The organism is Streptomyces sp. NPDC051315 (assembly GCF_044455165.1).
Classification (GTDB): Bacteria; Actinomycetota; Actinomycetes; order Streptomycetales; family Streptomycetaceae; genus Streptomyces.
Window position 1 is genome coordinate 397212 of record NZ_JBITEN010000005.1, and the last position, 57671, is coordinate 454882.

At 73.4% G+C, this 57671-nt stretch carries 40 protein-coding genes and 2 pseudogenes (2 of these 42 cut by a window edge); 25 read left to right on the forward strand and 17 right to left on the reverse strand.

What is annotated here, in order from left to right; translation table 11 throughout:
* Positions 1–245, reverse strand: partial view of a helix-turn-helix transcriptional regulator gene (locus tag ACIBBD_RS13125; protein WP_399419422.1) — the 5' portion only. It extends 97 nt beyond the left edge of the window; only the first 245 of its 342 coding nucleotides appear in the window; its start codon is at positions 243–245; its stop codon lies off the left edge, out of view.
* Positions 246–371: 126 nt separating this feature from the next.
* Here ACIBBD_RS13125 and ACIBBD_RS13130 point away from each other — a divergent pair, with 126 nt between their 5' ends.
* The 5 genes from ACIBBD_RS13130 to ACIBBD_RS13150 all read left to right on the forward strand — a co-directional run bounded on the left by ACIBBD_RS13130 (position 372) and on the right by ACIBBD_RS13150 (position 5724).
* On the forward strand, positions 372–1133 hold the full coding sequence (locus ACIBBD_RS13130) for an ANTAR domain-containing protein (protein WP_399419423.1): 762 nt from the start codon (positions 372–374) through the stop codon (positions 1131–1133).
* Between the two features lie 112 nt (positions 1134–1245).
* Positions 1246–2595, forward strand: coding sequence for a transaminase (locus ACIBBD_RS13135; protein ID WP_399419424.1), 1350 nt, complete (start codon positions 1246–1248; stop codon positions 2593–2595).
* Positions 2596–2842: 247 nt separating this feature from the next.
* Positions 2843–3283 carry an Lrp/AsnC family transcriptional regulator gene (locus tag ACIBBD_RS13140; RefSeq protein WP_399419425.1) on the forward strand — a complete coding sequence of 147 codons (441 nt, stop codon included), beginning with the start codon at positions 2843–2845 and terminating at the stop codon, positions 3281–3283.
* Positions 3284–3334: 51 nt separating this feature from the next.
* Entirely contained in the window at positions 3335–3943 is a 609-nt protein-coding gene (locus ACIBBD_RS13145; RefSeq protein WP_399419426.1) for a flavin reductase family protein, read from the forward strand.
* 59 nt (positions 3944–4002) lie between these two features.
* Positions 4003–5724, forward strand: coding sequence for an immunity 49 family protein (locus ACIBBD_RS13150; RefSeq protein WP_399419427.1), 1722 nt, complete (start codon positions 4003–4005; stop codon positions 5722–5724).
* Positions 5725–5867: 143 nt separating this feature from the next.
* Here the strand turns inward: ACIBBD_RS13150 and ACIBBD_RS13155 are convergent, their stop codons facing one another.
* Entirely contained in the window at positions 5868–6833 is a 966-nt protein-coding gene (locus ACIBBD_RS13155; RefSeq protein ID WP_399419428.1) for a helix-turn-helix domain-containing protein, read from the reverse strand.
* A 368-nt stretch (positions 6834–7201) separates the two neighbouring features.
* Positions 7202–9493: an ATP-binding protein gene (locus ACIBBD_RS13160; RefSeq protein ID WP_399419429.1), complete on the reverse strand. Its 2292-nt coding sequence runs from the start codon at positions 9491–9493 to the stop codon at positions 7202–7204.
* A 193-nt stretch (positions 9494–9686) separates the two neighbouring features.
* On the opposite strand from ACIBBD_RS13160, the pseudogene ACIBBD_RS13165 reads away from it, so the two are divergent.
* The 5 genes and pseudogenes from ACIBBD_RS13165 to ACIBBD_RS13185 form a co-directional block, all read left to right on the forward strand.
* A pseudogene (locus ACIBBD_RS13165) lies at positions 9687–10214 on the forward strand (hypothetical protein); the annotation flags it as partial.
* Between the two features lie 111 nt (positions 10215–10325).
* The gene (locus ACIBBD_RS13170) at positions 10326–11663 is read left to right on the forward strand and encodes a hypothetical protein (RefSeq protein ID WP_399419497.1); all 1338 of its coding nucleotides are present in this window, start codon (positions 10326–10328) and stop codon (positions 11661–11663) included.
* On the forward strand, positions 11660–13420 hold the full coding sequence (locus ACIBBD_RS13175; protein ID WP_399419430.1) for a VWA domain-containing protein: 1761 nt from the start codon (positions 11660–11662) through the stop codon (positions 13418–13420). The genes ACIBBD_RS13170 and ACIBBD_RS13175 overlap by 4 nt, the downstream gene beginning before the upstream one ends.
* Before the next feature lie 27 nt (positions 13421–13447).
* Positions 13448–14560 (forward strand): AAA family ATPase, encoded by a 1113-nt coding sequence (locus ACIBBD_RS13180; RefSeq protein WP_399419431.1) that lies wholly within the window; start codon positions 13448–13450, stop codon positions 14558–14560.
* Positions 14557–17343 carry a hypothetical protein gene (locus ACIBBD_RS13185; protein ID WP_399419432.1) on the forward strand — a complete coding sequence of 929 codons (2787 nt, stop codon included), beginning with the start codon at positions 14557–14559 and terminating at the stop codon, positions 17341–17343. Before ACIBBD_RS13180 ends, ACIBBD_RS13185 begins: the two co-directional genes overlap by 4 nt.
* Before the next feature lie 63 nt (positions 17344–17406).
* On the opposite strand, the gene ACIBBD_RS13190 is transcribed toward ACIBBD_RS13185, so the two are convergent.
* Positions 17407–22596, reverse strand: a complete 5190-nt coding sequence (locus tag ACIBBD_RS13190) for a family 43 glycosylhydrolase (protein WP_399419433.1) — start codon at positions 22594–22596, stop codon at positions 17407–17409.
* A 306-nt stretch (positions 22597–22902) separates the two neighbouring features.
* Between ACIBBD_RS13190 and ACIBBD_RS13195 the strand changes: the two genes are divergently transcribed.
* On the forward strand, positions 22903–23562 hold the full coding sequence (locus tag ACIBBD_RS13195; RefSeq protein WP_399419434.1) for a beta-glucanase: 660 nt from the start codon (positions 22903–22905) through the stop codon (positions 23560–23562).
* A 140-nt stretch (positions 23563–23702) separates the two neighbouring features.
* Positions 23703–23897 carry a hypothetical protein gene (locus ACIBBD_RS13200; RefSeq protein ID WP_399419435.1) on the forward strand — a complete coding sequence of 65 codons (195 nt, stop codon included), beginning with the start codon at positions 23703–23705 and terminating at the stop codon, positions 23895–23897.
* 125 nt (positions 23898–24022) lie between these two features.
* Here the strand turns inward: ACIBBD_RS13200 and ACIBBD_RS13205 are convergent, their stop codons facing one another.
* Positions 24023–25876 carry a protein kinase gene (locus ACIBBD_RS13205; protein ID WP_399419436.1) on the reverse strand — a complete coding sequence of 618 codons (1854 nt, stop codon included), beginning with the start codon at positions 25874–25876 and terminating at the stop codon, positions 24023–24025.
* Between the two features lie 183 nt (positions 25877–26059).
* On the opposite strand from ACIBBD_RS13205, the gene ACIBBD_RS13210 reads away from it, so the two are divergent.
* The 3 genes and pseudogenes from ACIBBD_RS13210 to ACIBBD_RS13220 all read left to right on the forward strand — a co-directional run.
* On the forward strand, positions 26060–29434 hold the full coding sequence (locus ACIBBD_RS13210; RefSeq protein ID WP_399419437.1) for a pyruvate carboxylase: 3375 nt from the start codon (positions 26060–26062) through the stop codon (positions 29432–29434).
* Positions 29435–29733: 299 nt separating this feature from the next.
* On the forward strand, positions 29734–30234 hold the full coding sequence (locus tag ACIBBD_RS13215; protein ID WP_399419438.1) for a hypothetical protein: 501 nt from the start codon (positions 29734–29736) through the stop codon (positions 30232–30234).
* 149 nt (positions 30235–30383) lie between these two features.
* Positions 30384–30518, forward strand: a pseudogene (locus tag ACIBBD_RS13220) (hypothetical protein); the annotation flags it as partial.
* A 144-nt stretch (positions 30519–30662) separates the two neighbouring features.
* On the opposite strand, the gene ACIBBD_RS13225 reads toward ACIBBD_RS13220, so the two are convergent.
* From ACIBBD_RS13225 to ACIBBD_RS13235, 3 genes are all read right to left on the reverse strand, one after another.
* Entirely contained in the window at positions 30663–31631 is a 969-nt protein-coding gene (locus ACIBBD_RS13225; protein WP_399419439.1) for an STM4015 family protein, read from the reverse strand.
* 85 nt (positions 31632–31716) lie between these two features.
* Positions 31717–32373 (reverse strand): response regulator, encoded by a 657-nt coding sequence (locus ACIBBD_RS13230; RefSeq protein WP_399419440.1) that lies wholly within the window; start codon positions 32371–32373, stop codon positions 31717–31719.
* Positions 32373–34727, reverse strand: coding sequence for a histidine kinase (locus ACIBBD_RS13235; RefSeq protein ID WP_399419441.1), 2355 nt, complete (start codon positions 34725–34727; stop codon positions 32373–32375). Before ACIBBD_RS13235 ends, ACIBBD_RS13230 begins: the two co-directional genes overlap by 1 nt.
* A gap of 137 nt (positions 34728–34864) precedes the next feature.
* Between ACIBBD_RS13235 and ACIBBD_RS13240 the strand changes: the two genes are divergently transcribed.
* Both ACIBBD_RS13240 and ACIBBD_RS13245 read left to right on the forward strand, forming a co-directional pair.
* Positions 34865–36226 (forward strand): lysostaphin resistance A-like protein, encoded by a 1362-nt coding sequence (locus tag ACIBBD_RS13240; RefSeq protein WP_399419442.1) that lies wholly within the window; start codon positions 34865–34867, stop codon positions 36224–36226.
* Between the two features lie 44 nt (positions 36227–36270).
* Positions 36271–37419: a M23 family metallopeptidase gene (locus ACIBBD_RS13245; RefSeq protein ID WP_399419443.1), complete on the forward strand. Its 1149-nt coding sequence runs from the start codon at positions 36271–36273 to the stop codon at positions 37417–37419.
* Between the two features lie 20 nt (positions 37420–37439).
* Here ACIBBD_RS13245 and ACIBBD_RS13250 read toward each other — a convergent pair whose 3' ends face one another.
* Positions 37440–38366 carry a GNAT family N-acetyltransferase gene (locus tag ACIBBD_RS13250; protein ID WP_399419444.1) on the reverse strand — a complete coding sequence of 309 codons (927 nt, stop codon included), beginning with the start codon at positions 38364–38366 and terminating at the stop codon, positions 37440–37442.
* 188 nt (positions 38367–38554) lie between these two features.
* Between ACIBBD_RS13250 and ACIBBD_RS13255 the strand changes: the two genes are divergently transcribed.
* Complete coding sequence (locus ACIBBD_RS13255; protein ID WP_399419445.1) at positions 38555–39277, forward strand: FAD binding domain-containing protein; 723 nt, start codon at positions 38555–38557, stop codon at positions 39275–39277.
* A gap of 121 nt (positions 39278–39398) precedes the next feature.
* On the opposite strand, the gene ACIBBD_RS13260 is transcribed toward ACIBBD_RS13255, so the two are convergent.
* Together ACIBBD_RS13260 and ACIBBD_RS13265 are read right to left on the reverse strand one after the other, a co-directional pair.
* On the reverse strand, positions 39399–40427 hold the full coding sequence (locus ACIBBD_RS13260; RefSeq protein WP_399419498.1) for a DUF6745 domain-containing protein: 1029 nt from the start codon (positions 40425–40427) through the stop codon (positions 39399–39401).
* Between the two features lie 52 nt (positions 40428–40479).
* Positions 40480–40806, reverse strand: a complete 327-nt coding sequence (locus tag ACIBBD_RS13265) for a hypothetical protein (protein WP_399419446.1) — start codon at positions 40804–40806, stop codon at positions 40480–40482.
* A gap of 169 nt (positions 40807–40975) precedes the next feature.
* On the opposite strand from ACIBBD_RS13265, the gene ACIBBD_RS13270 reads away from it, so the two are divergent.
* From ACIBBD_RS13270 to ACIBBD_RS13295, 6 genes are all read left to right on the forward strand, one after another.
* A complete protein-coding gene (locus ACIBBD_RS13270; RefSeq protein ID WP_399419447.1) occupies positions 40976–41935 on the forward strand; it encodes an STM4015 family protein in 960 nt (319 codons plus the stop codon).
* Between the two features lie 11 nt (positions 41936–41946).
* Positions 41947–43161, forward strand: a complete 1215-nt coding sequence (locus tag ACIBBD_RS13275; RefSeq protein ID WP_399419448.1) for an STM4014 family protein — start codon at positions 41947–41949, stop codon at positions 43159–43161.
* Positions 43162–43264: 103 nt separating this feature from the next.
* Positions 43265–44080: an STM4013/SEN3800 family hydrolase gene (locus ACIBBD_RS13280; protein ID WP_399419499.1), complete on the forward strand. Its 816-nt coding sequence runs from the start codon at positions 43265–43267 to the stop codon at positions 44078–44080.
* Entirely contained in the window at positions 44077–45423 is a 1347-nt protein-coding gene (locus tag ACIBBD_RS13285; RefSeq protein ID WP_399419449.1) for an STM4012 family radical SAM protein, read from the forward strand. Before ACIBBD_RS13280 ends, ACIBBD_RS13285 begins: the two co-directional genes overlap by 4 nt.
* 10 nt (positions 45424–45433) lie before the next feature.
* On the forward strand, positions 45434–46336 hold the full coding sequence (locus ACIBBD_RS13290) for an STM4011 family radical SAM protein (RefSeq protein ID WP_399419450.1): 903 nt from the start codon (positions 45434–45436) through the stop codon (positions 46334–46336).
* A gap of 28 nt (positions 46337–46364) precedes the next feature.
* A complete protein-coding gene (locus ACIBBD_RS13295) occupies positions 46365–47915 on the forward strand; it encodes a CHAD domain-containing protein (RefSeq protein ID WP_399419451.1) in 1551 nt (516 codons plus the stop codon).
* Positions 47916–47986: 71 nt separating this feature from the next.
* Here ACIBBD_RS13295 and ACIBBD_RS13300 read toward each other — a convergent pair whose 3' ends face one another.
* From ACIBBD_RS13300 to ACIBBD_RS13320, 5 genes are all read right to left on the reverse strand, one after another.
* Positions 47987–50020: an RICIN domain-containing protein gene (locus tag ACIBBD_RS13300; protein ID WP_399419452.1), complete on the reverse strand. Its 2034-nt coding sequence runs from the start codon at positions 50018–50020 to the stop codon at positions 47987–47989.
* A 142-nt stretch (positions 50021–50162) separates the two neighbouring features.
* Positions 50163–52205, reverse strand: a complete 2043-nt coding sequence (locus ACIBBD_RS13305) for a beta-galactosidase (RefSeq protein ID WP_399419453.1) — start codon at positions 52203–52205, stop codon at positions 50163–50165.
* Between the two features lie 75 nt (positions 52206–52280).
* Positions 52281–53618, reverse strand: a complete 1338-nt coding sequence (locus ACIBBD_RS13310; protein ID WP_399419454.1) for an ABC transporter substrate-binding protein — start codon at positions 53616–53618, stop codon at positions 52281–52283.
* Between the two features lie 87 nt (positions 53619–53705).
* Positions 53706–54653 (reverse strand): carbohydrate ABC transporter permease, encoded by a 948-nt coding sequence (locus tag ACIBBD_RS13315; RefSeq protein ID WP_399419455.1) that lies wholly within the window; start codon positions 54651–54653, stop codon positions 53706–53708.
* A gap of 4 nt (positions 54654–54657) precedes the next feature.
* The gene (locus ACIBBD_RS13320) at positions 54658–55584 is read right to left on the reverse strand and encodes a carbohydrate ABC transporter permease (RefSeq protein WP_399419456.1); all 927 of its coding nucleotides are present in this window, start codon (positions 55582–55584) and stop codon (positions 54658–54660) included.
* Positions 55585–55942: 358 nt separating this feature from the next.
* Here ACIBBD_RS13320 and ACIBBD_RS13325 point away from each other — a divergent pair, with 358 nt between their 5' ends.
* Complete coding sequence (locus tag ACIBBD_RS13325) at positions 55943–56935, forward strand: LacI family DNA-binding transcriptional regulator (protein ID WP_399419500.1); 993 nt, start codon at positions 55943–55945, stop codon at positions 56933–56935.
* Between the two features lie 417 nt (positions 56936–57352).
* Here ACIBBD_RS13325 and ACIBBD_RS13330 read toward each other — a convergent pair whose 3' ends face one another.
* Positions 57353–57671 carry the end of a lysophospholipid acyltransferase family protein gene (locus ACIBBD_RS13330; protein WP_399419457.1) on the reverse strand. It continues 455 nt past the right edge of the window, so 319 of the gene's 774 nt are visible here — the last part of the coding sequence; its start codon lies off the right edge, out of view — the gene reads right to left on this strand; the stop codon is at positions 57353–57355.

Below are 57671 nucleotides of genomic sequence, written 5' to 3' on the forward strand. Positions count from 1 at the left end.
GCCGGGTGGCGCAGTACCTTGCCGGGCTCGATCCGGTAGGTGTTGCCGCGCCCCTCGCGCGTATGGGACAGGTAGCCGTCCCGCTCGAGATCGGAAATGATTTTCTGGACGGCGCGTTCGGTGAGCCGGCAGTGCGCGGCGATGTCGCGGATCCGGGCGTGACGGTTGTCCCAGATGACCGCCAGCACGCGGGCGTGGTTGGTCAGGAACGTCCATCCGGTATGCGGCTCAGGCACTCCCTCCATGAGGCCCATCCTAGGGCCAAGTATTCACGTATACAAAAGCCTGAACTCGATTTCGTGTATCAGTTGACGTGTGATGTGCTCTCGGGTGAATCTGGAACCACATGAAAGGTGACCGGGGAGGCGGTCATGTCGGAGCCTGTGTACGACGCGAACCCTGGCGTCGGGGACGATCGCGTACCGGCCGAGACGAGCGGGGCGCCACCCGCCCGGACCGTGCTCGTGCCCGAGATCGCCCTCCGCCCGGACGGTGACCGCGTCGTCGTGGCGGTGCGCGGGGAGCTCGACCTCGAGTCCGCCGAGCAGCTCGACCACGCCCTGCGTGCGGCCCTGGCCGCCGCGGTCGGCGGCATCGACCTCGACCTCCACGAGGTGGTGTTCTGCGACTGCTCCGCCCTGAACGTGCTGATCGCCGCGCGCGAGCAGGGTCTGAAGCAGGGCAAGACCCTGACCATCCGCTCGGCCGGTCCCGTCGTCGAGCGGCTGCTCGCCCTCACCGGGACGGAGGGCCTGTTCGCCGACCCCGACCCCCACCGCGACGACGACGTGCCCCACCCGAACGGTCGGCACGACGGCGCCGGCGACGCCGAGCGGGACCTGCGCGTCGAGGTCGTACAGCTCCGCCGTGCCATGCAGACCCGCCCGGTCATCGACCTGGCCCGCGGCATCCTCATGGCGTCCTTCGCGCTGAGCGCGGAGGACGCCTGGCGGGTCCTGGTGGAGGCCTCCCAGCACACCAACACCAAACTGCACCACCTCGCCCGCGACCTGGTCGCCGCAGTGCGGGGCGCGCCCCCGGCGGAGGCCGTGCAGGAGCAGGTGGCGGCGGCGGTGACCAAGGTCAGGGCGGAGGCCCTGCCCGACGGTGGAATCGATCGCTGCGGAGAATGAGCCGATCGATTCGAGCGAGTCCACGCTCGATTCGATCGACCGGTGCTTGTTTTCCCACTGTTTCGATCGTAGATTTCGGGCACTCATCCGTCTCTCCCGTCCGGGGTGTGCCATGGACCGTGCCCGACTGCGTCAGCTGCTGGCCCGCGAGAGCGCGGAGGCCGAACGGCGCAACCCCCGCTCCCGGGCCGCCCACGCCCGCGCCGACCACCTCTTCGGCCGAGTGCCGATGACCTGGATGAACAAGACGGCCGGCGCGTTCCCCCGCTACCTTGACTCAGCGCGCGGCGCCCGGGTCCGCGACATCGACGGGCACGACTACATCGACTTCTGCCTGGGCGACACCGGCGCCATGGCGGGCCACTCCCCGGCCGCCGTCGCCGACGCGGTGCAGCACCGGTTCACCACGCTCGGCGGCGCCACCGCGATGCTGCCCACCGAGGACGCGGAGTGGGTCGGAGCGGAGCTGACCCGCCGGTTCGGACCCACCCACTGGAGCTTCGCGCTCACCGCGACCGACGCCAACCGCTGGGCCGTCCGCCTCGCCCGCGCCGTCACCGCCCGCCCCAAGATCCTCGTGAACAGCTACTGCTACCACGGCAGTGTCGACGAGTCCCTCATCGTGACCGGCCCCGACGGCCACGGCACCGCCCGCCCCGGCAACGTCGGCGCGCCCTGCGACGTCACCCTCACCAGCCGCGTCGCCGAGTTCAACGACCTGGACCACCTCGAGCGCGAACTCGCCCACCGCGACGTGGCAGCCGTCCTCATGGAACCCGCGCTCACCAACATCGGCATCGTCCTGCCGGACCCCGGCTACCTCGAGGGCGTCCGTGAGCTGACCCGCCGCCACGGCACGCTCCTGATCAACGACGAGACCCACACCTTCTCCGCCGGCCCCGGCGGCTGCACCGCAGCCTGGGACCTGGAGCCCGACGTCCTCACCATCGGCAAGGCCATCGGCGGAGGCATCCCGGCCGGCGCCTACGGCCTCTCCGCCGACCTCGCCGACCGGCTGCTCGGCCGCGCCGACCTGGACCTGGTGGACATGGGCGGCGTCGGCGGCACCCTCGCCGGCAACGCCCTGTCCGTCGCCGCGACGCGGGCCACCCTCGAACACGTCCTCACCGACGAGGCGTTCGCCCGCATGCACAAGCTGTCCGAGCGCTTCGAGGCCGGGGTGCGCGCGGGCATCGACGCCCACGCGCTGCCCTGGTCCGTCAGCCGCCTCGGCGCCCGCACCGAGTACCGCTTCACCTCCCCCGCACCCCGCACCGGCACCGACGCCGCGGCCGCCGGCGACACCGAACTGGAGGACTTCCTCCACCTCTACCTCGCCAACCGGGGCATCCTCCTCACCCCCTTCCACAACATGGCCCTCATGTGCCCCGACACGACGGAGCAGGACGTCGACACCCACACCGAGCTCTTCGCGGCGGCCCTCGCCGAACTGGCCGGCTGAGCCCCGGCACCGGGAGCCTGTCCGGCACGACCCGCCGGGCAGGCCCTCAGAGCTCCGAACAAGGGGCGCCCGGCTCGCGGCGCCCGGCACGCACGCCCGCCGCGTTGCCGGAAGGCCCTGGTATCCGCTACAAGGACCTTCCGGCGCCCCGCGATCGCACGCACCGGACGCCGCGAGCTGATCGGACTCCCCTTTTGTTCGGAGCTCTGAGGTGGGCCGGCCTGAGGGAGAGGGAAAGGACCGACACGTGGACGAGATCGACCGGGCCATCCTGCGGGAACTGCAGACCGACGGACGCATCGCGTACGCCGACCTCGGCCCCCGGGTCGGCCTGTCCGCGTCCGCCGCCCGCCAGCGCCTGCAACGGCTGCTGGACTCCCGTGCCGTCCAGGTCGTCGGCGTCACCGACCCGATGGCCATGGGCGGCCAGGCCATGGCCCTGCTCGGCATCACCGTCGACGGCGACCCGCGTCCCGTCGCCGACGCGCTCGCCACCCACCCCGAAGTGGTGTACTCCGTGTTCACCTCCGGAGGCTTCGACCTCTTCGCGGAGGTCGTCAGCCCCACCACCAAGGAGCTGCTGGACTTCGTCAACGACACCGTGCGGCCCATCGAGGGCGTCGGCGCCGTCCAGTCCTTCCCCTACTTCGCCATCCACACCCACCGCTTCCTGTGGGACGTCGGCTGAGAACAGGGCCGGTGCCGCCCCTGACATCCCGCTCCGGTAGAACTGGCTGCCATGCGCATCGACTACGCCCCCGAGTCCCTGGGCGCGGGAGCCTTCTACCGGCTCCTCACCGCCGTCGTCGTCCCCCGGCCGATCGCCTGGGTGTCGACCCTCGCGGCCGACGGCACGACCGCCAACCTCGCCCCGCACTCGTTCTTCACCGTCGCCTGCACCGACCCGCCGGTCGTCCAGTTCACCTCCGTCGGCCGCAAGGACTCGCTGCGCAACATCGAGGCCACCGGCGAGTTCGTGGTCAACCTCGCCCCCGAACCGCTCTTCGAGCAGATCAACGCCAGCGGCGTCGACTTCCCCGCCGAGGAGGACGAGTTCGACGCCATCGGTATCGAGCGGGAGCCCTCGGCCCTCGTCAAGCCGCCCCGCGTGGCCGCCTCGCCGGTGGCACTGGAGTGCCGGCTCCACTCCACCCTGGGCATCGGCAACTCCACCCTCGTCCTCGGGCAGGTGGTGCACGCCGCCGTCCACGAGGACGTCGTCGTCGACGGACACCCCGACATCCGCAGGCTGCGGCCGCTGGCCCGGCTCGGCGGCAACGAGTGGAGCACGATCGGCGAGGTCCGCGAACTGGCCCGGATCGCCTACCGCGACTGGCCGACATCCTGACCGGGGAGGGTGCGGTGCCCGCGGGCGTCGGGGTGCCGCACCCTCCGTAGAGTGATCAAGTGACGCAACACGACGCAGCCGACGCCCACTTGCCCTCCCTCACCGTCGCCCAGGCCGACCGCCTGCGCCGCCTGACCGCCGACCACTTCGCCGCCCGGTACGGCATACGCCCGGCGGTCGAGGCGGACGTCGTCGAGCACGACGGCCACCGGCATCCCCTCACCCACCTCGCCCGATGGTGCCGGGACGCGCCGGAGGAGAGCTGGGCCGGTCTCGTGCGGCAGCACTTCACCCGCCTGGAGTCCGCCTCCCGCGGCGACGAGGACCCGCAGGAACTGCTGCGCGGCACCCGCCTGCGCCTGCTGCCGTCCGACGCCCTCCCCGCCGACGCCGCGGACCACTTCCGGTACGTGCGCCCGGTGGCCGAGGACCTCCTCGCCGCCCTCGCGCTGGACACGCCCGAGTCCGTGCGGATCCTCGGCGACGCCGACCTGGCGCGGACCGGTCCCGACGCGCTGTGGGCCGCCGGACGCGCCAACCTGCTGGCCGAGCCCGTGGAGTACACCCAGGTCCCGCGCCCGTCGGGAGCGCTGCTGCACTCCGTCCACGGCGACTCCCACTTCGTCGCGAGCAAGGCACTGGTCCTGCCCGAGCTGGTCCGGGACGTCACCGGACGCGACCTGCCGGAGGCCGGCGCCCTCGTCGTCGTACCGACCCGGCACCTGCTGGCCTTCCATCCGATCGTGGACGGCACCGTCGTGGACGCGGTCAACGACCTGGCGGCGTACGCCCTCGGCGCCTACCAGGACGGCCCCGGCCCGCTCACCCCGCGCCTGTACTGGTGGCACCAGGGCCGACTGGTCTGCCTCACGGCCTTCGACCACGACAGCCGGGCGCTGTCCGTGGTGCCCCCGCCGGAACTCCTGGAGACGATGAGGAGCCTGCGGGGCGCCCCACGCCCGGCGTCCGACGAGCCGGACGCGGAGCGGCTCGCGCGGACCGTGGCCGAGTCCACCGCGCGGCTCGCGCAGGACCCGTCCGGCTTCACGCCCGCCTTCCGGGCCGCCCTGGCCCTGGCCCACGCCCGCTGCGCCGACGACCCCGACGCGGCGAAGCTCGAGACCTGGGAGGCCTGGGTCACCGCGATGCAGATCGGCAGCGCCCTGTTCACCACCACGCTCACCCGCGAGGGCACGGTGCACTGCCGCATCGGCGACCGGGTCCACCCGCTGCCCGCCACCGGCCCGGCCCCCCACGCGACCGCCCGCGCCTGGCTCGACGCCTTCTGGCTCGCCCTCGTCTGCCGCGAGAGCGACCGGCTGAGGACCCTGTGCCGGGTCCCGCTCGACGCCTTGCGCCACGCCGGCCCGCAGGACGACGAGTACGTCTTCCACTGGATCGACACCCTGCAGGGCTACTTCGACGACGTCCCCACCGCTGACATCGTGCCCCGGCTCGTCGCCACCATGGAGTCCTCCCACCCCCACGTGGCCACCCGCACCCCGGCCGACTTCCTGAACCTCGTCGACTACCAGCCCGTCGCGCTCTTCCACCGCGTCCTCACCCAGCAGCAGGACCTCTTCTCCCAGACCCTCGACGAGGCCCTCACCCACCACGCCCGCTACTACGACGGTTCCGACGACCCGCGCCGCCACGTCGCCCTGGGCCCCCTCGCCCTGGCCTGCCTCGCGCACGATCAGGGCTTCCCCGTCGTCACCGCCTCCCCCCACCTGCCGAAGCACCTCGTCCGGCGTTCCTGGTGCGGGGAGTTCGCCACCTGAGGCACGCGACCGAGGGCCTTCCGGGAGCACCGGCGCCCGACGCTCCGTACCCGCGGCGCCCCGTCCGCCGCACAGCGGACGACCCGCCGCCCGGACGCCCCTCGCCCCGGGACCGGGGTGACCCAGGCCCCGGCCCCGCCCCGTCACCCGGCCAGGGCCCGGCCAGCCGTCCCGCGCCACTCGCGCGGCGAGACGCCGTAGGCACCCCGGAAGACGCGGCTGAAGTGGGCCGGATTGGCGAAACCCCACCGCTGGGCCACCGCCGACACCGTGGGGGCCGACGCGTCCCGGCGCCCCAGTTCCCGGGCGCACTCCTCCAGCCGCCGCTGCTGGATCAGCCGGGCGACCGTGACGCCCTCGCCCTCGAACAGGCGGTGCAGGTAGCGCACGGAGATGTGGTGCGCGGCGGCGACCGTGTGCGGGGACAGCTCCGGATCACCCAGGTTGCGGTCGATGTGGTCGCGGACGCGCAGCACCAGGTGGCCGAGGGCGCCCGCCTCCTCCTTCCCTCCCCGCCGCGTCCGCTCCTCCACGAGCGTGGCGAAGAGGTCCACCACACCGGAGGCCAGCCGCGCCGCGACGGACGGCGAACACGCCGGAACCGAGGTGGTGAGAGCGGTCAGGAACGACACCAGCAGCGCACCGAACCCCTCCCGGGCGGGGATCGCCGTACCGGTGACCTGCCGTACGGACCCGTCGGGCAGCCCCACCGCGCGGCGGGGGATGTGCACCACCCGGGTGGCGAACGGCTGCGGGTAGTCCAGGGAGTACGGGCGGGTCGTGTCGTAGACGACGAGGTCGCCCACGCCGACGCCGGCGTGCCGGCCGTCCTGGACGAGGGTCGCCGTACCCGCCGTCTGGACGCCGACCGCCACGTAGTCGGCGGGCGTGCGGGCGATGTGCCGGTGGGTACGGCTGGCGCGCTGCGGGTCGGCCTCGATGGAGCAGATCCGCAGGTGTCCCAGGCGCGCGCTGGAGATCCGGCCGGAGAACGGCCCGTCGCCGCGCGCGGTGACCGCCATCGGCACCAGCGCCGTGCTCAGCGCGTCGCGCCAGTAGGCGAGTTTCTCCCCGTCGGGGACCGAAGCCGTCGTCAGCACCAGGTTCACCCGGTTCTCCTCTCCACCTGTGCGGTACCGGCGGAGACCTCGGATCCGTGGCGCGGTGAGTGACCGGGGCCCGGGGGCCCGCTGCTGCCGGTCGCCGGGGCGGGCGGCGACGCTGCGGCCCCATTTCCCCGCCGTCCTCAGCCAAGCAGGGCCCCGGGACGGTTCCCAGGCAGGAAGCAGGCAGAAACCGCCGGCGGGCCGGTGCCCGCACGGACAGTGCGCGCAGAGAACAGTCGGGTGCGCTCGCGGACAAGACGCGGGACGCACGGCGGGACGAGGATGGGGGCACGACGAGGGGAACTCGCCCGCCGGCGACGCCCGGACCCGCCGTCTTTCCCGTGCCGCGGCGGCACGGGAAAGACGGCCGGTCAGTCGGCGTCGAGGCGGGCGAGAAGGTCGCGGGCCCGGGCGACGCGCTGGGGGTCGGCGTCCAGGCCGAGCGCGACACAGCGGGCGTAGGCCTCCCGCGCCTCCCGCGGCCGGCCCGCGGAGAGCAACGCGTCGCCCAGATGGACGAGATGACGGCTCTCCATGGCGGCGTTGCCGCTCTTGCGGGAGATCGCCGCGGCCGTGCCGAAGTCGTCGACGGCCTCCGTCCACCGCCCCATCCGGGCGTGGCTGCTGCCCATGCCCGAGTGCAGCGCGCTCCGCGAGAAGTCGGCGATGTGCGGCTCGATCCGGTCGCCGAAGCGCTCCAGGAAGGCCAGCGTGCTCCGGTAGGACACCAGGGCCTCCTCGGGCCGCCCGGAGTCCAGCAGGACCATGGCGTGCCCGTGCTGCGCCTGGAGACTGCCGTGCAGGTCACCGACGGCCTCGAACATCGGCGCCGCACGGTTCATGTGGCCGGCGGCCGGAGCGTGATCGCCGAGGTGGCGCAGGGCCAGCCCGCGGTACACGTGCGCCCACGCCTCCTGCCGTACGTCGGCGGCGCGCCGCGCGGCGGCGAGGGCCTCGGCGGAACGCGCGAGACTGTCGTGCGGGCGTCCCTCGCACACCAGCAGCGCCCAGGCGTGGTAGTTGAGGTGCGTCGCCTCCAGCACCGGATCCCCCAGCGCCCGCGCCGAGCGGGCGGCGGCGCCGAACACCTCCGGCCAGTGCCCCCAGAAGATCCACTGGTCGGAGAACCAGTGCAGCGCCTCCGCCACCTCCACCACGCCGGCGTGGTCCCCGGCGGTCGCGGCCGCGCGCAGCGCCGCCAGCCAGTTGGCGCCCTCGGCCTGCAGCCACCGGCGTGCCTGGTCGGCGCTCGACAGGTCGACGGTGCCCTGCCAGGTGGGCGGGGGAGCGCCGTGGCCGGGCTCGAACCAGCGGCCCGCGACGACCGCCGTCTCCAGCAGCCACCGGTGCAGCGCGGCCCGCACCTCCTCGGCGTCCCGCGCGTTCTCCTCGGCCTCGAGCCGGGCCCGGGCGAACAGCCGCAGCAGGTCGTGCAGCCGGTAACGGTCCCCGTCCGCCCCCAGCAGACCCGTCTCGACCAGCTCCTCCAGCGTGTCCTCGGCGTCGAACACCCGCTGCCCGGTCAGCACCGCCGCACCGGCGGCCCCCACGTCCGGGCCCGGCACCAGCGCGAGCCGCCGGAACAGCCGGGCGGCCGACGGGGTGAGCTGGCGGTACGACAGCGCGAAGGCGGCGTCGACCCGGACGTCCCCGGCGGCCAGCGCGTCCAGGCGCCGGTCGTCGACCGCGAGCCGGTCCGCCAGCCGCCGTACGGTCCAACCGGTGCGGGTGGCCAGCCAGTTGCCGGCCACCCGCAGGGCCAGCGGCAGATGACCGCAGCGCTCGGCGACCTCGGCGAGGGCGGCCGGATCGGCCGCGGCCCGCTCCGCCCCGACGAGGCCGGTCAGCAACTCGGCGGCCTCCCGCGGGCTCAACTCGCCGAGCGGCAGCCGGTGCACGCTGTCCAGTCCGGTCAGCATCCGCCGGCTCGTCACCACCACCATGCCCGCACCGGCGGCCGGCAGCAGCGGGCGCACCTGGCCCTCGTCACGGGCGTTGTCGAGCACCAGCAGACAGCGCCGCTCGGCCAACAGCTGCCGGTACAGCGCCGTATGGCCCCGCGGTCCGGCCTTGACCAGGTCGCGGTCGGACACCTGGAGGGCCTTGAGGACGCCCAGCACGAGTTCGTCCGGGCCGGGCGGATCGTCGTCCGTGCCGCGCAGGTCCACGACCAGCTGGCCGTCGGGAAAACGGCCGGCCAGGTCCCGGGCGGCGTGCAGCGCGAGCGTCGTCTTGCCCGCCCCCGGCGGTCCGGACACGGCCACCACCACCGGCGGGGCGCCCTCGCCGGCGGGGTGCGCCGCGGGAGCGGACGCCGCGGGAAGGTGCGCCGCGAGCCCGGCTAGCCGCCCCAACTCCCGTGCGCGTCCCACGAAGTCGTCGATGCCGCGCGGGAACGCCCGCACGCCCACCGGGCTGTACCCGGGCGTGCGCCCGGCGCGCGCGGCCGCCAGCAGCCGCTCCCGCTGTGCCTCGTCCAGGCCGAGGCCGTCCGCGAGCGCGGCGACCGTCCGCCGCTGCGGAGCCGCCCGCCGTCCGCGCTCCAGATCCCCGATGCCGCGCACGCTCACGCCCGACGCCTCCGCCAGGCCCTCGATGGTCTGCGACACGGACAGCCGCAACTCCCGCAACAGCGCCCCGAACGCCGGCCGCTCCCCGCTCAACCCCGCCCCTCCTGCTCCCCACGCCCCGTCCGTGCCGGCCGGGCACGATCATCCGAATTCTAGGAGAGCCGGCCGGCGGGCCCGCTCCGGTCGCGCGGGCGAGGGACGTTGTCAGTGGTCGCCAGTAGTTTCGTTCTCGTCGCGCCGCTCCGGCGTGACAGCCCCCCTGTGCTGCGCCGGCCCGGCGTACGCCTTGTGCTGCAAAGGAGATGGTGCGTTGTCGGACTGGGAGAGGTCGAGCACGGCCCGGGTGGTGCCGCCCGCACGGCCACGCAAACTCGCCAAGGTCCCCTTCGTCGAACTGGCCGACGGACGCCTCCAGGGCGTGGTCTCCAGCGGCTCGGACATCGAGCGCGTCTACGTCTCGTCGGTCGCCTCCGGCAGCTACGCGTTCGCGTGCAGCACCAACAACAACCGTCCCTGCGGCGGAGCCCGCGGCTCGTTCTGCAACCACATCCGCGCCCTGATCACCGAGGCGGTCCTCCAGTACGGCGCCGAGCGCGTCGCCCGCTGTCTGCGGGTCGATCCCGAGGGCGGGGAGGTGAACGCCCCGGCCCTCACCGCCGCCATGCTCTCCGCCCGCCCCGCGCCGGCGGACGGCAAGGTCACCGCGGCCTCCGTCTTCAGCAGGTTCCTGCGCCACCTCGCCTACCTCGAACTGGCGCCGACCACCGCCCCGTTGCCGGAGATGCAGTGGTTCGCGCCCACCCGGGCGACGGCGACGGCGGTGCCCCCGGGCGAACCCGGCACGAGCGCGGGGGAGGAGCCCGGTGGGAGCGCGGGCGAGGCGCCAGGCCCGCTCACCGCGTCCGTCGACGGGCTCGGCGAGGCCCTGGCGGCGGTCGACGCCTTCGACCGGACCCTCGTCACGGGTCTGCTGCGCCCCCAGCCCGCCCGCGCCGCCGACCTGACGGAACTCGCCCGGGCCGTGGCGGGCACGCCCCTGGCCGCCCGGGCCGCCGAGGCGGCCGAGAAGGCGGCGGCCGGAACCGCGAGCGAGGACCACTTCACCGCCCTCGCCGCCGCCCGCACCGCCCTGCTCGGCGCCGCCCACGACGCGCTGGCCGCCCGTCTCGACGAGATCAGCGGCCGCACCCGCGGCGGGACGACGACACCACCCGCCGAGCGGCAGACGGTCAACCTTCTGCTGGCCGCCCGGACCTGGCTCGCCGACCTCGCCCGCGCCGGCTGGCAGGGCATCGACCACGAACTCGTCGGCGCCGCCGCGCCGATCGTCTCCGCGATGCTGCCCGACCCCGCACTGCGCCGCCTGGCCACCCTGCTCGACGGCTTCGCCGCCGAACTCGCCGCCTCCTGTCCCGGCGCGGCCCTGGACCGGTTCCCGGCCCGCCGGTGGGGAGACCTGTGGGCGCGCGCCCTGCTCCTGACCCGGCCCGGCGCCGCCGAGCCGGCCGCCGCCGGCACCGTCACCGGCCGTCTGCTGCCCCTCGGCGTCGATCTGCACGAACACGCGACCGCCGCGCAGGCCCAGGTGCACGCGGTGCTCGAGCCCGCCGACGGCACCACGCCCCGGCTGGTGCGCGCGAGCGTCTCCGTGCCCAAGCCGGACACCGTCGTCGCGGCCGGCGTCTGGCAGCTCCTGCGGCCGCACCTGTCGCTGCTGACCGCGCTCGGCGAAGGCCGGGCCATGGACCTCACCGACATGCCCCTCACCGAGGAGGGGGACCTGCTCTGGGACGAGGAGCGGGCCCGCGCGGGCGCCCCCGCCGACGCCTTCGCCACCGCCCGGGTCGCCCTGCCGACGGCGACGGCCGCGCCCACCGCACCCCTGGACCGCCATCCCGCGCGCCTCGCCGAACCGGTGTTCCTGGAGGGCTACGACGTCCTCCAGGACGGCGACGCCCTCACCTTCCGCTTCGCCGGACACTCCCTCGTCGTCGACACCGACCGCATTCCGGCCGCCGGGCCGCTCACCCCCGAGGCCGTCGCGGCCTCCGGCGCCTGCATCGGCCTGCTCCGCTGGGACGACGGGGAGTTCCGCGTCCAGCCGCTCGCCGTCGAGACGACCGTGCGCCGCAAGACCGTCGCCCTCCAGGCGGGAGCCTGGGCCGGCGGCACCACCGACAAGACCGGCGTCAAGGCGGAGAAGGCCGCCACGGACGCCGTGACCGTCCTGCGGGAGCGGGCGGGGAGGCTGCTGCGGAAATGACCGAGCACACCACTGAACACACCGCCCGGGCGACGGCGGGCCACGACAACCGCCGCCAGGTCCTCTACTGGCGGCTGCTGGCCCGGCTCTTCGACCCCGAGGAGCAGGCCGCGCTGGAGTCCGCGAGCCTCGCCGTCGTCGAGGACATCGGCCTGCCACCCGCGCTGCTCGACCCCCAGGCCTCCATCGACTCGGTCGTCCAGCGCCACCCGGAGCTGGCCGCCGAGTTCGACGGCCTGATGGTCCCGGAGCCCGACGGGGAGTCCGGCCCGGCCACCGGCGGGGGTGCCGACGGGGACTCTGGAACGAACAGCGGCCGGGGCGCCGGCGCGGCTGCCGACGGGCGCGCCGAGGAAGACGCCGGATCGGCTGCCGGCAGGGGCGTCGACGGGCCCTCCGGCTCGGAAGCCGGCGGCGCTGACCGGCACAGCGGCTCGGACACCGGCTCGGACACCGGCTCGGACACCGGCTTGGCCACCGGTACGGGCGCCGGCGGGGCCCCTGGCTCGGGTGCCGACGGGGACACCGGCGCGGACGCCGGGCGGGTCGTCGACGGTGGCGTGGGCAGGGGTACCCGCGGAGGCGACGGCGGAGGCGACGGTACCGGTGACGGTCGCGATCGTGCCGCCGAGGTGCGGCGTGCGGCGCTGGTCTCCAAGGTGCTGCTCAACGTCTTCTCCACGGGCACCGGAGCCGTCGGCGCCGGACAGTTGTCGCGGTGGCAGTCCGACGCCGGCTGGCTGGAGCGCGCCCTCGGCTGCTCGCCCGGTGACCTGCGCGGCGGCCGCGCCCCGGGCGGCCCCGGCGGCGTCAGCCCGACCGGCTCCGGCGGCAACGGCAGGACACCCGACCTCAGCCGCCTCATCCCGGCGATCGGACCGGAACGGGGCGCCCTGGAAGCCGACCTCGTCCGCCGCATGCGCCTGCGCGAAGTGCTCGCCGACCCGAAGCTCGCCGCGCGGCTCACCCCCAGCATGTCGCTCATCGAGCAGCTCCTGCGCGACAAGAACAACCTCTCCGGCGTCGCCCTCGCCAACGCCAAGGCCCTCATCCGCCGCTTCGTCGACGAGGTCGCCGAAGTGCTGCGCACCCAGGTGGAGAAGGCCACGGTCGGCGCGATCGACCGCTCGGTCCCGCCCAAGCGCGTGTTCCGCAACCTCGACCTCGACCGCACCATATGGAAGAACCTCACCAACTACAGCCCCGAAGAGGAACGCCTCTACGTCGACCGCCTCTACTACCGGCACACCGCCCGCAAGACGACCCCGCAGCGGCTCATCGTCGTGGTGGACCAGTCGGGCTCGATGGTCGACTCCATGGTCAACTGCACCATCCTGGCCTCGATCTTCGCCGGACTGCCGAAGGTGGACGTCCACCTGATCGCGTACGACACCCAGGCGCTCGACCTCACCCCCTGGGTGCACGACCCCTTCGAGACCCTGCTGCGCACCAAGCTCGGCGGCGGCACCGACGGCACCGTGGCCATGGCCCTGGCCCAGCCGAAGATCGCCGAGCCGCGCAACACCGTCGTGGTGTGGATCTCCGACTTCTACGAATGGCAGTCCCAGCCCCTGTTCGACAGCATGGCCGCCCTCCACCGCTCCGGGGTCAAGTTCATCCCCGTCGGGTCGGTCACCAGCTCCGGGCGCGGCAGCGTCAACCCCTGGTTCCGGGAGCGCTTCAAGGACCAGGGCACGCCGGTGCTCTCCGGCCACATCCGCAAGCTCGTCCACGAACTCAAGACCTTCCTCGCCTGACCCCCTCCTCTCACGAAAGGCCCTGTGATGACCGACCTGTTGCGCGCCCCCGCCGAGATCAAGTACGCCGAGGAACTGGACTGGCTGGAGTCGATCGACGACCACCCCAAGCCGTTCTCCTGGCGTCTGTCGCCGAAGATGGTCCGCCTGTTCGTCCTCGGCTCCGAGCGCGCCGACGGCCTCGACCGGGAGATCCCGCAGAAGTGGTTCGGCGACCGCAGCTTCGTGGAGCGCTCCATCGTCACCCTCGCCTCCGACCGCGGCCTGCTGCTCATCGGTGACCCCGGCACCGGCAAGAGCTGGCTGGCCGAGCTGCTGTCCGCGGCGATCTGCCGCAACTCCACCCAGGTGGTGCAGGGCACGGCCGGCACCACCGAGGACCACATCAAGTACTCGTGGAACGTGTCCATGGTGATCGCCAAGGGCCAGTCCCGGGAGTCGATGATCCCCTCACCCATCATGACCGCGATGGAGACCGGCACGATCGGCCGCTTCGAGGAGCTCACCCGGTCCACCAGCGACGTCCAGGACGCGTTGATCTCGATCCTGTCGGAGAAGTACGTCTCCGTCCCCGAACTCGACAGCGACAACATCGTCTTCGCCAAGCCGGGCTTCTCCGTCATCGCCACCGCCAACAGCCGCGACCGGGGCGTCAACGACCTGTCCTCGGCCCTCAAGCGCCGCTTCAACTTCGTCCGCATCCCGGTCGTGACCAACAAGAGGAGCGAGGCGGAGATCGTCCGCTTCCGCACCGAGGAACTGCTGCGCCGCCACCAGATCGACCTGGACGTCCCGCCGACCCTGCTGGACGTGCTGCTGCAGAGCTTCGCCGACCTGCGCGCCTCCGCGGCCGCCGCGGCCGGCGACGACGAGAAGCTGGAATCCGCGCTGTCCACCGCCGAGCAGATCGGCGTCCTGGAGGACGCCATCCTGCACAGCAACTTCTTCGGCGAGCGCGCCCTCACCGCACACACCCTCGCCTCCTCCCTCGTCGGCTCCCTGGCCCGGCGCGAACCGGAGGACCTCGCCATCCTCAACAAGTACCTGCACGGCGTCGTCGAACCGCGCAGCAAGCAAGAGGGCGGCTCCTGGCCGGAGTTCCTCGAGGGCGGCCGCGACGCGATCGCGACCCTGTCGTGAGCGCCCTGCCCGAGGGCACGTTCACCGCCCTGCGCACCCAGCTCCAGGACGCGGCCACCGCCTTCGCCGACGGTCCCGGGGCACTGGAGGGCCTCCTGCGCGGCATCGTCGACGACGTCGAACGCGCCGTGCGCGAGCCGCTGGAGATCTTCCCGGTCTGCCACCACTCACCGGCCTCGGCCCTCGCCATGGCCCGCCGGCTGCGTGAGAAACAGCCGAAGGTGATCTACCTCGAGCTGTGCGAGGACATGGCCCCCCTCCTCACCGAACTGCGCAACTGCCGCCTCCCGGTGGCCGTCCAGGCCTTCGCGACCGAGGTCGACGGCTTCCCCGCCGACTGGTCGCCGCTCTCCGTCGTCGCCCCGGTCACCGAGGCCTCCGCCGAGTACCAGGCGATCGCCTACGCCCTCGACACCCCCGGCGTCGAACTCGTCCTCGTCGACCGCTCCTCCGACCACGTCTTCCAGTGGGAGACACCGCCCGGCGAGGAGACCGGCCCCGACGCGCCGGCCGGTGACGAGGAGACCGCCCTGCACGGCGACGCCGTCGGCGTGGAGATCGGCGACCTGCGGCCCCGCTTCGCCGAACTGGAGGAGCACCTGCTGCGCCACGGACGGGTACGGCACTGGTCGGAGTGGTGGCACCAGTACGTCGAACTGCCGCTCGGCGACAGCGATCACGACACCTACCGGCAGGTCATGCTGCTCATCGGCAGCCTCTTCCGGCGTCTCGCCCCCGGTGACCCGCGACGCCTGCGGGTCGACGAGAACCGCGAGCGGTACATGTGGACGCGGATGCGCGAGCACCTCACCGCCACCGGCGCCGACCCCGCCGACTGCCTCTACGTCTGCGGCGCGTTCCACGCGGCCAGCCGCGTCGAGGAGTTCGGCGTGCACGGCAGTGACACCTTCACCATCAGCCCGCCCACCGCGACCAGGTGGCGGCACGGCCTCATCCCGTCCAGCCACGCGGCCATCGAGGCCCAGTTCGCTCTCGCCGCGGGATCGGTGTCCATCGCCGCGACGGAATGGGCGAAGAACCTCCGGCGCACCGGCGTCCGGCCCTACCGCCTGGCGGGCCAGGCGGGCGCGAAGAAGAGCGGCAGGCCGGTGAGGGCCCTGCCCGCGCCCGCGGCCCCGCCCGCCGACCGGCTCACCGGATTCCTCCAGCGCCCGCCCGCCCTGGACCCCCTCGACGAGGCCGAACTGCTCGGCTGGTCGGTGGACATCGTGCGGGCCGCCCGGCGCAACGGCTACCTGGCCTCCACCGCCGACGCGATCGCCGTGTTCGAGACGTCGATCCTGCTGGCCGGGATGCGCGACCGCGTCAGGCCGACGCCGTACGACTTCCAGGACGCGGCCGTCACCTGCATCGAGAAGGACATCGTGCCGGGGCGGCGGGACGTGCGCCGGCTGGTCGAGATCATGATGGGCGGCGACCGTGTCGGCCAGGTCGGCTACGACGCGCTGCCGCCGCTCGCCCGGGACGTGCACGACCGGCTCGCGCCGCTGAACCTCAGACTCCAGCAGCGCGGGGTGCAGCGGGCCCTGCTGGACATCACCTCCCGGCCCGAACTGGAGCGCTGCTCCGACGTGCTGTGGATGCTGCGCCGTCTGCTGCCCGAGGGCGCCGCACGGCCGATCATGGGCGACCGGCGGCTCGGCGAGCGCCCGATCCAGGAGTCCTGGGACCTGGCGCTCGGTACCCACCAGCGGGCCCTGATCGAACTCGGCTACGAGGGCGTCAGCATCGAACAGGTCCTGGAGCAGCGGCTGCGCCGGGCCGCGTACGCGCCACAGGCCACGACGGCCCAGGTCCTGGAGGCCGTCGAGGACGCCATCCGCTACCTGCGCAGCCGCCGACTCGCCGACGAACTGGGCACCCACGCCCTCCAGGTCCTGGCGGGCGAACGCACCGTCGACGGCGCACCGGAGGTGCTGCTCCGGGTCCGCCGCCTGCTGGCCTACTACCGCACCAGCGAACCGGCGCTGCCGGCCTGGATCGAGTCCTTCGTCAAGACCGGCTACGCGCACTACTGCACCCTGCTGCCGACGGCGTTCACCGACGAGGACGCGACGGTCCGCCAGGTCGCGGCCAGGCTGGGCTTCCTCTTCAGCATGGAGGGCCTGGCCCTGTCCCTCGGCTGCGACCGGACGCAGCTCGAGCTGGCCCTCGCCCAGTCCCACCCGCGGGAGCCCTCGCGGACGGCGCTGCTGTGGGCGGCGCAGACCCATCTGGGCACGCTGTCCCGCGCCGCGCTGCGCACCCGGTGCGACGAACTGCTCGCCAACCCCCTGGTGGTGCCCGCCTACCCCCGCTACCTCAGCGGCTTCGTGCACGCCCTGGAACCGGTGCCGGGGCTGGCCGACTTCGTCGTCGAGGCGGTCTCGAACGCCTTCGCCCGCCTCCCCGACCCGGTCCTGCTGCCCTGGCTGCCGACGCTGATCACCACCCTGCGCTCCGGCGGGGCCGAGCTGGCCCCGCTGCTGATCCGGGAGGCGGGCCGCGTCTTCCCGGCCCGGCTCGCGGAACTGGACGCCTGGGTGCCGCCGTGGCACCTGGCGCAGGAGCCGCCGGCCACCCACCCCCGGCAGCCCGCGCACGCCGCCCGTGGTGTCGCGTTCCTCGCCGCCCACCCGGCGGCCTGCGACGCCCTGGCGGACCTGCTCGGCTACGACGGCACCTGGACGAGCCCGGACCCCGGCGCCCCGCGGGGCTCGGCCCTCCTGACCGGCCACCCCGAGACCGCGATCGCACTGGAGGCGCTGCTGGCGGCCGCCTGACGCAAAGGGCCGCGCCACCGCTGTCATGCGGTGGCGCGGCCCCGGCGGCGGACGGCCCTGTGTCTAACGCCGGGCGGCGCCCACGGTGACCGTCCCGGTGACGGTCCCGGCGCCGTTGTCGTACACGACGTCCCCGGTGGACTCCTTCCAGATCCTGACGCGGAAGGTGTCCGGGGAGTCCGTGGCGGTGACGCGGACGGCGTAGCCGCTCACGCCGTCGACCGTGCCGGAGCCCTGGAGGACGGCCCGGGAGCCCGTGACGACCAGCCAGTCCACAGCGGTGGAGCGGAACTTCAGGCGGGCGGGGCCGAAGGCGAAGGTGACCTGGCCGGTCGGGGCGGTGGCGCCCGTGGTGTACCGCGCGGTGAAGGAGAAGTCCGCCCTGCCCGTCAGTTCGGGCCGGGCCGGGTAGGCCCCGGCGGGGGAGCGGACGAGGCCCGCCCCGGTCGCCGGGCCGGCGGCGCGGTCGTACACGATCAGTTCGGGGAGTGTCGTGCTGTCCGAGGCGCCGTCGTCGTCCGTGACGGTCACCACGGGCCGGTGGATGCCGGCCTTGGCGTAGGTGTGCTCGGCCCGGCAGCCGGAGGCGGTGACCGTGCCGGACGCCGGCGCGGTGCCGTCCCGCCAGTCGACCGCGCAGGTGTGGGTGTCGGACGTGCCCGGGTCCCCGAACACGGCGGTGACGACGGCCCGTTGACGGACGCCCACCGGGGTCTTCGGGCCGGTGGCGGAGCTGATGACCGGGGCCGCGTCGGAGACCGTCACGGTGGCGGTGTCGCTGCTGCGGCCGCCGGTCAGGGTGACCTCGAAGCTGCCGTCGTCCGTGCAGGTGAGCGTGGTCCTGGCCGACGCGGGGTCCGCGAGGGCGCAGGGCGCGCCGTCCTCGACCGTCCACTTCGGGGTGCCGGCGCCCGAGACCGTGCCGGTCAGCTCGATCGCGTCACCCTCCTTCCCGGTCGCGTCCGGTCCGGCGTGGGCGATGGTGACCGGGTCGACGCTCGTGAGGGTGGGCACCACCTTCTCGATCAAGCCGTCGGCGTCGAACTCCAGCCTGTCCACGGTCGTCTCGCGATGGGTGCCGTCTCCGCCGGGGATCGCGAAGCGGTGGTAGGCGATGTACCAGTCGTCGGTGCCCGGCACGTGGACCACCGAGTGGTGGCCGGTGCCCTTGACGCCCAGCGAGAGGTCCTTCTCCAGGATCACGCCGCGCCTGGTCCACGGGCCGGTGGGGGAGGGGCCGGTCGCGTAGGCGACGCGGTAGTTCTCGTCCCGGGTGTCGTTCTCCGACCACATGAAGTAGTAGGTGCCCTTGCGCTTGATGACGAAGGAGCCCTCGTTGTAGCCGTTCGGGGTGATGTCCTCGATCTTCGAGGCGTCGAAGGAGGTCATGTCCGCGTTGAGCGGGACGACGTATCCGCGGCCGTTGCCGAAGTACAGGTACGACTGGCCGTCGTCGTCGGTGAAGACCGCCGGGTCGATCATCTGGCCGGTCAACTGGCCCGCCCTGAGCAGCGGTCGCCCGAGAGCGTCCTCGAAGGGGCCGGTCGGGGAGTCGGACACCGCGACACCGATGTTCGCGTCGGCGGAGAAGTAGAAGTAGTACTTCCCGTCCTTCTCCGCGATCGTCGGCGCCCACGCCCTGCTGTCCGCCCACGACACGTCCGGCCCCAGGTCGAGGATGACGCCGTGGTCCTTCCAGTGGACCAGGTCGGTGGAGCAGTACGCCTTGAACCGCGTGCCGCTCCAGCCCGCGAAGCCGTCGGTGGTCGGGTACAGGTAGAAGGTGTCGCCGAAGCGCACGATGTTCGGGTCGGCGGTGAGGCCCGGCAGCACCGGGCTCTTCATGATCAGGGCCGACACGGTCCAGGTGCGCTTGCGGCCGTCGGAGCCGGTCACCTCGTACGTCACCGGCCGGCTGAAGTCCTGGACGCTGCCGGAGGCGGGGCTGACCGCCGCGCCGTGGGCGAGCGTGAACTGCGGTGCCAGTGCGGTGACATCGGTGCCCTCGGCCAGCGGCAGGGTGATCCGGCTGTGCGCGTCGTCGACGAGCGCGTCGACCCTCAGCGCGGGGTGGGTCGCCTTCGCGACGCCCGTGGTGTTGCCGCTCAGCTCCAGCACCTCGGCGGCCGACAGCGCCCGGCCGTAGACGCGGAAGTCGTCCACCTCGCCGCCGAAGTACGGGTCGGCGGAGTACAGGGACCTGCCGACGTACCCGCTGAAGTCCTTGGTGGAGTCGTACAGTTCGGACGGCTCGATGGTGACGCCGGTGGTGCGGGCCGCCTCGACGCCGTCGACGTAGAGGACCATCGTGCCGGTCGCGCCGTCGAGCGTGACGGTGACGTGCCGCCACTCGCCGGGAGTGAGCTGCGAGCCCGCCGTGAGCTTCGACTCCGCCGACCAGCTCGCCTTGGTGATCGCCGAGTAGAGCTTCGAGGATCCGTTGGAGGGGCTGGCGAACAGGTACTTGTCGCTGTCCGGTCCGAGCCCGAACAGCCACTGCCAGCTGCTGCCGCCCTGCCACTTCGCGTACGTCGAGACGGTGACGCTGCCCGCGTTCCTCAGCACCCCGTTGGGGATCTTCACGTACGGGGAGGCGGCGGAATCGCCGGACATCCTGAAGGAACCGCCGTTCACCCCGGTGCCGAAGGCGGGCGTACGGACGTAGGTGCCGTGGTAGCCGTGGCCGCTGGAGTCGCGGGCGATGGTGCCGGAGGTCTCGTCGAAGTCGTAGTGCAGGAGCAGGTCGGCGGGCACGTCCGGGCCCTGCGCCGAGACCGTCACCTCGGCGTGGACGGTCGTGGCGGAGCGGTCGGGAAGGCTGCCGTTCACGGTGAAGGAGCCCGCCTGCGCGTACGCGGAGGCGGGGACGTCGTCCCAGGTCACGGCGGTCGGCCGGCGCGCGCCGTCGGCGTACTCGGCGATCACGGTCGCGGGCAGCACGGGGGCCTCGCCGACGCGGGTCCTCACCGCCACGTCCTCGACCTCACGCACGAGCTGGTCGGGCTGGTAGGTGCTCAGCAGCCGGTCGTACTCGGCCTGGGTGACCGGCAGGACGGTGCCGTGACGGGGCCGGGCCGGGAGGTCGTAGCCGGTGGACGGGGTCCAGGTGCCGGAGTCGAGGTCCGTCGTCTCGAACGGGATGTAGCCGCGGCCGCCGAACTCGTCGAGGAACGCGTACCACTTCTCCCCGCTGTTCGACTTGAACACCAGCGGCCCCTCGGCCGCGTTCATCGCGCCCTTGCCGATGCCCTCCGCGACCGGGGTCCAGGAGGTGTTCAGCAGCGAGTCGCTCTTCTCCTCGAAGATGAACTTGCTGTTCGGCGTGGAGGAGGTGTTGTTCCGCTCGTCCTTGGAGAGGCGGTAGTAGGTGCCGTCGTGCTGGATCACCGTGGAGTCGATGACCGAGTAGCCGCGGTCGATCCAGACCTTGGGCTCGCTGAAGGTGTGGAAGTCGCGGGTCGTCGCGTACATCATCCGGTTGTAGGTGTCGCCGGTGTGCCCGGCGTTGTCGTACAGCTTCGACGCCCAGAACACCACGTACTCACCGAGCCGCGCGTCGTAGTAGGCCTCCGGCGCCCAGGTGTTGCCGGCACTGTCGGGGGAGACCCTCACCAGACGCTGGTCCGTCCAGTGGACCAGGTCGGTGGACTCCCAGACCATGATGGACCTGCTGCCCGTGCGCTGGGCGGCGTCCCAGTCGCCGTTGCCGTAGATCCTGAGGTCGGTGGCTATCTGGTAGAACTTGTCGCCCTCCGGGGAGCGGATGATGAACGGGTCGCGCAGGCCCTGCTCGCCGAGGGACGAGGTCAGGACGGGCTTGCCGTCGTTCAGCTCGCGCCACTTCAGCGGGTCGTCGCCCTTGCTGAGCGCGAAGTAGAGCTGCTCGCCGTCGGCGGTGCCCTCGCCGGTGAAGTAGCTGAAGAGGTAGCCCTTCAGGGCGGCGGGTGCGGGGAGTTCGGGCACCTTCGCGGTGAAGACGCGGGTGGCCTGCGCGTCGCCCTTGGCGACGGTGGCGGTGAGCTCGACGGTGGTGGCGCCGGTGCCGTGCGCGGGCCGGTGGACCACGCCGTCGGCGGCGATCACCTCCGGCCGGGCGGAGGACCAGGTGACGGCGGTGGCGTGGGCGCCGGTCGCCGGGAGGGTGAGGTTGCCGCGCACGTCGTCCAGGTTGTGCACGGTCAGCGACTCGGCCGCCTGCCGGGTGGCGGTGGTGTCGTCGAACGCCGCGAGGACCGTGACGTCGAAGGACTTGGTGGCGGTCACGGTGCCCTTCTTCAGGGTCGCCGTGAGGGTGGCGCGGCCGTCGGGCTCGCCGGCGGCCGGGCGGGTCACCTCGCCGGTGTCCGAGACCAGGGCCGGGTTGTCGCTGGCCCAGGTGATGGCGGAGCCGCCCGCCGTGCCCGTCCCCGGCAGGGCCAGGTCGGCGGTCACGGCACCGGTGTCGCCCAGGGTGAGCGCGGCCTGGTCGTCGGCGACGCCCTGCGCGGCGACGGGGAGGGCGAGCTGCTCGACCTCGGAGGCCGCCAGCGCCCGGTCGTACACCCGGAAGTCGCGCATCCGGCCCTTGAACAGCTTGTCGCCGGAGTAGACCGACTTGCCGAGGTGGTTGGCGGTGGTGGTGCCGGATCCGATGGCGCCCGGGGTGATGGTGACCGACGTGTTGCGGGCGACCTCGACGCCGTCCTCGTACAGCACCCCGGTGGTGCCGGTCTGGGTGTAGGTGAGGTGCTTCCACACCGCGCGCGTCAGGTTGTGGGAGTCGGCCGGCCTGGTGGTCTGTTCGGTCGACCAGTTGCCGGTGGCGATCGAGGTGCGGAGGGAGTTGCCGGTGGTGAACAGGTAGCCGTTGCCGCTGCTCCCGCTGGAGTTGCCGAATCCGTAGAGGAAGTACGGCGTGCTCTGCGTGGCGTCGATCAGCACGTCCGTGGAGACGGTGATCGCGTTCATGCCCTTCATGACGTCGTTCGGCACCTTGACGTAGGTGTCGGTGCCGTTGAAGGAGAGGCCCTGGCCCGACCAGTCGGCGGTGCCCTGGACCGTGCCGTCGCGACCGTGACCGGAGGCGTCGGTGGCCCTGGAGGCGCCGTCGAGCTTGTACCAGAGGGCCAGGCCGTCGGTGAGGTCGGCGACTTCGGCCGCCTGCGCGGGAGCCGGGGTGCCGAGGAGCCCCAGGAACAGTGACGCGGCGGTCGCTCCGGCCAGGCGGCCCGCCCAGCGTCTCGCGCGGCTGCGAAGGCATGGGATGTGCGTCATGTCGGCCCGCCGTTTCAGCTGTGTGACGTCGTGTTGCGAGAGTGTCAGGTGGTGTGTGGTGCGGCGTCAATAGATATCGAACGATGTCCGACTGGCCGAACAGAGTGGGGTGTCCGTCAACGGCCGCCGCCGGTGCTCCGTCGCGGACGACGTACACCCGTGCGCATCCGTCCCTCGGTGGGGTGGTTGCCCGGCGCCGGATCCCGGGGCGTCGCATGACGCCGGTGGCGGCGGGGATGCCTCGCTGGAGGCTCGGCTTCCGGGGCACCGCTTCCGGGGCTCGGCCCGAGGACGAGGAGGACGCCAGTGACCGACGTCTGCTTCAGAGCCGATTTCGCTTCGCCCCGCCAGTGGATCGCCGGCCGTTCCTGGGCCTATCCCGACGGCGGGCCGGTGAACCCCGACGACAACAAGCTCGATTACCTCGTATCCGATCCCGCGTACTCCCGCGACGGCACCTTCCGGGCCACGCGCCGCGCCGACGGCCTGTGGGACACCGGACTGCTGACCACCGAGGGCAGCGAGGAGGGATTCCAGGTCCGCGCCGGAGACCGACTCGACGCCCGGGTCCGGCTGCCCGCCGAGACGGGGGCCTGGCCGGCGATCTGGACCTGGCGGGACGGCGACCAGGAGATCGACGTCTTCGAGTACCACCCCGACAACCCCGACCTGCTGGAGCTCTCCAACCACGTGCGGCCCGCCCACCGTTACCACCGCGACCCGGCGGTCCGACCCGGCGGCTGGGTCGACCTCGGCGTGGAGTTCGGCGTTCACGACGTCGTGTGGGCCCTGAACGGCAGCACCGTCTTCGCCGACCACCGGGGCGTGGGGCGACGCTGGCACGCCTACCTCATCGTCAACCTGTCGGTGTGCGCCGGCCGCTACCACCCGGCACCCGACCCCGACGTGACGGAGATGTCCTTCGAGGTGTCCGCCCTCACCGTGCGCCGGGAGACACGAGCCTGAACGAGCCTGCCACGACCGGCACCCCCCGGCCACGCGGGCTGGGCCGTTCGGGGGCGGGCTCCCCCGAACGGCCCAGCCCGACGGGACGCCGGGCGCCGTACGCGGTCTGCTGGAGACAGGCCCGGCAGAAGGGAAGAGCCGTGTACGAGATGAAGGTGGGCCTGGCGTCGGGCGGCGGTGAGCTGGTGTGGCACGTGGTGTCCCGGCAGCACGACAGCAGCCTGTGCGGAATCGTCCTCCTGGCCGCCGGAACGCCGGCCACGCACAACACCGACCGCCACTGCGCCCCATGCATGGTCCGGCTCCAGGAACTGATGGACGCCGCGCGGGACTGACGACAGCCGCACACAGCGGCACAATCCCCCAGGAGTTGTCCGGCGGTCGCGCCCATGGGCCGCCGCCGGTCTCCTGCGACCTGATCCGCCGCCGGTCTGCCGCGACCTGGTCGGCCGGACCGCACCTAACCGTCGACCGGCATCACCCGGGTCACCCGGCCCTTGGTGTCGGCCTCCAGATAGCCGCTCTCGTTGTAGTCGTTGCTGAGGTAGACGGCCATCCCGGCGGGGCTGTCGAACACCGTGCTCGGCTGCCGGACCAGCAGATAGCGGGTGTCGGCGTCGTCCACGTTCAGCTTCCGCTCCGCCTCGGCGAGCAGCGCGGGCACCCGGTCCCAGGCGAACGCGTCGAGGCCGACGGGCTGCTGCCCGCCGGACAGCGTCCCCTTGATGATGCCCTTCCGCACGCCCTCGCCGGGACGGTAGGTGTACGAGTCGTACCTGGTGTCACTGCCCTCGACCATGAGATAGGCGGAGACGTACTCGGGATACACCGAGAAGGAGCCGAAGCGGTCCCTGCCGGTCTCCGCCTCGAACGCCTTGATCGCGGTGCGGATGCCCTCAGGCGTCAGCAGGTCGGTCGTACCGGCCCGTTCCGTCTCCCCGGCGGGCAGGCCGGCCGCTCCGGTCCCGGTCGGGGAGGCGGTCGCCGCAGCCGAGGTCGCCGTGGCCGTCGTCCTGGCACCGGAGCGGGAGGACGAGGAGTCCGTGTCCCGCTCCGGCACCAGCACCCACACGAGGACACCGGCGAGCACGACCCCCGCCGCGGGCAGGACCACCGTGCCCCGGCGCGTACGCCGCCCCGGCCGTACGGGGAGGCCCGCCGGCGGGGTGGGGCCGGTCCAGGGGGCCGGGGAGGCGGGCGGGGTGGGACCGTTCCACGGCGTGGCGGACGGCGGCCCGAACACACCGGTCGCGGCCACCGGAGCACCGCCCGTGGTCACCGGCGCCCCGGCCGCCTTCCCAGGCGTACCGCCTGTGCTCGTCGGCGTACCGGCCGCGGTCACCGGCGTACCGCCTGTGGTCACCGGCGCCCCGGGCGCCCCGGCCGCGGGCGCCGGCACGTCGCCCGGCGCCGCCGGCGGAGGGGACAGACGGTAGGAGGTCCGGTCATCCGGCTCCTGCCCCCGCTGCCCCGGTCCGCGCGCCACGTCGGCCAGCGTCCGCTCGAACGCCGCCGCGTCGAGCCGGGCCGCCGGATCCCGGACGAGGACACGCATCAGGACGTCTCCCAGGGCCCCGGCCCGCGCCGGTGGGGGAACGTCCTCGCTCAGCACGGCCGCGAGCGTGGCCAGCGTCGAGGGACGGCGCAGCGGATGCCGCCCCTCGACCGCCGCGTACAGCATCATCGCCAGCGACCACAGGTCCGAGGCGGGGCCGCCCTCCTGGCCGGACACGCGCTCCGGCGCCATGTAGTCCGGGGTGCCGATGACGGATCCGGTGGCGGTCAGGGCGGTCGACTCGCGGATCGCCGCGATGCCGAAGTCGGTGAGCACCGGACGGCCGTCACGGCGCAGCAGCACGTTGGCGGGCTTGACGTCCCGGTGCTGGATGCCCGCCTCGTGCGCGGCGCGCAGCGCGGCGAGGACCTCCAGCCCGATGCGTGCCGCCTCGGTGGGATCCATCGGCCCGCGCGCGAGACGGTCGGCCAGCGAACCGCCGTCGACGAGTTCCATGACGATCCACGGGTAGCTTCCCTCACCCTCGTCGACCACATGGTGGATCGTCACGACGTTCGGATGGTCGATCCGCGCCAGCGCCCTGGCCTCGCGGAGCACCCGCTCGCGCAGCATCCGCGCCGCGGGCGGGTCGTACTCGGCCAGCCCCGGATCGGGCGGCCGGACCTCCTTGACGGCCACGCTGCGGTGCAGCACCAGATCCGTGGCACGCCACACCATGCCCATTCCGCCGCCCCCGAGCCGTGCCACCAGCTCGAAGCGACCGTCGACGACCCGTCTGTCGCTGTCCGCCTCACTCATGCGCCGGAGCTTAGTTGCCCGGACCGACAGCAGACGCACCACCGCCCGGGGCGCCCGCAACCCCGGGAGGTGACCGGTTTCCCGGGCCGGGTACCAGGGGGCCGAGTGGCCCGACTCACATGGCACTCCCGGAACGGCACCGACACGATGGTCCCGTCACCGGGCAGGCTGAAGGGATCCAGGATGTTCCGCAAGGTGCTGGTCGCCAACCGTGGCGAGATCGCGATCCGGGCGTTCCGCGCCGGCTACGAGCTGGGCGCGCGCACCGTCGCCGTCTTCCCCCACGAGGACCGCAACTCACTGCACCGGATGAAGGCCGACGAGGCCTACGAGATCGGTGAGCCGGGGCATCCGGTGCGGGCCTACCTCTCCGTCGAGGAGATCGTGGGGGCCGCTCGGCGGGCCGGCGCGGACGCCGTGTACCCGGGGTACGGGTTCCTGTCGGAGAACCCCGAACTGGCCCGCGCCTGCGAGGAGGCGGGCATCACCTTCGTCGGGCCGGACGCCCGCACCCTCGAGCTGACCGGGAACAAGGCCCGCGCGGTCGCCGCGGCCCGTGAGGCGGGCGTACCGGTGCTGGGCTCCTCGGAACCGTCCACCGACGTCGACGCCCTGGTGCGGGCCGCCGGCGACATCGGTTTCCCGGTGTTCGTCAAGGCGGTCGCGGGCGGCGGCGGGCGCGGCATGCGGCGCGTGGAGGACCCCGCGCAGCTGCGCGAGTCGATCGAGGCGGCGTCCCGTGAGGCGGCGTCCGCGTTCGGCGACCCCACCGTGTTCCTGGAGAAGGCCGTCGTCGAGCCCCGCCACATCGAGGTGCAGATCCTCGCCGACGGCGAGGGCAACGTCATCCACCTGTTCGAACGCGACTGTTCGGTCCAGCGCCGCCACCAGAAGGTCATCGAGCTGGCGCCCGCCCCCAACCTGGATCCGCAGCTGCGCGACCGCATCTGCGCCGACGCCGTCCGCTTCGCCCGCCGGATCGGCTACCGCAACGCCGGCACCGTGGAGTTCCTCCTCGACCGCGACGGCAACCACGTCTTCATCGAGATGAACCCGCGCATCCAGGTCGAGCACACGGTCACCGAGGAGGTCACCGACGTCGACCTGGTCCAGGCCCAGTTGCGCATCGCCTCCGGCGAGACGCTCGCCGGCCTCGGGCTGTCGCAGGAGACGGTCACCCTGCGCGGCGCCGCCCTCCAGTGCCGTATCACCACCGAGGACCCCGCCAACGGCTTCCGCCCCGACACCGGCCGCATCAGCGCCTACCGCTCGCCGGGCGGCTCCGGCATCCGTCTCGACGGCGGCACCACCCACGCCGGTACGGAGATCAGCGCCCACTTCGACTCGATGCTGGTCAAACTCACCTGCCGGGGCCGGGACTTCCAAGCCGCGATCGGCCGGGCCCGGCGTGCCCTCGCCGAGTTCCGCATCCGGGGCGTGGCCACCAACATCCCGTTCCTTCAGGCCGTCCTGGACGACCCCGACTTCCAGGCCGGGCGGGTGACGACCTCGTTCATCGAGCAGCGGCCGCACCTGCTGACGGCCCGCCACTCCGCCGACCGCGGCACCAAGCTGCTCACCTACCTCGCCGACGTCACGGTGAACAAGCCGCACGGCGAGCGGCCCCAGCTGATCGACCCCGCCACCAAGCTGCCCCCGCTGCCCGACACCGAGCCGCCCGCGGGCTCCCGGCAGCGGCTGGTCGACCTCGGCCCCGAGGGATTCGCCCGCTGGCTGCGCGAGTCCCCGACCATCGGCGTCACCGACACCACCTTCCGCGACGCCCACCAGTCGCTGCTCGCCACCCGCGTCCGCACCAAGGACCTCCTCGCGGCCGCCCCGGTCGTGGCCCGGACCCTGCCCGGACTGCTCTCCCTCGAGTGCTGGGGCGGCGCCACCTACGACGTCGCCCTGCGCTTCCTCGCCGAGGACCCGTGGGAGCGGCTGGCCGCCCTGCGCGAGGCCGTCCCCAACATCTGCCTCCAGATGCTGCTGCGCGGCCGCAACACCGTCGGCTACACCCCGTACCCGACCGAGGTCACCGACGCCTTCGTGCAGGAGGCCGCCGCCACCGGCATCGACATCTTCCGCATCTTCGACGCGCTCAACGACGTCGGCCAGATGCGGCCCGCCATCGACGCCGTACGCGAGACCGGCACGGCGATCGCCGAGGTCGCCCTCTGCTACACCTCCGACCTGTCCGACCCGAACGAGCGCCTCTACACCCTCGACTACTACCTGCGCCTCGCCGAGCAGATCGTCGAGGCGGGCGCCCACGTCCTGGCCGTCAAGGACATGGCGGGCCTGCTGCGCGCCCCGGCCGCCGCCACCCTGGTCTCCGCGCTGCGCCGCGAGTTCGACCTCCCGGTGCACCTGCACACCCACGACACCGCCGGCGGCCAGCTCGCCACCTACCTCGCCGCCATCCAGGCCGGCGCGGACGCCGTCGACGGCGCGGTGGCCTCCATGGCCGGGACGACCTCGCAGCCGTCGCTGTCGGCGCTCGTCGCCGCCACCGACCACTCCGCCCGCCCCACCGGCCTCGACCTCCAGGCCGTCGGCGACCTCGAGCCGTACTGGGAGGGCGTGCGCAGGATCTACGCCCCGTTCGAGGCGGGCCTCGCCTCGCCCACGGGCCGCGTCTACCACCACGAGATCCCCGGCGGACAGCTGTCCAACCTGCGCACCCAGGCCGTCGCGCTCGGCCTCGGCGACCGCTTCGAGGACATCGAGGCGATGTACGCCGCCGCCGACCGCATCCTCGGCCGCCTGGTCAAGGTCACCCCGTCCTCCAAGGTGGTCGGCGACCTCGCCCTGCACCTCGTCGGCGCCGGGGTGAACCCCGAGGACTTCGAGGCGACCCCCGACCGGTACGACATCCCCGACTCCGTCATCGGCTTCCTGCGCGGCGAACTCGGCACCCCGCCCGGCGGCTGGCCCGAGCCGTTCCGCACCAAGGCCCTCCAGGGCCGCGCCGAACCCAAGCCCGTGACGGAACTGACCGCCGAGGACCGCACCGGCCTGGAGAAGGCCCGCCGCGCCACCCTCAACCGCCTGCTGTTCCCCGGCCCGACCCGCGAGTTCGACACCCACCGCCAGGCCTACGGCGACACCAGCGTCCTGGACAGCAAGGACTTCTTCTACGGCCTGCGCCCGGGCAAGGAGTACGCAGTCGACCTCGAGCCCGGTGTGCGGCTCCTGATCGAACTCCAGGCGATCGGCGAGGCCGACGAACGCGGCATGCGCACCGTGATGTCCTCCCTCAACGGCCAGCTGCGGCCCATCCAGGTCCGTGACCGGGCGGCCGCCTCCGACGTGCCCGTCACCGAGAAGGCCGACCGGTCCAACCCCGGCCATGTCCCCGCACCGTTCGCGGGCGTCGTCACCCTGGCCGTCGCCGAGGGCGACGAGGTGGAGGCCGGAGCCACGGTCGCCACCATCGAGGCGATGAAGATGGAGGCCACCATCACCGCCCCGAAGGCCGGCCGGGTCAACCGCCTGGCCATCAACCGGATCCAGCAGGTGGAGGGCGGCGACCTGCTGGTCGAGGTCGGCTAGGCCGCTTCTTCCGGATCACCTCGCGGGCCGGATGAAGGTGCCCGCGACGTGCAAACCGGCGAGGTGGACGGTGGCGGTCTCGTCGTAGCGAGTGGCGAGACCGCGCCACTGTCCGCGCTTGTCGACGCACCGCTCGACGCTGTTGCGCTGCCGGTGGACGTCACGGTCGAAGGCCGGCGGCCTGCCGCCGCAACGGCCGCGCGGTCAGCGGCGCGAGGGAACCGACGGGCGCAGCGCGACGTCTGGCACAGGACGGCCCGGTCGTCGACGATCGGGGAACGCCTGAAAGGCAGCCCAACGTGTTCGTCCTGCTGATGTTCGGCGCCGTACTCGCCGTACCGCTCTGGGCCGTCGCGGTCGTGGTGAAGCTGATATCGGTCGTCGTGCCCGGGCGCCGACCGGACTGGCTCAGGGGCCTGCTGCGTTGGAGCGCGGGCATGGCCGCTGCCGCAGCCGTCATCGTGTACACGATCGGGCTCGGCCTGGTCCAGTGGGACGCGAGCGACGCCGAGTCCGGCGCGGGGTCCTCTCCCGCCGTTCCCTGCCGCTCGCTCCCGCCCGACGCACTCGACCAACTCGCCGGACACGAACCGTCCTTCTTCCCGTTGGGGTTCGATTGTCTGCTGGACGGCGGTCGCGTCGTCGAGGCCGGCGGCCCCTACAGCTTGCTGAACGTCCTGGCCGCCGCCTTCGCCCTTGCAGCGGTGCTGTCGGTGCTCGCAGGGGGGATCCTGGACGAGTATCGGGCGCGGGCAGGGACGAAGGCGGGGCGGATGGATGATCCAGACGAAACCGCCTAGTTCCCCAGTCAGACATCGCTGCCTGAGCTGGTCGGCCTCGTGTCCCAGGCATGGTGGGCACGGGCGAGGCCTGTTGGTGAGCCGGGGAGTCGGAGCCGGTGGTCGCGCGTGTGGCGGGCCGGTTGTCCCGGGTGGATCCGCGGTGGCGGATGCGGGACGACGTGCGGGGTCCGCCGGCTCCGGTGGAACGGAAGGCATCCGAACCGGCCCGCTCCCTGCTCGCCTACCTCGACGGGTTCGGTGACGTCGCGCGGAGCGCCGAGGCGCTCAACGTCCACCCGAACACCCTCCGCTACGTCGCTTCCTACCTGCGTCGTCTGCTCTACCTACGGTGGTGGGCTTCGGGCCGGCCCCCGGTGACGGGAGTACCAGACCTCCGCCGACGAGTGACCGCCGGTCTCCCGCGACGTGATCCGCCGGACGGGCCCCTACTCGCCGGCGGCCACGTACCGCCCGTACTCGCTGTCCCGTTCCCGTTCGCCGAGGTCGACCCGCACGCCGGAGGGCTCCAGCGCTTCGCGCAGGCGGGTCATCATCGGCTCCGACAGGTAGTGGTGGTGGAGGTCGAGCTCCTGGAGGTGCGTCAGGGGCCGGCCGCCGAGCAGTGCCTCGGCGCCCGCGTCGCCGAGGGTGCCGAGGCTCAGGTCCAGGTGGCTGAGCCGGGCCACGACGGGAGCGCTCGCGACGGCGGCGGCCACCTCGTCCTGGAGGTCGCAGTTGCGCAGGCCGAGGCGGCGCAGCGAGGGCAGCCGGCCGCCGTCCAGCAGGGGCGCGAGGTCGGCGACGGTGGCGGTGCGGCCGTAGTCCTCCGTGCCGATCCACAGGTCCAGGTGCTCCAGCCGGGGCAGGTCCGAGGCGGCGACGCCCCGGGCCACCTCGGCGGGCAGGCCGCCGTTCTCGAGGCGCAGGACGCGCAGGTGTTCGTGGCGCAGGGCCTCGAAACGCAGCCCGGGGTCGTCGCCGAAGCCGCCGCCGGAGCCTCGGACACCGAGTTCCCGCAGACGCGGGTAGGCGGCGAGGACCGGGGTCACGTCGTCCTGCACGATCCAGGAGAGCTCCGCCTCCTCGAAGGTCAGGTCGGCGAGGTAGAGGGCCTCCAGCCCGGTGAGGCGGTCGGCGGCCCCGGCGAGCAGCTCCACCGTCTTCGCGGGGTGGGCGTGGTCATGTTCGGTGCCGTAGGCGCCGACGCCCAGCACCAGGGCCCGTACCCGCGCGGGATCGACGGTGTCCAGGAAGCGCTGCCAGCCCTCCTCGAAGCTCTCCCCGCCCCGGCCCTCGTCCATCGACAGCCGCCAGGCGACCGTCTCCTCGGCCGGTGACGGCGAGGGCGGCTCCTCGAGCGCGGGGAAGGTGTGAACGGGCAGTCCGTGCAGGTGAGTGAGGTGATCGAGGGTCAAGGCCCCGGCCTTCCATGATCCGACGGCGGCCGACGCCCGTGCGCCGGCCGATGGCCGCCCTTTCTGCCAAGGGCCGCCGACAGCGCTACACGTCCGGCGCGCCGCGCGGCCTGACCAGCCCGCTCTCGTACGCCAGGATCGTCGCCTGGACCCGGTCGCGCAGCCCCAGCTTGGACAGCAGCGCGTTCACATGCGTCTTCACGGTCCCGGTGGTCACCCCGAGCGCCGCCCCGATCTCGGCGTTGGTTAGACCCGAGGCGATGTGCAGCAGCACCTCCCGCTCCCGGGCCGTGAGGGTGCCGAGCGCACCGGTCACGGACGGCGGCCGCGGAGCTCCCCGCGCGAACGTGTCGATCAGCCGGCGGGTCACCGTCGGGGCCAGGATGCCCTCCCCGGCGGCGACGACACGGATCGCGGACAACAGGTCCTCCGGCTGCGCGTCCTTGAGCAGGAACCCCGACGATCCGGCGCGCAACGCCTCGTACACGTACGCGTCGAGGTCGAAGGTCGTCAGTACCAGCACCCGCGGCCGGCACTCCAGCGCGGTGACGAGCCGGGTCGCGGTGAGACCGTCCATCCCCGGCATGCGGATGTCCATCAGCACCAGGTCGGGAGTGGTCGCGGCGGCCAGCTCCACCGCCGACGCCCCGTCACCGGCCTCGCCGACGACGGTCAGGTCCGGTTCGGCGTCCACGATCGCGGCGAATCCGGCACGGACCACCGCCTGGTCGTCGACGACCATCACACGTACGGCGACGGGGACACCTCCTGGACGGGCGCCGGATCAGGGCCTTCCGGCAGCAACACCCGTACGATACCGCGCTGTTCGAACGCGATACGGTCCGGTCCCGGGCCGGCCTGCACACGCAGCCGCTCGGCGACCGGACCCGTCACGGCCAGCCGTACGCCCGTCACCGTGATCCGCAGGCCGTCCCGCCGCCGCTTCAGGGTGACCCGGGCGGGGCCCCGGTCGCCCGCGCCGAGGGCCGCCTCCACGATCCGGTACGCCGACAACGCCACCGAGGCGGGCAGGTCCCGCCCGGCCTCCGGCAGACCCCGCAGGGTGACGTCCCGGCCGGCCGCGCGCAGACCACGGCAGAGCGCGTCGAGGTCCCCGACCGTGGGCGCCGGGGCGAGTCCCCGCCCCGACTCGTCCGGCGTGCCCAGGCCGTGCAGGAGTTCACGCATCGCGGCGAGGGCCGACCGGGCCTCGGCGGCCACCTCCTCCAGCCGTCCCCGGCGGGCCTGCTCGACCAGGGCGGCCGTACGGTCCAGCACGGCGTCCCGCAGCTTCGCCGCCAGCAGCCGCCGTTCGGCGTCCGCGGCCCGTTCCGCCTGCCACAGCGAACTCGCGAGCGCGAAGTCCTCCCGCCCCAGGACCCGCAACCGCCGGCGCCGCACCGCGAGCCCGGCGGCCCACACGAGGCCGGACACGGCGGCCAGCACCCCGCACAGCAGCACGAACATCACCACGGCGGCGATCCACTCGGAGCCGCCGCCCACCCCCTCCCCGTCCGCGCCCGCCGTCGCGAGGAGCACCCCGGCGAGCGAGGCCGCCGCCGCGCCCACCGCGGGCCAGGTACGGGCCGCGCCACGGCCGTAGACCGCCAGCGCGTACACCGCCAGCAGCTCGGCGATCATGCCGCCGGCGAAGAACTGGGACACCCGCGACGGCAGGGACGCCCCGGCGACGGCGAGCGGCCACAGCCACGCCGTGCCCAGCACGCCGAAGAACGCGGCCCACGGCGCACGCCGGCGCCACAGCAGCGGCACCGCGTGGACGGCGAGCAGCGCGGCCGCCACGAGCAGACCCGGCACCGCGCCGCGCAGCCGCGCGCCCGACCACTCCTCCGCGGTCACCAGCGCGAACGCCAGGGGCAGGGCCGCCGCGGCGAACACCAGCGCGGGGTCGGCCAGCCGCTGCTCGCGCAGCACGTCACGCCGGTCCGCTCCCTCGGCCGGCTGCCACGGCCCGGTGCCGTCCGGCAGCGTAGCCCGCACCCGCCAGCCCCCGCCGGGCCCCGGACCGGCCGTCAGCTCACCGCCGGCCGCGGCCGCCCGCTCCCGCATCCCGGCGATGCCGCGGCCCGACCCCAGGCCCCCCACGGCGTGCGACACCGGACCGCGCGGGGCGGCGTTGTCCACGGTCAGTTCCAGTACGCCGTCCCCGCGCCGGACGCTCACGCGCGCGGCGGAGCCCGGGGCGTGCCGCAGGGCGTTGGTGAGGGCCTCGCGGACGATCCCGTGGACCGCCTCCGCCGCCGGACCGGCCAGGTCCTCGGGGAGCTCGGCGGCGATCGGCCGCCCCAACCGGCCGAATCCCGCGATCAGTTCCTCGACGCGCGCGGTCATCGGACGCGGATCGGGGCGGTCGGCGTCCCGCATGAGTCCGACCAGCCGTCGCAGGGACGTCAGGGTCTCCGTACCGGTGCGCTCCGCGAACGTCAGCGCCTCGGCGGTCATCTCGGGCCTGCCGCCGCCCAGTCGGCGCGCGGCGTCGGCCGTGATGACGACGGACGTCAGGTGGTGGGCGCTCACGTCGTGCAACTCGCGGGCGAGCCGCCGCCGTTCCGTGTCGCCCGCCCGCCGCCGGGCCTCCTCCGCCCCGGCCAGCCGGCGCGCGGCGCTCGACCGGCCCTTGAGCCACTGGCGCCGGCCCTCGCCCAGCCCCGCGCAGACGACGTACACGAGCGCGCCCAGCGCCCACTCCGAGGCGAGCGCGGGCCGCCACCCCACGTGGACGAGGGACAGCAGCCACTCGGCGGCCACGACCGCGGCGACCGCGCGCAGCGTCACCGCCGGCGGGCGGCGGACCGCGACGGAGTACAGCGCGACCAGCGGGCCCAGCCCGAAGTAGCCGTCCTGCCACACCATCTGGCCCACCACCAGCGTGCCCAGTGTCCACGCCAGCGCCTCTACCGGTGCCTGTCGCCGCCGGCCCAGCGCGGCCGTCTCCAGGGCCAGCGCGCACACCACGGCGAGCAGGCCGGCCACCCCGGGCACCGTCTCGCCGGCCAGGGCGGCCCCGGGCCACAGCCAGGCAACCTGTCCGGCCGCGAGCAGGGCGGGGAGCAGCCGGTTCCGTGTCGTCTCCATGTCGGCACGAGCGTAGGACGGGCCGGAGCACGGCGGCACCCGCCCCCGGGACGAGGCCGGTCTCTACCCTGCGATGGAGACGCCGTTCGTGCCCGGGGCCGATGCCCCAAGGCCGGCCGCCGGAGAGGCTTGCTGCCATGACGCATCCGCTGCCGGCCGTGCCGCATCCGCTCGCTCCCGCGGGACATCCGCAGAGCCCGCCCCCGCCCGAACCGCTCGCGTACCACCGCCTGGCCCGCGTGTCGGCCCGTCACCGATGGTGGCGTCCCGTCGTGGGCACCCTGTTCGTGGCCGTCGCGTACGTGCTCGTCGTGGGCCTGCTCGACCTCCTCCTGTTCGCCCTGGGAACCGCGAAGGGCTACCCCGAGAACCCCGACGGCACCCTGGAGTTCGGCCCCGTCGCGGGGACGGCCGTGGACCTGCTGATGCTCGCCGTGGCCATCCCCGTGGTCCTGCTCGCGGTGCGCTGGATCGGCCGCCGCCCGGCCGGCACCGTCTCCTCCGTGACCGGCGGCCTGCGGTGGCGCCTCCTGGGCCGGTGCGTCCTGGCCGCCCTTCCCGTCCTCGCCGTGGGCACCGGGGTGATGCTCGTGCTGCCCGGGGACGACGGCCCGCCGGTCCGGTGGGCGGGCTGGGAGACCTTCGCGCCCGCGCTGGCCGTGCTGATCCTCCTCGTGCCCCTGCAGGCGGCGGCCGAGGAGTACGTGTTCCGCGGCTGGCTGACCCAGGCCGTGGGCGGCTTCCTCCGCTCGCCCTGGTGGGCGATCGTGCCGCAGGCGGTCCTGTTCGCCGCCGCCCACGGCTGGGGCACCCCGTGGGGCTTCGCCGACCTGGCCGTGTTCGGCGTGGTGGCGGGCTGGCTGACCGTGCGCACCGGCGGGCTGGAGGCGGCCATCGGGCTGCACGCCGTCAACAACCTGCTGGCGTTCGGCTTCTCGGCCGCCGTCGTCGACGGCCTCACGAGCGACGAGACCGCCGCCGACGCCCCCTGGCAGTTCGTGGTGGTCGACGTGGCAAGCATCGCCCTCTACGCGGCGGCCGTGCTGTGGCTCGCCCGTCGCCGTCCGCCGACCCGGACCGCCCAGGCACCGGTGCCCTTCCCGGGCGCGCCCGCCCGCCCTCCGTTCCCCTACGGCCCCGTCCCCGGCTTTCCCGTCCCGTACGGCGGTCAGGGGGCCGGCGGTCCGGTCGCGTACGGGGGGCACGGGGGGCAGGGGACTGGCGTCCCGGTCGCGTACGGCGGGCACCCCTCGGCCCTTGTGCCGCCCGCCGGTCATGCCTACGGCGTGCCTGGTCCGACGGCCGGTCAGCCCTCCGGTGTTCCGGTGCCGCCCGCTGGCCGGCCTCCCGGTGGTCCCGTCCCGTCCGTCGGTCACCCCACCGGCGCCCCGCTCCCGGCCATCGGTGCGGACACCGGCCGGGCGGACGCGGGCGGTCTGCCCCCGGGGGCAGTGCCCTCTGCCCTCACGTCCGATGACACCCCGCGCGCCCCGCGCTAGCGTCCGCCCGTGAGCAACAGCATCTCCCCCTGGCGGCCGGTGGCGTGAGCGACGACGGCGCCCTCGACACCCGGCCGCACGAGGCGCACACCGCCGAGGAACCAACGGAGGCGGCCGGGCCGACGCCCGCCCCGCCCCGTCCCGGACCGACCGCGGCACGCAGTCCCCGGCGCGGCCCGGGCCCCTTCACCCTGCTGGTACTGCCCGGCCTGCTGACCCTGTCCGCGGTGGCCGGTTTCCTCGCCCTGACCGGCGGGCTCCCCGCGGACTGGAGCTCGGACGCGGACTCCGGACAGCACACGACGAGCGGCGTCGACGAGAGCTACGTGCCGTGGCTGCGCGAGGCCGCCGCGGCCTGCACGGTCGTCACGCCGTCCGTCCTCGCCGCCCAGATCGACCAGCTCTCCGGCTGGCGGAACGACACCGGCGGCGCCTCCGGCGAACAGGGCATCGCCGGCTTCACGGACGCCGAGTGGCGGACCTGGGGCAGGGACGACGACGGCAGCGGGACCTCCTCGCCGCGTGATCAGGCCGACGCCATCATGGCGCTCGGCCGGCAGGACTGCTCCCTCGCCCGGAAGGTCACGGACCTGCGCACCGAGGGCACCGTCACCGGCGACCTCGTCGATCTGACCCTCGCGGCCTACGCGGTCGGCACGGACGCGGTGGCCGAGGCCGGAGGCGTGCCCGCCGGGGCCCGGACCTACCTCACCGAGGTGAGGCAGCTGCTGCCGCGTTACGAGGCGTTCGACCGGGAGACGCCGACCGGCGGGGGCGCGGCGGGCGCGATCCTGGCCGCCCCCGTCAGCGCCCTCACCGTCACCTCCCCGTACGGCTCACGCGAGCACCCCCTGACCGGCGTGACCAAACTCCACACCGGTGTCGACTTCGCCGCGCCCCAGGGAGCCCCGGTCCTCGCCGCACGCCAGGGCCGGGTCGTCTTCGCCGCCCTGACGAAGGCGTACGGCAACCGCGTCGTGATCGACCACGGCACCATCGACGGCAAGCGGCTGGAGACGACGTACAGTCACCTCTCCGCCCTGGACGTCGCCTTGGGACAGAGCGTGCAGGCCGGAACCCTCGTCGGCCGGGCCGGCTCGACCGGCCTGTCCACCGGCCCGCACCTGCACTTCGAGGTCATCTACGACGGCTACTACACCGACCCGCAGCCCTGGCTGGCCGCAGGCGACTGATCCGGCCGGGGCCCGCAGGGTCAGCGCAGCACCGCCTCCCACGTGTCGACGGCGTAGTGGACGGTCATCCCGTGGCGCGCGTACAGCTCGGGCGCTCCGGTGGCGTTCGCGGTGTCCACGCCGAGCCCCACCTGGTCCCGGCCGCGCGCGGCGAAGGCCGCGAAGGCGTGTCGCAGCAGCAGCCCGGCCAGACCGCGCCCGCGGGCCTCGGGCAGCACACCGATGCTGCGGATCCACCCCATGGCCTCCCGGTCGTCGCGGGCCAGCAGGAACCCGGCGTCCCCGAGGTCGTGCGTGCCGGCGATCCACACCAGCGACCAGTCGAGCCCTCCGGCGTCGATGTCGTGCAGCCACGGCTCGTAGCCGCGCGGCTGGAAGTCGAAGTGCTCGGCGAAGGTCGACTGGTACAGCTCGTGGACGCGCAGCCGGTCCGCCTCGGTGGCACAGGGCCGCACCAGGACGCCGTCGGGCAGGGCCGGCGCGAGATCCGCCGCGGGATCCAGGGACCGGCGCAGCACGTGGTAGCGGCGTACGACCGACCAGCCCCGGGCGCGGATCAGGCCGGTGTCGAGTGTGGGCCGCACGTTCAGGTGCAGGTGCACCACCGCGCGCGTGACGCCGTTGTCGTGCGCCTTGCGCACCGCCCGGGCCTCCAGCGCGTCGAAAACCAGCCGCCCGGCCTCCTGGTGGTCGGGCAGCACGTAGTGGTCGACGTCGACGCGCTCACCGCCCGACTCGTCCCACAGCAGCCCGTAGGCCACCAGCCGGTCCCCGTCGAAGACCAGCCAGGAGTCCTGCGCCAGGTCGACCTCCGGATGTTTCAGGTCCGCCTCGACGGTGTGCAGGTCCGTCTCCGGCCGGCCGATCTCGATCAGGTCGATCGCGTTGAGCAGGTCGGTGACGGCGGGAGCGTCGGCGAGCGTGGCGGGGCGCAGGACATAGGACATGGGGCCAGCGTCCGGGCCCAAGGCGCGCGTCCGCAACGGGTTTTCGCCACGAGGGGCGCAGGGACGGTGGCTGCGTGCGCCCTGTACGCGCCCCCGTAGCCATGGGCAGAATCCGGACTGCCAGTGATCACCTGGCGGAGGAGTACGTCTCCTTTCCGCCACTGTCCCGGGAAGGCAGGTCGGTTGCCGTGTTGTTGCGTCTTCCCACCTCCGTGTCCGAAGCACAGGAGTGCCTCGCCGAAGGAGCCGTGCCGATCGGGGGAGCCAGCCTGGTGTGGGCGACCTGGCAACGGGACGGCTTTCCCGAACTGGCCGTGTCCCTGCGGGAGGTGCCCGAGGCCAACGTGATCGGGCGCGGGACGCTCGGCGCGGCCGTCGTGCTCCACCGGATCGACGACACGGTGCCGGAGGTGCTGCGGCGTGCGGCCGCCACGGTGGGCACGGGAGCGGTCCGCCGCACGGCCACGGTCGGCGGCAACATCGTCGGCAGCACCCTGCGCTGTCTGCTGCCCGCCGCGCTCGTCCTCGACGCCCGCGCCACGGTGCTGGAACCCGACCGCGTCCACGTCACCGATCTCGCCGAAGTCATCACCAAACGTCCCCTCATGCTCGACATCCACTGGCAGGAGCCGCTGGTCAGCGGCTACCGCAAGATGCCCGCCGAAGCGGGCGGTCCGCCGCCGCTCGTGGTCGCCGTCGCCGTGCACGCGGACGACGACGGACGCAGGCTGCTGCGCGTGGCCGTCCGCGACGGCTACGAGGTGCTCAGCGAGAGCGTCCCCTGCGACGAGGGCCCCGGGCAGGCCCTCGACGCCCTGGAGCGGACATCCGTCGCGGCGCTTCCGGCGGAGGCCGGGCAAGCCGTCCACGACCAGGTCACCGATGTCCTGAACCGCCTCTCCCAGGGCTGAGGCCGCAGGTTCACCTGAGGGGCGGGCTCCGACCGGATCCCGACCGCGGGATCACCGGGGGCGGCGGCCCCACGACCCCCCGGGCGGCGACGACCTTCCGGGACCACCCGCCCGCCCTCGCCTACGTCTCCCGCAGCGGCGCGTACACCTCCGGCTGCAGACCGAACGTCCAGGCGACCCCCTGCCGGGCCGTCCGTGTCGACGGCGGCACCCGCAGCCAGTACGTGCGCCGGCTCCCGTCCGGCTCCGGCGTGGAGTTGAGGACCTCCACCATCACGACCGGCTCGTCACCGTCGAGGTCGATCCGCCAGAGCGTGCCCGTCCCGTCCCGGTGGAGGGGACGGGCCCCGGAGTCGGCGAGATAGCGCTCGTAGCCGTAGTGCTCCAGCATCACGCGGCGCAGCTCGGCGTTCTCCTCGGAGCGGATCCGCTCCGGCGTCAGCGTGCGCAGCTCGCTGAGGAAGGCGGCCGGAACCGGCATGCCGCGCCAGGCGTACAGGGCGAAGCCGTCCGGGTAGGCGAGCGCCGGGCCGTCGCCGCGGTCCAGACGGCCCGCCTCGTCGCGGTGCAGGGCCACGGGCCGTTCGCACACGACGGCCACCTCGGCGAACGGCCACCACCAGCCGGCGCTGCGGCACACCTCGGCCAGTCCGGCGAGCGGACCGTCGTCCGTGGGGAACGCGGCGAGCCACGGCGCGTCGTGCTGTCCCAGCACCGCGTCCAGCAGCAGCAGCCGGATCGCCACCTCCTCGCCGCGGCCGTCGGCCGACTCCTCCAGCACGCCCCCGCGGATCCGCTCGACGAGCGCCCGCGTGGACTCCCACAGCCGGCCACCGGTCGCCGCCCAGTGCGCCGACCAGCCCGCGGCACCCAACTCCTCGTGCCTTAGCCGCCGTTCCAGCGCCCAGGGCGCGGTCCGCACCGCCTCGCGCACACTGGGACCCCGGTCCCGCAGTCCCTGTATCAGCGCGACCGCCGCACGCGGCGAGTCGGCCCACACCACCCGCTCCGGCTCCGTGAGACCGGCCTGCCGGTAGGCCCGGCGGACACCGGCCTCGGCGCGCGCCCGGTCGGCGGGCACGGCCGCCGCGGCGCACGCGCGCCAGAACTCCACCCCGTCACCGGTCGCGCCGCCCGCGCCCGCACCCACCCGTTCGTCCGTCAACGTCGTCCGTCCCTCGGTCACGTCCGCCCCACCCCGCTCAGTCCGCCACGATCCGCACCGACCCGGGCACGTACTCCCGCTGCCGGATCACCCGGTACCAGCCCCGGGGGAGGGAGATGGCCGCGTGTTCCTCGTGGACCACCCGGCCGCCCTGGGGCAGACGCAGCAGCAGCGGCCCGAACGGCCCCGGCTCCCGCACCAGTTCGCCGGGACCGACCACCGCGTGGGCGTGACCGGTGACCTCGCCCAGCGCCAGCACGAGCCGTCCGCGCCCGTCACGCGGCTCCCTCGCGGCGGTGGCCACATGCGGCGGCACCGCCTCCTCGGCCACGGGCACGATCAACACGTCTCCCTGCCGGTACACGGAGCCCTCCCCTCCGCCGGCGCACCGCGCACCGGCCTCATGTCGACGACGGTAGGGGCCGCCACTGACAACGGCCCGAACCGCTGCCCCGCCCCGGGCCCTGTCAGTGGCTGTTGGTAGAACTGCGGTCATCACAGCAAGCACCCGTCCTCTCCACAGGAGCAGCCGCATGACCATCGGTGACCACCTCCACACGCTGTACCGGCTGCCCGCCCACACCTTCCCCGGCCCCGACGCGCGCACGGACGACCTGCCCGAGGCGGACTCCTGCGCCTGGCGGATCACCAGCGACGTGTACGACGCCGACGAGGACTGGACGCAGGCCTTCGCCCGCTTCTGCGCCGCCGTCGACACCACCCGCGTGCGCGCCCTGATCGTCGGCGCCTGGCAGGAGGCGTACGACACGGACCCCTCCGCCGTCATCGGGGCGCTGCTGGCCGCCCGGGACCGCTTCCCCGCCCTGCGGGCGCTGTTCCTCGGCGACATGGTGATGGAGGAGTGCGAGATCTCCTGGATCAACCAGACCGACGTCACGCCGCTGCTGACGGGCTTCCCCGAGCTGGAGGAGTTCGGCGTCCGCGGCGGCTCCGGCCTGCGTTTCCCCGCCCTGCGCCACACCGGCCTGCGCAGACTGACCATCGAGACCGGAGGCCTGCCCGCGGCGGCCGTGCGGGGCGTCGCCGCGAGCGACCTGCCCGCGCTGGAACACCTCGACCTGTGGCTGGGCACCCCCGAGTACGGCGGCGACAGCGAGGCCGCCGACCTGGAGCCGATCCTGTCCGGCGCCCGCCTGCCGCGCCTGCGCCACCTGGCCCTGCGCAACAGCGAGATGCAGGACGCCGTCGCCGCCGCCGTCGCCTCCGCCCCGGTGGTCGCCCGCCTGGAGGTGCTGGACCTGTCCATGGGCGTCCTGACCGACGAGGGCGCCTCCGCCCTCCTCGCCGGGCAGCCGCTCACCCACCTGAAGAAGCTCGACCTCCACCACCACTACCTCAGCGAGCCCCTCCAGGAACGCCTCCGCCGGACCCTGGAATCCGCCGGCGTCGAGGTGGACCTCGACCGCGACGACGCCGACGAGGACCACGACGACGACGGCACGGTGTGGCGGTACGTGGCCGTGGCGGAGTGAACCCGACCCCCATGCGCCGACCCGCCACCCCGCCCCGGTCCACCGCGAGCATCCCCGGCCGGGACACCAGGGCCGCCTCCCGGCCACGCTTCGCGGTCGTGGGCAACCCGGAGAACCGCCGCGTCACCCTCTTCGCGGACGCGGTGCGCGCGGCCGGCCTGCCGAGCCCGCGCGTTCTGCCCTGGACGGACGTACTCGGCGCCGGCGGAGCCGAGTTCGGCCCGCAGGAGATCGTCCGCGTCGACTCCCCCGGGGAGAACGCGCAGGTCGACCGGCTGCTGCGCGGCACCCAGGACCCCACCCGGGTGGAGGGCTCCGCCCGCTGGTACGCCGGATTCACCGCCGCCCTGCGCGGACTGCGCGGCGGCATCCGGCTCGACGACCCGGACGACCTCGCCGTGCTGTTCGACAAACGGCGCTGCCACGCCGTCCTCGACACGGCGGGCGTACCGGTCCCCGCCTCGCCCACCTCGGGGCCACGGGCCGCGCCGGTGCGCGGCTGGGACGACGTACGGGCCCTGATGCGGGAGCACCGGATGCCCCGGCTGTTCGTCAAGCCCGCGCACGGCTCCTCCGCGTCGGGCGTGCTCGCCGTGGAGACGGGCGGCGCCGGACGGATCAGAGCCACCACCTCCGTGGAACTGGCCGCGGACGGCGCTCTGTTCAACTCCCTCAAGGTGCGCCGCTACGAGCGCGAGCGGGACATCGCCGCCATCGTCGACGCGCTCGCCCCGGACGGGCTGCACCTGGAGCGCTGGCTGCCGAAGGCCTCCCAGCAGGGCCGCGCCGCCGACCTGAGGGTGGTCGTGGTGGCCGGCCGGGCCACCCACGCCGTGGTCCGCACCAGCCGCACCCCGCTGACCAACCTCCACCTCGGCGGCGGTCGCGGCGACCTCGACACGGCACGGCGGGCCGTCGAGGCGGCGGGCGCCCGCTGGAGCGACCTGCTCGGGGTGTGCGAACAGGCCGCGGCCTGCTTCCCGCGCACCCTGTGCGTCGGCGTCGACCTGCTGCCGGCCGTCGGCTGGCGCAGAGCCGCCGTCGGCGAGGTCAACGCGTTCGGTGACCTGCTGCCCCGCCTCACCGGCCTGCCCGGCAGCGGGGCCGAGGGCCTCGACACCTACGCCACGCAGGTCGCCGCCGCCCTGCTCGCCCACGCCCCCTCGCACCACCGGCACGGAAACAGAACAGGACCCACCCATGCCCTCGCCCGCCCCGACGCCTGAGCCGCTCCCGCCCACCCCGCCCCCGGCACCGGGCGAGCCGCACCCGCGCGAGCAGGACGCGAACGAGCCTGGCGCGCGCGAGCCGGACATGAACGAGCCGGACATGAACGAGATCGTGGGCAGCCACGACCTCCTCCTGGTCACGCTCGACACCCTGCGCCACGACGTGGCCGCCGAGCTGGCCGAGGCGGGCCGCATCCCGAACCTCGCCCGCCACCTCCCCGGCGGCCGCTGGGAGCGGCGACACGCCCCCGGCAGCTTCACCTACGCCTCCCACCAGGCGATCTTCGCCGGCTTCCTGCCGACCCCGGCCGCCCCCGGGCCCCACCCGCGCCTGTTCGCGGCGAGCTTCGCGGGAAGCGAGACCACCGCCGACAGGACCTTCGTCTACGACACCCCCGACCTCGTCTCCGGCCTGGCGAAGGCGGGCTACCACACCGTGTGCGTCGGGGGAGTCGGCTTCTTCAACAAGCAGGGCCCTCTCGGCTCGGTCCTGCCCGGCCTGTTCCACGAGTCCCACTGGGCGCCGGAGTTCGGCGTGACCTCGCCCGCCTCCTTCGAGAACCAGGTGGCCCGCGCCGAACAGGTCGTCAGCCGGCTCCCCGCCGACCGGAGGCTGTTCCTCTTCGTCAACGTGTCCGCCCTGCACCAGCCGAACTGGTTCCACCTGCCCGGCGCCACCCGCGAGGCCGGAGACACCCGGGAGACCCACGCCGCCGCCCTGGAGTACGTCGACCGGCACATCGGACGCCTCTTCGCCGCCGCGAGCAGCAGACGCCGCTGCTTCGCCATCGTCTGCTCCGACCACGGCACCGCCTACGGCGACGGCGGCTACACCGGCCACCGCCTCGGCCACGAGTCCGTCTGGACCGTGCCCTACGCCCACTTCTTCCTCGACCCCGCCGAGGCCGCCCGATGACCACCGCGCCCCAGCCCACCCGCACCAGCCCCTACCAGAGCTACGTCTACGCCTACCCCCACAAGACCGCCTACCGGGCACTCGCCGACCGGCCCGCGCTCAGGGACCTCTGGGCCGCCGAACCCAAGGACGCCCTCTCCCTCTACCTGCACATACCGTTCTGCGAGGTCCGCTGCGGCTTCTGCAACCTCTTCACCCGCATCGGCGCCCCGGACGGCCTGACCGGCGCCTACCTGGACGCGCTGGAACGCCAGGCGACGACCGTGCGCGAGGCGCTGGGAGAGGGGGACGGGATCCGCTTCGCCACCGCGGCCTTCGGCGGCGGCACCCCCACCTTCCTGACCGCCGCCGAACTGGAGCGCCTGTGCGACATCGCCGAGCACCGCATGGGCGCCGACCTCCGGGCCGTCCCCCTGTCGGTCGAGGCCTCGCCCGCCACCGCCACCGCCGACCGGCTCACGCTCCTCGCCGCCCGCGGCGCCACCCGGCTGAGCCTGGGCGTGCAGAGCTTCGTCGACTCCGAGGCCCGGGCCGCCGTACGCCCGCAGCGCCGCGCCGACGTCGAGGAGGCCCTCGCCCGCGTCCGCGAGGCCCGCATCCCGGTCCTCAACATCGACCTCATCTACGGCATCGACGGCCAGACCGAGAGGACATGGCGGCACTCCCTGGACGCGGCCCTGGCCTGGCGCCCCGAGGAGCTCTACCTCTACCCCCTCTATGTCCGCCCCCTCACCGGCCTCGACCGCCGTCGCACCGGCCCCGACCCCGCCTGGGACGAGCAGCGGCTGCGCCTGTACCGGGCCGGCCGCGACCACCTCCTCGCCCACGGCTACACCCAGCAGTCCATGCGGATGTTCCGCCGAGCGGACGCCCCGCCCCAGGGCGCGGACGACTACGCCTGCCAGACCGACGGCATGATCGGCCTCGGCTGCGGCGCCCGCTCCTACACGGCGGGCCTGCACTACTCCTTCGACTACGCCGTCGGCATGCACGAGATCCGCGGGATCATCGACGACTACGTCTCCCGGCCCGCCGCCGACTTCGCCCACGCCGAGATCGGCCACCCCATGGACGCCGGCGAGGCCCGCCGCCGGCACCTCCTCCAGTCCCTCCTCCAGGCCGAGGGCCTGCCCCTGGACGACTACCGCGCCCGCTTCGGCAGCACCCCCGCCGACGACTTCGGCCCCGAACTCGCCCGCCTGGCCGACCGCGGCTGGCTCAGCGACGACGACCCGGCCACCCTGAAGCTCACCCCGGAGGGCCTCGCCCACTCCGACGCCGTCGGCCCGGACCTCTTCTCACCCGCCGTCCGCGCCGCCATGGCCGCCTACGAGAGGAAGTGACCGGCCCGCCATGGACCTCACCCTCCTCTACCGCGGTCCCCTCGCCTCCTGCGACTACGACTGTCCGTACTGCCCCTTCGCCAAGCGGCGCGACACCGGCGCCCAGCTCCGCGCCGACCGCGCCGCCCTCGCCCGGTTCGCCGCCTGGGCCGCCGACCAGACCGGCGACCGGCTCTCCCTCCTGTTCACCCCCTGGGGCGAGGGCCTGGTCCGCTCCTGGTACCGGCGCACCCTCACCGAGCTGTCCCACCTGCCGCACATCCGGCGGGTGGCGATCCAGACCAACCTCAGCTGCCGCACCGACTGGCTCGCCGACGCCGACCCCGACACCCTCGCCCTGTGGTGCACCTACCACCCCGGTCAGACCCCTTACGACCGCTTCCTCACCAAGTGCCGCGAGCTGACCGCGGGCGGCATCCGCTTCAGCGTCGGCGTCGTCGGCCTCCCCGACCACCTGGAGGCGGCCCGCCGCCTGCGCGCCGACCTCCCCGACCACGTCTACCTGTGGGTGAACGCCGCCGAGGGCCACACCTACACGGACGCCGACGCCGACCGGTGGACCGCCCTGGACCCGCTCTTCCCCTACAGCCGCCACCCGCACCCCAGTGCCGGCCTGCCCTGCCGCACCGGCGACTCGGTGATCTCCGTCGACGGAGACGGCACCGTCCGCCGATGCCACTTCGTCCGGACCGAGCTGGGCAACCTCTACGACGGCTCCTACCGCGCCGCCCTGCGTCCCCGCCCCTGCCCGCTGACCGTCTGCGACTGCCACATCGGCTACGTCCACCTCGAGACGCTGCCGCTGTACGACGTCTTCGCGGGCGGAGTCCTGGAGCGCATCCCCGCGGCACGCACCGACAGGACGCCCGTTGACCTGCCGCATCCCGCGCGGACGGGCGTCGCGGAGGTTTGATTCCGGGCATCGGGTCAACCGGGAATACATGAGCCAGTCGACACGGGAGACGGAACGAAAATACGAGGTGCCGGACCCGGGAGACTTCCCCCGGCTGTCCGGCCTGACCGGCGAGGGGGGCACCTCCCTCGTCGACGCGGGCACCCACGACCTGGACGCGGTGTACTACGACACCCCCGACCTGCGCCTGACCCGCACCTCCGCGACCCTGCGCCGCCGCACGGGCGGCTCCGACGCCGGCTGGCACCTCAAGCTGCCGCTGGCCGGCGACTCCCGTGAGGAGATCCGCGCCCCCCTCCAGGAGGAGATCCCCGACCAGCTCCGGGACCTGGCGCTCTCCCGCACCCGCGGCGCCCGCCTCGAGCCGGTGGTCCGCATCCACTCCCACCGGGCGGTGCGCGAGCTCGTCGACGCCGACGGATCCCTCGTCGCCGAGGTCGTCCTCGACCGGGTGGAGGCCGACTCCCTGCGCCCCGAGGGCGGACACACGAGCTGGGCGGAACTGGAGGTCGAACTCGTCGAGGCGGGCGACACCGCACTTCTCGACCGCGTCGACAAGGCACTCGGCAAGGAGGGCTTCGCCCGGCTGAGGACCCCGAACAAGCTGACCCGCGCCCTCACGGAGACGACCCCCGGCCAGGAGACGCTCACGGACACCGGGCCCGCACCGGCCCGGCCCGCCGGCGTGACCGCGGGCTCGGCGGGCGAGCACGTGCTCGCCTACGTCACCGAGCAGGTCCGCACCCTCGTGGACCTCGACCCGGCCGTACGGCGCGGGCTGCCCGACGCGGTGCACCGGATGCGGGTCGCCTGCCGGCGCCTGCGCAGCTGCCTGCGCTCCTACCGCTCGCTCTTCGACCGCGAGGCCACCGACCCCGTCCGCGCGGAGCTGCAGTGGCTCGGCGGCGAGCTGGGCGTCGAACGCGACCAGGAGGTCCTGCTGGAGCGGCTGCGCGAAGGGGTGGAAGGGCTGCCCCCCGAACTCGTCCTCGGCCCCGTCTCCGCGCGCCTCCAGGCCTGGGACGCCACCCGGTCCGCCGCGGCCCGCGAACGCTCCCTGGCGGCGCTGTCCTCACCCCGTTACGTCGCCCTCCTGGAGACGCTGAACCGGCTGACGACCCACCCGCCGCTGCGCTCGAAGGCCTCCCGGAAACCGGCCAAGGCCCTGCCCAGGGCGATGCTGAAGGAGTACGACCGGCTCGCCGCCCGTATCGAACGCGCCCGGCGCACGCCGCCCGGCCCGGAGCGCGACGCCGCCCTCCACCACGCCCGCAAGGGAGCCAAACGCCTTCGCTACGCCGCCGAGGCGGCCCACCCCGCCCTCGGCAAGCCCGCCCAGCGCCTGGCCAAGGAGGTCAAGGCGGTGCAGAAGGCGCTCGGCGACCACCACGACAGCGTCGTGGCCCGCGAGGCCCTGCGCCGCCAGGCCGTGGCCGCCCACGGCGCGGGCGAAGCCGGCTTCACCTGGGGCCTGCTGTACGGCCAGGAGCAGGCCGCGGCCGCCGACCGGGAGCGGGAGCTGCCGAAGCTGTGGGCGCAGACCCCGCGCGGCCGCCTGCGCAAGGCGCTGCGCTCCTGACGGACACGCCGACGCCCGCACCGTGACGGACACGGTGCGGGCGCGGGCATGTCACTGCGACGCCGGAGACGTCAGGGGGCGTCGGTGACGTCCGTGACCCTCCAGCGCTGGTTGGCACCGGAGTTGGGCTGCCACGTGGTGACGGCGGCTCCCTCGTTCGTGGCCTGGCCGCCGACCTCGAGGACGCGGCCGGTGGCGACGTTCACCAGCGTCCAGGTGCCGTCCCCGGTGGTCGACATGATCCACTCGGTGGCCGGGTCCCGCTCACCGGTGTCGGGCTCCACCACGGGCACGTTGTCCCGGACGGCCAGCCGCTTGCCCTCGGCCGGGTTGGCGAACACGTACCGCTGGCGGGCGCCGGTCTCGCCGTACCGGGCGTCCAGCTGCCACTGCTGCGCGGTGGTGCCGGTGCCGGTGCCGATGACCAGGCGGGTGCCGTCGGCGGCGACGGTGACCGCCTTGCCGCTCTGCACGCCGGTCAGGGTGTAGGTGTGGCCCTTGCGGATCAGCGGGGCGTCCTTCGCGACGCCGGACACGCCCTTGACCGCGAAGGAGGTCACCGACTGGGCGGGCACGGTGAAGGACGCCTTGCCGTCGACGACCCTGACCGGAGCCTGCTGCTGCAGCTTGCCGTCGGCGCTGGTGACGACCGGGGTGACGGTCGCGTCGTCGCCGATCCTGCGGAACTTCGACAGGTCGATGACGACCGTGCGGGCCTCGGTGGTGCTGTTGACGTGGACCAGCGAGGCGCCCTTGCCGTTCGCGGTGACGGCGGCGGCGCTGGAGGTGTCGTTCACCTTGATCAGCTTGTCGCCGGGCTTGATGAAGTGGGTGAAGTTGCGGGCGGTGTCGAACTTCGTGTTCGTGTAGACCGGGCAGGACTCCAGGGTGTCCGTCGAGGTGCAGCTGAACGGGACCTGGATGCTGCCCCAGTTACCGCCCTTGGCGGACTCGCCGCCGGGCTTCATGTTGTCGTAGTCCTCGACCGGCTGCCAGAACACCCAGGCCCTCGGCTCCAGCTCGCGCAGGTCGTCGACGATGCGCTGGGCGAGCCCGAGGCCGGGGCGCATGTCGGTGAAGCTCTGCCCGTCGCCCCAGTCGCCCTCGACCTCGCTCATCCACAGCGGCTTGTCGGCGGCCTTGGCCAGGTCGCGGACGGTGGTGCGCTGCCCGGTGCCGTAGGTGTGGACGTTCATCTGGTCGACCAGGTCGCGGGAGGCCTGCGTGTAGGCGTTCCAGTTCTGCGCGAAGATCGACGGGTTGGTCTCGTCCATCGCGGAGATCTCCGCCTTGACCTTCGCCTTCCTCAGCGCGGGAGCCAGGGCGGCGAGGACCTTCTGCTGGAGCTCGGGGCCCATGTGGGCGCCCTCCTGACGGCCGCCGACCGGCTCGCCGTCCGCGCCCAGCCGGGTGCCCCAGTAGCCGGTGTTCGGCTCGTTGAACGGGTCGACGGTGTCGACCTTGATGCCCTCCGCCTTCTCCAGCCGTTTGGTCGCGCCCGCCAGGTAGGCGGCGAAGTCGTCGACCGACTCCGTCTTCAGCTGGTCGGCGTTGGCGTCGAAGCCGCCGGAGACGTAGCCGCTGACGGTCATGAACCACGGCGGGGAGTTGCTGAACGTCTCCCAGTGGGTGATGTCGTCCTTGATGCGGTCCACCCACCAGCGCTGGGTGGCGTCGGCGTTCTCGTTCCAGTCGGCCGGGTCCTCGGCGCTCCACCAGTCGGTGTCCTCGCGGGTGGTGCCCTCGGGCGCCTTCCACCAGCCCTCGACGGCACCGCCGGCGCGCAGGTAGTCCTTGACGTCCGGGGCGTTGCCGCCGCCGATGTTGTACCGGGCGATGTTCAGCGCCAGCCCGTCGTCGTCGAAGAGGAGCCGGGCGAGCTTCTCGCGTATCTCCGGCGGGTAGTCGCCGGTCGCGTTGGCGAACCAGACCAGGCTGGTGCCCCAGCCCTCGAACTTCTCCTGCTGGTACGACGGGTCCGGCTGGACGGTGACGGAGGCGGCGGCCTCGGCCTGCGCGGGGACGCCGAGCAGGGCGGCCCCGGTGGCCAGGGCGGTCAGGGTGGCGGCCCCGAGGGACCGTCTGCTGCGGGTACGGCGAGCCATCTGTGCTCCCAACTGCGGTGCGGTCGCTGCATGGGCCCCTCCCGCCGGCGGGGCGGAAGGGGATGGCCCCCGACACGGGTGCGTGCCGTGCCGAGGAGTCGGAGGTGGGTGGTGCGGGTGCGGGTGCGGGTACGGCCGGAGGTCAGCCGGCCGGCCGGCGCAGCACGGCGACCTCCCTCGGCCCGAGGACCAGGGCGCCGTCGGCCTCGGTGCCGCCGTGCAGGACCTCGCCGTCCAGGCCGGTCACCGGCACGGTGTCGTCGGTCCGGTTGACGACGAACAGGAAACGGTCGCTCGCACCGCGCCGGACGGTCAGCTCGACCCGTCCGCGCAGGCCGGCCGGGAGTTCGCTGGTCACGCCGGCCGGCTCCAGCAGCCGCGGCAGCAGGGCGACCAGCCCGTCGACGCCGAGACGCGTGGAGACGTAGGAGGCCGAACCGCCGCCCGTGGCGCGCCGGGTGACGGCCGGGCGGCCGGCGTGCGTTCCCGTCCGGTAGCGGGCCAGAACCTGTGTGCCGGCGTCGGTCACGGTGACCTGGTCGGTCCACAGGGTGCCCGTGGTCGCGTCGTCCAGTTCCACGCTCTCCCCGGCCAGGAGCGGCCCGAACTCCTCGACCCGGATGCCGAGCAGCTCGCGCAGGGCCCCCGGGTAGCCGCCGAGCCAGACGTGGTCGTTCTCGTCGACGACTCCGGAGAAGTACGTGGTGACGAGGTGGCCGCCCTGCTCGGCGTAGCGTGTCAGCTCCTTGGCGAGCCCGGCCGGGACGACGTGCAGGACCGGGGCGATCAGCAGGCCGTAGCGGGCGAGGTCGGCGCGGGTGGTGACGAGGTCGGCGCGGACGCCGAGGGCCAGCAGCGCCGAGTACCAGTCGAGCGCCTCCTGGCGGTAGTCCAGCAGGGAGGTGGGGTGGGAGTCCTGCTCGCTCGCCCACCACGACTCCCAGTCGTAGAGGATGCCGACCCGGGCGGGTTCCCGTTCGGACCCGGCGACCGGCGCGAGCGCCTTCAGGGTGGCGCCGAGGCCGGTCACCGCGCGGAAGACGTCGCTGTCGGCGCCGGCGTGCGGGACCATCGCCGAGTGGTACTTCTCGGCGCCGGCCGCCGACTGCCGCCACTGGAAGAAGCAGACCGCGTCCGCGCCGTGCGCCACGTGCAGCAGCGCGTCGCGGGCCAGGTCGCCGGGGCGCTTGGCCACGTTGACGGGCTGCCAGTTGACGGCGCTGGTGGAGTGCTCCATCAGGAACCACGGCCGCCCGCCCGCGATGCCGCTGACGAGGTTCGCCGAGAAGGACAGCTCGTCGCGGTCCTGCGGACCGGGGTGGACGTAGTGGTCGTTGGAGACGAAGTCGATCTCGCCCGCCCAGTCCGGGTAGTTCATGCCCTTGGTGCCGCCCATCACCATGAAGTTGGTGGTGACCGGCACGTCGGGGGTGATCTCCCGCAGGATGTCCCGCTCCGCGCGCAGATGGTCCTTCAGCGCGTCCGAGGAGAAGCGCTTGAAGTCCAGCTGCTGCGTCGGGTTGGGGTGCGAGGCGGTGAGCCGCGGCGGCAGGATCTGCTCCCAGTCGCTGTAGCGCTGCGACCAGAACGCCGTCCCCCAGGCGTGGTTGAGGGCGTCGAGCGAGCCGTATCGGGCGCGCAGCCAGACGCGGAAGGCGCGGGCCGCGTCGTCGGAGTAGTCGTAGATGTTGTGGCAGCCCAGCTCGTTGGAGACGTGCCAGGCCACCAGCGCCGGATGGTCCCGGTAGCGGGTCGCGATCTCCCGGACCAGGCGCAGGGCGTGGTCGCGGAAGACGGGGGAGGTGGGCCGCCAGTGCTGTCGCGCGCCCGGCCACACCGTCTCGCCGTTCGCCGTCACCGGCAGGATCTCCGGGTGGGCGGTGGTGAGCCAGGGCGGCGGGGAGGCGGTCGCGGTGGCCAGGTCGACCCCGATGCCGCCCGCGTGCAGCAGGTCCATGACCTCGTCGAGCCAGCCGAAGTCCCAGGTGTCGGGGCCGGGCTGGATGCGCGCCCAGGAGAAGATCCCGACGGACACGACGGTGACGCCGGCCTCCCGCATCAGCCGGACGTCCTCCTCCCACACGTCCCGGGGCCACTGCTCGGGGTTGTAGTCGGCGCCGTAGGCCAGACGCGGGGCGGGGTCACCGTCCGTCCCGCGGCGGCGGGAGTGGAGGGTGGAGATCATGGCGGTCCTTCCGGGTGTGGTGCACGGGGGCGGCGCGACCCAGCGCCGCGCCGCCCTTCGTTTCCTGCCTGCCGACTACTTCTCGACGGTGAAGCCCTGCTCCTCGCCGTACTTGACCGAGGCGTCCTGCCAGGCCTTCAGACCGTCCGCCAGCTTGGTGCCGGAGACGTAGGCCTTGCCGACCGTGTCGTTGAAGATCGAGTTGGCGTACTGCTGGAAGGGCAGGTACGACCAGTCGCTGGCGACGTTCGCGGCCGACTCGGCGAAGATCTTGTTCGCCTCCTGGCCGCCGAAGTAGTCGAACTTGGTGGTCTGGAACTCGGTGGACTGCAGCTCCGCGGTGGTCGCGGGGAAGGCGCCCTGCTTGACCCGGGTCTGCACGCCGTCACCGGCGTTCGCGTACTCGGCGAAGGCGTAGGCCAGTTCCTTGTTCTTTCCCAGCGTGGGCAGCGTCAGGGAGCTGCCGCCGTTCTCCGCGCTCGCCTTGTCGCCCTTGGTCCAGGCCGGCATCGGGGCCGCGCGCCAGTCGCCGGCCGCGTTCGGCACGCCGGTGACGAAGTTGGCGGGCATCCAGGCGCCGCTGGCCAGGGTGGCGATGGTGCCGTCGCCCAGCCCCTTGTACCAGTCGTCGGTCCAGCCGTTGATGGGCGCGAGGAGCTTCTCGTCGATCAGCTTCTGCCAGGTGTCGGTGTACTTCTTGGCGCCCGCGTCGGAGAAGTCGACCTTCACCTTGGTGCCGTCGACCTTGTAGGGGCGCGACCCGGCCTGCCACAGCATGCTGGTGGTGAAACCGGCGTCGCCGGCGTCGTTGGCGATGTAGACCTTGGGGTCGGCCTTGTGCAGCTTGCGGGCCGCGTCGACGTACTCGTCCCAGGTGGTCGGGACGGCGATCTTGTACTTGTCGAAGACCGTCTTGTTGTAGAACAGCGCCATCGGGCCGGAGTCCATCGGCAGGCCGTAGACGGCCTCGCCCTCGCTGACGGCGTTCCACGGGCCCGGGGTGTACCGGGAGGCGAGCTTGCCGGCGCCGAAGGGGGCCAGGTCGGTGAGGCCCTTGGTGAGCGCGTACTGGCTCAGCGCGAAGTACTCGACCTGGGCCACGTCGGGCACGCCCTTCTCGGCCGATATGGCGTTCGACAGGGCGGTGTAGTGCTTGTCGCCGGACCGCTCGCTGACCAGGTTGATCTTGACCTTGGGGTACTTCTTCTCGAAGTCGGCGGCGACCGTCTTGAGTGTCGGCTCCCAGGCCCAGACCGTGACCGTGCCGCCCTTCTTCAGGGCCGCCTGGATGTCCGAGGCGGAGACCGCCTTCTGGTCGGAGCCGTCGTCGGAGCCACCGCAGGCGGTGGAGCCCAGGGCGAGAGCGGAGAGGAGGGCGATGCCGCGCAGCAGGCGGCTGGTCTTTCTGCGCATGGAGGTGCTTCCACTTCTTCGTGGGTGGGACAGGTGAGGGTGGGGGTGCGCGATGTGGGGCTCAGGTGAGGGGCGCCGGGCGCGGTGTCACTCCTTGACGCTTCCGGCGGCGAGTCCGGACTGCCAGTACTTCTGCAGCAGCAGGAACGCGGCGATCAGCGGCAGGATGGTGAGCAGCGAACCGGTGATCACCAGGTTGAAGATCACGTCACCGCCGATCGTCTCGGCCTGGGAGTTCCAGACGCTCAGGCCCAGGGTCAGGGGGTACCAGTCCGAGTCCTTGAGCATGATCAGCGGCAGGAAGTAGTTGTTCCAGGTCGCGACCGTGGTGAACAGCAGCACGGTGACGATGCCGGGGGCGAGCAGCGGCAGGGCGACCGTGAAGAAGGTGCGCGCCTCGCCGGCCCCGTCGATCCGGGCGGCTTCCAGCAGCTCGGTGGGGATCGCCTCGGCGGCGAACACCCACATCAGGTACAGGCCGAACGGCGAGACCAGCGACGGGATGATCACCGCCCACGGGGTGTCGGTCAGGCCCATCTTGCTGAACATCAGGAAGGTGGGCACCGCGAGGGCCGTGCCCGGTACGGCGACGGCCCCGATGACCACGGCGAAGATGCCGCGCTTGCCGGGGAAGTCGAACTTCGCCAGCGCGTAACCGCCCAGGATCGCCAGGAAGGTGGCACCGCCGGCGCCGAGCACCACGTACATCAGGGTGTTGAGGAGCCAGCGCGTGAACACGCCGTCGTCGTACGTGAACGTGTCGCGGATGTTGTCCCACAGGGCGAAGTCGTCGCTGAACCACAGTCCCGACGAATCGGCCAGGCCCGCCTGCGTCTTGGTGGCGTTGATGGCCAGCCAGATCAGCGGCACCACGGTGTAGAGGACGACCAGCGAGGTCAGCACCGTCAGCAGCAGGCTGCGCCGGGGCTGCCCGGCGGTGTGCCTGCGCGGGCTGCGCAGACGCGGCGCGCTCTTGCCGGCACCCGAGGTCCTGGCCGGCGCGGCGGGGGAGGCGGTGGTGAGAGGGCTGCTCATCGGGTCACGCTCCCTTGCGCATGCCGCGCAGCTGCACGATGTAGGCGATCACCATGGTGATCACGCCCATGATGATGGCCACCGTGGCGGAGTAGTTGTGCTGCTGGCCGTTGAAGGACAGCGAGTACGTGTAGTAGTTCGGGGTGTAGTCCGTCGTGATGGCGTTGCGTGCCAACGGCCGCAGGATGTTCGGCTCGTTGAACAGCTGGAAGCTGCCGATGATGGAGAAGATCGTCGCGATGACGAGGGCACCCCGGATCGCGGGCAGCTTGATCGCGGTGATGACCCGGAACTGCCCGGCGCCGTCGATCTCCGCCGCCTCGTAGAGCGAGTTCGGGATGACGCGCAGCGCCGAGTAGAAGATCAGCATGTTGTAGCCGACGAACTCCCAGGTGACGATGTTGCCGATCGACGCCAGCACCAGGTCGGGCGAGAGCGGGTCGGGCAGGGTGACGTCGAAGGCCTGGTTGATGTCGCCGACCAGTCCGTACTTCGTGCCGTACATGAAGCCCCACATCAGGGTGGCGACCACGGCGGGCACCGCGTACGGCAGGAAGATCGTGATCCGGAAGAAGCTCTTGCCGTAGAGCCGCCCGCTGTCCAGGGCCAGGGCCACCAGCAGGGCGATGCCCAGCATGATGGGGACCTGGACGGCCAGGAAGAGGGAGACCCGGCCCAGGGAGGCCCAGAATTGGTCGTCCTTCAGCGCCTGTGTGTAGTTGTCCAGGCCGACGAAGGTGGTGCCGCCGATGAGCTGGTCCCGGAAGAGGCTGAGATAGATCGAATACGCGATCGGGGCCAGGAAGACCAGGGCGAACACGGCCACGAAGGGACCGATGAAACCCCACCCCGTCCAGGAGCGGCGGTCCCGTCTCGCCGGAGGAGGTGCCGGCCGCGGCTCGGCGGCCGCCGGCGGTTGCAGCGTCGTCATGTCGTTCCTCGCTCGTCCAGTCCTGGAACCGGCGGTGCCGCACCGAGGGACAGGCCGCACCGCCACGATGTTTGCGTAAACATCCGTCACCGCAAGAACCCGATGGGCTGTTATGTTTACGTAAACATCTGATGGCGGCATGTCTACACTGCCCCGATGACCACGGTCAAGGGTCCCCTGGGGCAACGGTGGAACCCGCGACGACGGAGAGGTGGAGCGACGGGTGGAGATGGCTGAAAGAGCCCCGGCGCAGGGAGCCGGGACGGTCGGCGCACCGGCCGGGGGCCCTGCGGAGCCCGGCGGCGCCCCCACGCGCACCCGCACCCGCAGCCGCGCCCGCGGCCGCGCCACCGCCTCCATGGCGGACGTGGCCCGCCTGGCGGGCGTCTCGTCGCAGACGGTGTCCCGCGTGTCCAACGGGTATGCCGGGGTGAACGAGGAGACCCGGCAGCAGGTGCTCGCGGCCATGAAGGAGCTGGGCTACCGCCCCAACAGCGCGGCGCGGGCGCTCAAGAGGGGTGAGTTCCGCACCATCGGCGTCATCACCTTCACGCTGTCCACCACCGGCAACGTGCGCACCCTGGAGGCGATCGCCACCTCCGCCGCCGCCGAGGGGTACGCCGTGACGCTGCTGCCGGTCGCCGTCCCCACCCAGGACGAGGTGCGCGGCGCGTTCTCCCGGCTGGAGGAGCTCGCCGTCGACGCGGTGATCGTCATCATGGAGGTGCACCTGCTGGACGCGGCGATCGTCACCCTCCCGCCGCACGTCCAGGTCGTGGTCGTCGACTCCGACGCCGGCAGCCACTACACGGTCGTCGACACCGACCAGGCCGGCGGCACCCGCACCGCCGTCCAGCACCTGCTCGACCTCGGCCACCGCACCGTCTGGCACCTGGGCGGTCCGGAGGACTCGTTCGCCGCCCAGCGGCGCGCGGACGCCTGGCGCGAGGCCCTCGTCGAGGCCGGCCGCACCCCACCGCCCCTCGTCCGCGGCGACTGGTCGGCGGAGTCCGGCTACCACGCCGGCCTCGACCTCGTGGCCCGCGAGGACTGCACGGCCGTCTTCGCCGCCAACGACCAGATGGCCCTGGGCCTGCTGCGCGCCCTGCACGAAGGCGGCCGGCGCGTCCCCGAGGACGTCAGCGTCATCGGCTTCGACGACATCCCCGAGGCGAGCTCCTTCCTGCCGCCCCTGACCACCCTCCACCAGGACTTCGCCGAGGTGGGCCGCCTCTGCGTCCAGGCCGTCCTGCGCAAGATGCGCCACGAGGGCCCCGAACACGGCACGACGCTCGTGCCGACGCGGCTGGTCCTGCGGCAGAGCACGGCACCGCCGCCTCGGGGGGACTGAGACAGGGGGCGAGGCGGGAGGGCGGGGGCGTGGGTTCCACCGGGTGCTGAGCCGGTGCGGGTGACGGTGTTGGGGCGGCGCGGCGCGGGTGACGTCGCTGGCGCCGGGCCGCAGGCCGCACGCCGCCGCCGACGCGGTGCGCTGTCGTCGTACGGGCCGGGTCGCGGCGTCCCCGGACGGTTGCGACCGGGCCGGGGTGTGGTGTCCTCGGGTGGTTGTGACCGGGCTGGGTTGTGGTGCCTTCGGGTGGTTACGGCCGGGCCGGGTCATGGCACCCCTGGACGGTTGTGCCGGGCGGTCACGGTGCCCTCGGGCGGTTGTGCCGGGCGGTCACGGTGCCCTCGGGCGGCTCTGCCGAGCCGGGCTGAGGCGGCCCTGGACGGTGACGCCGGGGTAAGCTGCGGCGCCCTCGCGCGGTCACGCCCTGCGCTGTTCCGCGTAGCGCTCGCCCATGGCCTGTTCGCCCACACCCCGGTGGACCGTACCCCGTGGGCCCAAAGCCCCTTCGCACGCATGCTGTTCGCACCCACCTCGTTCGTCCACCGCTCGTTCGCCCACCGCCCGTACCGCCGTGCGCCAGGCCGCCGCGACGGCACGCCGGGCGGCCGCCGTACCGGTGCCCACCTCCGTCGGCAGCCGCAGCGGGGCGCCGACGTGGACGTGGCAGCGGGGACGGCGCAGGGGCGCGGTGACGGCGCCCGCCAGTTGCTTCGGTGCGGAACCGGAGGAGATGCGC

Coding starts and splice junctions, on each gene's coding strand:
- ACIBBD_RS13130 (WP_399419423.1), top strand. CDS start 372: ATGTCGGAGCCTGTGTACGACGCGAACCCTGGCGTCGGGGACGATCGC.
- ACIBBD_RS13135 (WP_399419424.1), top strand. CDS start 1,246: ATGGACCGTGCCCGACTGCGTCAGCTGCTGGCCCGCGAGAGCGCGGAG.
- ACIBBD_RS13145 (WP_399419426.1), top strand. CDS start 3,335: ATGCGCATCGACTACGCCCCCGAGTCCCTGGGCGCGGGAGCCTTCTAC.
- ACIBBD_RS13175 (WP_399419430.1), top strand. CDS start 11,660: ATGACCGAGCACACCACTGAACACACCGCCCGGGCGACGGCGGGCCAC.
- ACIBBD_RS13180 (WP_399419431.1), top strand. CDS start 13,448: ATGACCGACCTGTTGCGCGCCCCCGCCGAGATCAAGTACGCCGAGGAA.
- ACIBBD_RS13190 (WP_399419433.1), bottom strand. CDS start 22,596: ATGACGCACATCCCATGCCTTCGCAGCCGCGCGAGACGCTGGGCGGGC.
- ACIBBD_RS13205 (WP_399419436.1), bottom strand. CDS start 25,876: ATGAGTGAGGCGGACAGCGACAGACGGGTCGTCGACGGTCGCTTCGAG.
- ACIBBD_RS13210 (WP_399419437.1), top strand. CDS start 26,060: ATGTTCCGCAAGGTGCTGGTCGCCAACCGTGGCGAGATCGCGATCCGG.
- ACIBBD_RS13230 (WP_399419440.1), bottom strand. CDS start 32,373: ATGGTCGTCGACGACCAGGCGGTGGTCCGTGCCGGATTCGCCGCGATC.
- ACIBBD_RS13235 (WP_399419441.1), bottom strand. CDS start 34,727: ATGGAGACGACACGGAACCGGCTGCTCCCCGCCCTGCTCGCGGCCGGA.
- ACIBBD_RS13240 (WP_399419442.1), top strand. CDS start 34,865: ATGACGCATCCGCTGCCGGCCGTGCCGCATCCGCTCGCTCCCGCGGGA.
- ACIBBD_RS13250 (WP_399419444.1), bottom strand. CDS start 38,366: ATGTCCTATGTCCTGCGCCCCGCCACGCTCGCCGACGCTCCCGCCGTC.
- ACIBBD_RS13270 (WP_399419447.1), top strand. CDS start 40,976: ATGACCATCGGTGACCACCTCCACACGCTGTACCGGCTGCCCGCCCAC.
- ACIBBD_RS13275 (WP_399419448.1), top strand. CDS start 41,947: ATGCGCCGACCCGCCACCCCGCCCCGGTCCACCGCGAGCATCCCCGGC.
- ACIBBD_RS13280 (WP_399419499.1), top strand. CDS start 43,265: ATGAACGAGATCGTGGGCAGCCACGACCTCCTCCTGGTCACGCTCGAC.
- ACIBBD_RS13285 (WP_399419449.1), top strand. CDS start 44,077: ATGACCACCGCGCCCCAGCCCACCCGCACCAGCCCCTACCAGAGCTAC.
- ACIBBD_RS13290 (WP_399419450.1), top strand. CDS start 45,434: ATGGACCTCACCCTCCTCTACCGCGGTCCCCTCGCCTCCTGCGACTAC.
- ACIBBD_RS13295 (WP_399419451.1), top strand. CDS start 46,365: ATGAGCCAGTCGACACGGGAGACGGAACGAAAATACGAGGTGCCGGAC.
- ACIBBD_RS13300 (WP_399419452.1), bottom strand. CDS start 50,020: ATGGCTCGCCGTACCCGCAGCAGACGGTCCCTCGGGGCCGCCACCCTG.
- ACIBBD_RS13305 (WP_399419453.1), bottom strand. CDS start 52,205: ATGATCTCCACCCTCCACTCCCGCCGCCGCGGGACGGACGGTGACCCC.
- ACIBBD_RS13310 (WP_399419454.1), bottom strand. CDS start 53,618: ATGCGCAGAAAGACCAGCCGCCTGCTGCGCGGCATCGCCCTCCTCTCC.
- ACIBBD_RS13315 (WP_399419455.1), bottom strand. CDS start 54,653: ATGAGCAGCCCTCTCACCACCGCCTCCCCCGCCGCGCCGGCCAGGACC.
- ACIBBD_RS13320 (WP_399419456.1), bottom strand. CDS start 55,584: ATGACGACGCTGCAACCGCCGGCGGCCGCCGAGCCGCGGCCGGCACCT.
- ACIBBD_RS13325 (WP_399419500.1), top strand. CDS start 55,943: ATGGCGGACGTGGCCCGCCTGGCGGGCGTCTCGTCGCAGACGGTGTCC.